35 protein-coding genes and 1 pseudogene are annotated in these 40,859 nt (G+C 70.5%); 19 read left to right on the forward strand and 17 right to left on the reverse strand.

Annotated features, from left to right (window positions below; all coding sequences use genetic code 11):
- The 4 genes from ABZ070_RS13290 to ABZ070_RS13305 all read left to right on the forward strand — a co-directional run.
- Positions 1 to 876 (forward strand): FAD-dependent oxidoreductase (locus ABZ070_RS13290; RefSeq protein WP_356633109.1); only part of this gene is annotated, 876 nt, incomplete at its 5' end.
- Between the two features lie 24 nt (positions 877 to 900).
- Positions 901 to 2,139, forward strand: coding sequence for a cytochrome P450 (locus tag ABZ070_RS13295; RefSeq protein ID WP_356633111.1), 1,239 nt, complete (start codon positions 901 to 903; stop codon positions 2,137 to 2,139).
- 121 nt (positions 2,140 to 2,260) lie between these two features.
- A complete protein-coding gene (gene sph, locus ABZ070_RS13300) occupies positions 2,261 to 3,262 on the forward strand; it encodes a sphingomyelin phosphodiesterase (protein WP_356633113.1) in 1,002 nt (333 codons plus the stop codon).
- A 131-nt stretch (positions 3,263 to 3,393) separates the two neighbouring features.
- A complete protein-coding gene (locus tag ABZ070_RS13305) occupies positions 3,394 to 4,467 on the forward strand; it encodes a S1 family peptidase (protein ID WP_356633115.1) in 1,074 nt (357 codons plus the stop codon).
- A gap of 98 nt (positions 4,468 to 4,565) precedes the next feature.
- Here the strand turns inward: ABZ070_RS13305 and ABZ070_RS13310 are convergent, their stop codons facing one another.
- Complete coding sequence (locus ABZ070_RS13310) at positions 4,566 to 5,045, reverse strand: macro domain-containing protein (protein ID WP_356633116.1); 480 nt, start codon at positions 5,043 to 5,045, stop codon at positions 4,566 to 4,568.
- 116 nt (positions 5,046 to 5,161) lie between these two features.
- Here ABZ070_RS13310 and ABZ070_RS13315 point away from each other — a divergent pair, with 116 nt between their 5' ends.
- Positions 5,162 to 5,893 (forward strand): MerR family transcriptional regulator, encoded by a 732-nt coding sequence (locus tag ABZ070_RS13315; protein WP_356633118.1) that lies wholly within the window; start codon positions 5,162 to 5,164, stop codon positions 5,891 to 5,893.
- A gap of 75 nt (positions 5,894 to 5,968) precedes the next feature.
- On the opposite strand, the gene ABZ070_RS13320 is transcribed toward ABZ070_RS13315, so the two are convergent.
- From ABZ070_RS13320 to ABZ070_RS13340, 5 genes are all read right to left on the reverse strand, one after another.
- On the reverse strand, positions 5,969 to 6,208 hold the full coding sequence (locus ABZ070_RS13320) for a hypothetical protein (RefSeq protein WP_356633120.1): 240 nt from the start codon (positions 6,206 to 6,208) through the stop codon (positions 5,969 to 5,971).
- A gap of 341 nt (positions 6,209 to 6,549) precedes the next feature.
- Positions 6,550 to 8,724: a 3-hydroxyacyl-CoA dehydrogenase NAD-binding domain-containing protein gene (locus tag ABZ070_RS13325; protein WP_356633122.1), complete on the reverse strand. Its 2,175-nt coding sequence runs from the start codon at positions 8,722 to 8,724 to the stop codon at positions 6,550 to 6,552.
- A gap of 37 nt (positions 8,725 to 8,761) precedes the next feature.
- A complete protein-coding gene (locus tag ABZ070_RS13330; RefSeq protein ID WP_356633124.1) occupies positions 8,762 to 9,976 on the reverse strand; it encodes an acetyl-CoA C-acetyltransferase in 1,215 nt (404 codons plus the stop codon).
- A 50-nt stretch (positions 9,977 to 10,026) separates the two neighbouring features.
- Positions 10,027 to 11,169 (reverse strand): acyl-CoA dehydrogenase family protein, encoded by a 1,143-nt coding sequence (locus ABZ070_RS13335; RefSeq protein ID WP_356633126.1) that lies wholly within the window; start codon positions 11,167 to 11,169, stop codon positions 10,027 to 10,029.
- Positions 11,166 to 12,317: a CaiB/BaiF CoA-transferase family protein gene (locus ABZ070_RS13340; protein WP_356633128.1), complete on the reverse strand. Its 1,152-nt coding sequence runs from the start codon at positions 12,315 to 12,317 to the stop codon at positions 11,166 to 11,168. The genes ABZ070_RS13335 and ABZ070_RS13340 overlap by 4 nt, the downstream gene beginning before the upstream one ends.
- 368 nt (positions 12,318 to 12,685) lie before the next feature.
- Between ABZ070_RS13340 and ABZ070_RS13345 the strand changes: the two genes are divergently transcribed.
- Entirely contained in the window at positions 12,686 to 13,885 is a 1,200-nt protein-coding gene (locus ABZ070_RS13345) for a saccharopine dehydrogenase NADP-binding domain-containing protein (RefSeq protein ID WP_356633130.1), read from the forward strand.
- Between the two features lie 132 nt (positions 13,886 to 14,017).
- On the opposite strand, the gene ABZ070_RS13350 is transcribed toward ABZ070_RS13345, so the two are convergent.
- Both ABZ070_RS13350 and ABZ070_RS13355 read right to left on the reverse strand, forming a co-directional pair.
- On the reverse strand, positions 14,018 to 14,713 hold the full coding sequence (locus tag ABZ070_RS13350) for an endonuclease V (protein ID WP_356633132.1): 696 nt from the start codon (positions 14,711 to 14,713) through the stop codon (positions 14,018 to 14,020).
- 37 nt (positions 14,714 to 14,750) lie between these two features.
- A complete protein-coding gene (locus ABZ070_RS13355) occupies positions 14,751 to 15,182 on the reverse strand; it encodes a hypothetical protein (protein WP_356633134.1) in 432 nt (143 codons plus the stop codon).
- 226 nt (positions 15,183 to 15,408) lie between these two features.
- Between ABZ070_RS13355 and ABZ070_RS13360 the strand changes: the two genes are divergently transcribed.
- On the forward strand, positions 15,409 to 15,708 hold the full coding sequence (locus tag ABZ070_RS13360) for a YciI family protein (RefSeq protein WP_356633136.1): 300 nt from the start codon (positions 15,409 to 15,411) through the stop codon (positions 15,706 to 15,708).
- Positions 15,709 to 15,724: 16 nt separating this feature from the next.
- On the opposite strand, the gene ABZ070_RS13365 is transcribed toward ABZ070_RS13360, so the two are convergent.
- Complete coding sequence (locus ABZ070_RS13365) at positions 15,725 to 16,810, reverse strand: oxidoreductase (RefSeq protein ID WP_356633138.1); 1,086 nt, start codon at positions 16,808 to 16,810, stop codon at positions 15,725 to 15,727.
- A gap of 196 nt (positions 16,811 to 17,006) precedes the next feature.
- Here ABZ070_RS13365 and ABZ070_RS13370 point away from each other — a divergent pair, with 196 nt between their 5' ends.
- Positions 17,007 to 17,423, forward strand: a complete 417-nt coding sequence (locus ABZ070_RS13370) for an SsgA family sporulation/cell division regulator (protein WP_356633140.1) — start codon at positions 17,007 to 17,009, stop codon at positions 17,421 to 17,423.
- Positions 17,424 to 17,473: 50 nt separating this feature from the next.
- Here ABZ070_RS13370 and ABZ070_RS13375 read toward each other — a convergent pair.
- Positions 17,474 to 18,057 (reverse strand): annotated as a pseudogene (locus ABZ070_RS13375) (isocitrate lyase/phosphoenolpyruvate mutase family protein).
- 331 nt (positions 18,058 to 18,388) lie between these two features.
- Between ABZ070_RS13375 and ABZ070_RS13380 the strand changes: the two are divergent.
- The 4 genes from ABZ070_RS13380 (at position 18,389) to ABZ070_RS13395 (ending at position 23,027) form a co-directional block, all read left to right on the forward strand.
- Positions 18,389 to 20,032, forward strand: a complete 1,644-nt coding sequence (locus ABZ070_RS13380; protein ID WP_356633142.1) for an ABC-F family ATP-binding cassette domain-containing protein — start codon at positions 18,389 to 18,391, stop codon at positions 20,030 to 20,032.
- A 159-nt stretch (positions 20,033 to 20,191) separates the two neighbouring features.
- Positions 20,192 to 20,968 carry a dimethylargininase gene (gene ddaH / locus ABZ070_RS13385; protein ID WP_356633144.1) on the forward strand — a complete coding sequence of 259 codons (777 nt, stop codon included), beginning with the start codon at positions 20,192 to 20,194 and terminating at the stop codon, positions 20,966 to 20,968.
- Between the two features lie 117 nt (positions 20,969 to 21,085).
- The gene (locus tag ABZ070_RS13390; RefSeq protein ID WP_356633146.1) at positions 21,086 to 22,060 is read left to right on the forward strand and encodes an acyl-ACP desaturase; all 975 of its coding nucleotides are present in this window, start codon (positions 21,086 to 21,088) and stop codon (positions 22,058 to 22,060) included.
- Between the two features lie 55 nt (positions 22,061 to 22,115).
- Positions 22,116 to 23,027, forward strand: coding sequence for a chitosanase (locus ABZ070_RS13395; protein WP_356633174.1), 912 nt, complete (start codon positions 22,116 to 22,118; stop codon positions 23,025 to 23,027).
- 54 nt (positions 23,028 to 23,081) lie between these two features.
- Here ABZ070_RS13395 and ABZ070_RS13400 read toward each other — a convergent pair whose 3' ends face one another.
- Together ABZ070_RS13400 and ABZ070_RS13405 are read right to left on the reverse strand one after the other, a co-directional pair.
- Entirely contained in the window at positions 23,082 to 23,327 is a 246-nt protein-coding gene (locus ABZ070_RS13400) for a WhiB family transcriptional regulator (protein ID WP_356633148.1), read from the reverse strand.
- Positions 23,328 to 23,416: 89 nt separating this feature from the next.
- The gene (locus tag ABZ070_RS13405) at positions 23,417 to 24,214 is read right to left on the reverse strand and encodes a VOC family protein (protein WP_356633150.1); all 798 of its coding nucleotides are present in this window, start codon (positions 24,212 to 24,214) and stop codon (positions 23,417 to 23,419) included.
- A 275-nt stretch (positions 24,215 to 24,489) separates the two neighbouring features.
- Between ABZ070_RS13405 and ABZ070_RS13410 the strand changes: the two genes are divergently transcribed.
- Positions 24,490 to 25,386: a hypothetical protein gene (locus ABZ070_RS13410; protein WP_356633152.1), complete on the forward strand. Its 897-nt coding sequence runs from the start codon at positions 24,490 to 24,492 to the stop codon at positions 25,384 to 25,386.
- Here the strand turns inward: ABZ070_RS13410 and ABZ070_RS13415 are convergent.
- Complete coding sequence (locus tag ABZ070_RS13415) at positions 25,363 to 26,358, reverse strand: multicopper oxidase domain-containing protein (RefSeq protein WP_356633154.1); 996 nt, start codon at positions 26,356 to 26,358, stop codon at positions 25,363 to 25,365. The genes ABZ070_RS13410 and ABZ070_RS13415 overlap by 24 nt on opposite strands.
- A gap of 197 nt (positions 26,359 to 26,555) precedes the next feature.
- Between ABZ070_RS13415 and ABZ070_RS13420 the strand changes: the two genes are divergently transcribed.
- Positions 26,556 to 29,051: a ThuA domain-containing protein gene (locus ABZ070_RS13420; protein ID WP_356633156.1), complete on the forward strand. Its 2,496-nt coding sequence runs from the start codon at positions 26,556 to 26,558 to the stop codon at positions 29,049 to 29,051.
- Between the two features lie 53 nt (positions 29,052 to 29,104).
- Positions 29,105 to 31,270 carry a family 16 glycoside hydrolase gene (locus tag ABZ070_RS13425; protein ID WP_356633176.1) on the forward strand — a complete coding sequence of 722 codons (2,166 nt, stop codon included), beginning with the start codon at positions 29,105 to 29,107 and terminating at the stop codon, positions 31,268 to 31,270.
- Positions 31,271 to 31,418: 148 nt separating this feature from the next.
- Here ABZ070_RS13425 and ligD read toward each other — a convergent pair whose 3' ends face one another.
- Positions 31,419 to 32,441 (reverse strand): non-homologous end-joining DNA ligase, encoded by a 1,023-nt coding sequence (gene ligD, locus ABZ070_RS13430; RefSeq protein ID WP_356633158.1) that lies wholly within the window; start codon positions 32,439 to 32,441, stop codon positions 31,419 to 31,421.
- A gap of 54 nt (positions 32,442 to 32,495) precedes the next feature.
- On the opposite strand from ligD, the gene ABZ070_RS13435 reads away from it, so the two are divergent.
- Positions 32,496 to 33,566 carry an ATP-dependent DNA ligase gene (locus ABZ070_RS13435; protein WP_356633160.1) on the forward strand — a complete coding sequence of 357 codons (1,071 nt, stop codon included), beginning with the start codon at positions 32,496 to 32,498 and terminating at the stop codon, positions 33,564 to 33,566.
- 214 nt (positions 33,567 to 33,780) lie between these two features.
- Here ABZ070_RS13435 and ABZ070_RS13440 read toward each other — a convergent pair whose 3' ends face one another.
- On the reverse strand, positions 33,781 to 34,569 hold the full coding sequence (locus ABZ070_RS13440; RefSeq protein ID WP_356633162.1) for a class II aldolase/adducin family protein: 789 nt from the start codon (positions 34,567 to 34,569) through the stop codon (positions 33,781 to 33,783).
- Complete coding sequence (locus ABZ070_RS13445; RefSeq protein ID WP_356633164.1) at positions 34,566 to 35,624, reverse strand: C-terminal binding protein; 1,059 nt, start codon at positions 35,622 to 35,624, stop codon at positions 34,566 to 34,568. The genes ABZ070_RS13440 and ABZ070_RS13445 overlap by 4 nt, the downstream gene beginning before the upstream one ends.
- 201 nt (positions 35,625 to 35,825) lie before the next feature.
- Here ABZ070_RS13445 and ABZ070_RS13450 point away from each other — a divergent pair, with 201 nt between their 5' ends.
- From ABZ070_RS13450 to ABZ070_RS13460, 3 genes are all read left to right on the forward strand, one after another.
- Positions 35,826 to 36,737, forward strand: a complete 912-nt coding sequence (locus ABZ070_RS13450; protein ID WP_356633166.1) for an Lrp/AsnC family transcriptional regulator — start codon at positions 35,826 to 35,828, stop codon at positions 36,735 to 36,737.
- Between the two features lie 195 nt (positions 36,738 to 36,932).
- Complete coding sequence (locus ABZ070_RS13455) at positions 36,933 to 38,594, forward strand: amidohydrolase (RefSeq protein WP_356633168.1); 1,662 nt, start codon at positions 36,933 to 36,935, stop codon at positions 38,592 to 38,594.
- A 91-nt stretch (positions 38,595 to 38,685) separates the two neighbouring features.
- Entirely contained in the window at positions 38,686 to 40,023 is a 1,338-nt protein-coding gene (locus tag ABZ070_RS13460; protein WP_356633170.1) for an MFS transporter, read from the forward strand.
- A 164-nt stretch (positions 40,024 to 40,187) separates the two neighbouring features.
- On the opposite strand, the gene ABZ070_RS13465 is transcribed toward ABZ070_RS13460, so the two are convergent.
- Positions 40,188 to 40,310: a hypothetical protein gene (locus tag ABZ070_RS13465; RefSeq protein WP_356633172.1), complete on the reverse strand. Its 123-nt coding sequence runs from the start codon at positions 40,308 to 40,310 to the stop codon at positions 40,188 to 40,190.
- Positions 40,311 to 40,859: the final 549 nt, after the last annotated feature.

The raw sequence follows: 40,859 nt of genomic DNA on the forward strand, positions 1-40,859 counted from the left end.
GGCGACGAGACGTTCCGCACGGCTCTCCTCAACACCGGCGTGTTCGTCGTCGCCGGTGTACCGCTGACCGTAGGGGCCAGTCTGGTCGCCGCCGAGCTCCAGCGCGCGCACGGCGTGGACCTGCGCACCGGGGTGATGGTGACCGCCCTCGAGGGCGACGCCTCGGGACGGGTGCGGGCCGCACATCTGTCGGACGGTTCCACCGTGGAGACCGACGTGGTGGTCGTCTCGCTCGGCGCCACTCGCAACACGGAATGGCTCGCGGGGTCCGGACTCGGTGCCGGCCCCCGCGGGATCGCCTGCGACGCCGGCTGCCGCGCCTTCGACATCCGCGGGATCGTGACCGACGACATCTACGTGGCCGGTGACGTCGCCCGCTCCCCACACCCCCTGTTCGGCTACCAGTTCCTGTCCCTGGAACATTGGGGCAACGCCGTCTCCCAGGCCGGGATCGCCGCGCACAACATGGTCAGCGAGAGCTCCGAGCGCCTCCCCCACATGTGGGTGCCGGCCTTCTGGTCCTCGCAGTTCGGCGTCAACATCAAGTCGGTCGGGGTCCCGTCGCTGGGGACGGAGATCCTCGTCTCGCAGGGCTCGCTCGCCAGTCACAGATTTGTCGGTGTCTACGGCTACCAGGGACGCGTCATCGGCGCGGTCGCCTTCGACCAGGCCCGCTGGCTGCAGTTCTACCAGGAGCTCATCGAGACCACGGCGCCGTTCCCGCCGCCGTTCCCGACGGTCGACCGGCGTCCGGACGGACAGCGGCCGGTGGACGCGGACTTCCCCGACCCGTCGGTCCCCACCCACGGCCCCACTGTGACCCTCAGCGGATATTCGCCGGCCGACCGCCGGATGACGTTCACTCCCGCGCACTGACCCGCACGGCCACGAGGACCCGCCATGACGCAATCCCTGCTGCACCAGATCCTGGACTACGCCAACCGCGCCAACCCTTACCCGATTTACGAAGAGCTGCGGAAGACGCCGGTCCACCACGAAGAGGACGGGCCGTACGTCGTCAGCACCTACTACGAGATCCGCAGCCTTCTGCACGATCCCCGGCTCAGCTCTGACGCCCGCAACCTCGCCTCGACCACCCACGACCCGCTGGCGGAGTCGGCCCAGGAGGAGGAGAGCGCCCTGCCGCCGAGCTTCCTGCGGCTCGACCCGCCGGAACACGACCGGCTGCGACGGATGACCAACCGGCCCTTCGGCCCGCCGCACTCACCACACCGGGTCGACGGCATGCGGGAGGAGCTCCACGGCATCGTCTCCGGCCTCATCGACGGCATCGGCGACACCGACCGGTTCGACCTGGTGGACCAGTTCTCGTATCCCTTCCCGGTGACGGTGATCTGCCGGCTGCTCGGGGTACCGCGCGAGGACGAGGCGCGTTTCCACGTCTGGGCGGACACCATCGCCGCGAGCCTGGACCCCGACCCGAGCGCGGACCCCACCGAGCGGGGCAAGGCCTCGCACGACGCCCGGATGCAGTTGGGCATGTATCTCGCCGGCCTGATCGAGGAGCGCCGCAAGAATCCGGGGGACGACATGCTCTCCGAGCTGGCCACGCTCAAGAGCGAGGACGGCACGATGACCACGATGGAACTGCTCAGCACCGCGGCGCTGTTGCTGATCGCGGGCCACGAGACCACCGTCAACCTCGTCACCAACGGCATGCTGACCCTGCTGCGCAACCCCGACGTCCTCGAGCGGCTTCGTGCCGATCCGCGGCTGGCCGTGCCCATCGTCGAGGAGCTGCTGCGCTTCGAACCGCCGGTGCAACTGGTGCCGCAGCGCACAACCCTCGCCGACATCGAGGTCCGTGGCGTCACCATTCCCAAGGGCGCCTCCCTCTGGCTGGTCCTGGCGTCCGGCAACCGCGACCCGCAGCGCTTCGAGGACCCGAACCGCTTCGACCCGGACCGCAAGGACATCCAGCACCTCGGGCTGGGCAGCGGCATCCACAGCTGCTTCGGCGCACCGCTCGCCCGGCTGGAGGCCCAGTTCGCGTTGTCGGAACTCGCCCGCAGGCTGGAGAACCCGCGTCTGCTGGAGGACCCGCCGCCGTACCGGCAGAACGCCGTGCTGCGCGGGCCGCGGCATCTGTCGATCGCCTGCGACGGGATCGGCCCCTGATCGTGGCGCGGCGGCAAGAAATCGGGCACCCAACCATTACCAGAAGGTAACTACGGCTGATTTGATATGCGGCGCCGGTCCGTCGACCGGTGGAACCCCCCACCCATGAACGGGAGATCCTGTGCCGCAGTCCGAGCTCCGCCGTGTTCCCGGCGCCGCCGTTTCCGCCGCGCTGTCCGTCGTACTCGCCGCCACCGCCCTCGCCGGCGCCGTGCCGTCCGCCGCCGCGTCGCCGAGCGCGGAGACGCCGCGCCTGAAGGTCCTCACGTACAACGCTTTCCTGTTCAGCAAGTCGCTGTACCCCAACTGGGGTCAGGACCACCGCGCCGCCGCCATCCCTGCGGCCGGCTTCTTCCGGGGCAACGACGTCGTCGTGCTGCAGGAGGCCTTCGACAACTCGTCGTCGGAAGCGCTGATACGCAATGCCGCCCCCCAGTACCCGTACCGGACGCCGGTGATGGGCCGGAGCAAGGACGGCTGGGACGCGACGGGCGGCTCGTACTCGGCCACCACACCCGAGGACGGCGGGGTGGCCGTCCTCAGCAAGTGGCCCATCGTCCGCAAGGAGCAGTACGTGTACAAGGACGCCTGCGGCGCGGACTGGTGGTCGAACAAGGGCTTCGTCTACGCAGTGCTCGACGTGAACGGCACGAAGGTGCACGTCGTCGGCACCCACGCGCAGTCCACCGACCCGGGCTGCGACGCGGGCGAGGCCGCGGAGATGCGCGGCCGTCAGTTCCGCGCGATGGACGCCTTCCTGGACGCCAAGAAGATCCCGGCTTCCGAGCAGGTCCTCGTGGCGGGCGACTTCAATGTGGACTCCCGCACACCGGAGTACGCCTCGATGCTCGCGGACGGCGGTCTGGTGGGATCCGACGCACGGACCGGCCACGCCTACTCCTTCGACACCGAGGACAACTCGATCGCGGCCGACCGCTACCCGGACGACGCCCGCGAGGATCTGGACTACGTCCTGCACCGCGCCGGGCACAGCAGGCCCGCCGGCTGGACCAATGAGGTGATCAAAGAGCAGAGCGCACCCTGGTCCGTCTCCAGTTGGGGCACCACCTACACGTACACCAATCTGTCCGACCACTATCCGGTGATTGCCTCCGGCCAGTAGGCGCAAGCCGCCGACGGCGGCCTTGTGGCTATGTCAGGGCCATGCCACATTGAGTCCGCAACTCCGGACTGGTCCAGTCCACATGCCGTCAGGCACCCCCCACACGGACTCGTACGAAGGAGAAGCCCCCCATGAGACGCACGCTCCGCGCGCGCATCTGCCTTCCCGCCCTGCTGGCCCTGACCGCCGTCGGACTCGGCTCCGGAACGGCCGGTGCTGTCGGCGCCGGCGCCGGGAACCCGAGCCCCGGCGTCGCCGCATCGCCCGCCCAGTACTCCCTGCACACCTCGCTCGCACGCGACCTCGGCGACCGTACCGCCGGCTCCTACCTCGACGCACAGAGCGGTGAACTCGTCGTCACCGTCACCGACGCGGATGCCGCCGAGGAGGTACGGGCCACCGGTGCCCGGGCCGAGCTCGTCACACGCAGCATGGCCCAACTGCAGGCCGCGGTGGACACCCTGGAGTCCAGGGCGAGGATCACCGGGACCTCCTGGGGCCTGGACCCTTCGGCGAACCAGGTCGTGATCGAGGCCGACAGCACTGTGTCCCCGGACTCCATGGCGAAGCTGAGGAGCGTCGCCGCGACGCTCGGTGACGCCGTACGCATCAAGCAGATCGCCGGAGCGTTCAAGAAGGAGGTGGCGGGCGGCGACGCGATCCACGGCGGCGGCTACCGCTGCTCCACCGCGTTCAATGTGTCCAAGGGCGCCGACCGCTACTTCCTGACCGCCGGGCACTGCACCAATGCCGCGACCAGCTGGTCCGCCGGCTCCGGCGGCCCCTCGATCGGCACACGGGAGGGCACCAGCTTCCCGACCAACGACTACGGTCTCGTCCGCTACACCGACGGGTCACTGCCCCCGGGCAGCGTGAACCTCTACAACGGCACCCACCAGGACATCACCACGGCCGCCGACGCGATCGTCGGCCAGTCGATCCACAAGAGCGGCTCCACCACCGAACTCACCAGCGGCACGGTGACCGCCGTGAACGTCACGGTGAACTACGGCGAGGGCCCGGTGCACAACCTGGTCCGCACCACCGCCTGCTCCGCAGCCGGCGACAGCGGCGGCGCGCACTTCGCCGGCTCGACGGCCCTGGGCATCCACTCAGGCAGCGCAGGCTGCACGGGCACCAGCGGATCGGCGCTCCACCAGCCGGTCAGGGAGGCGCTCGGCGCGTACGGCGTCGCCGTCTACTGACGCTTTGCCCTCACCTGAAGGCGTGCCCACCGCGGTGGGCACGCCTTCGGCGTGCCGGGCGGGCGGCGTGGTGGAGGCGGAGCCGTGATGGCGGCGCGTCAGTCGCCGTGGTCGTAGACCGTGACCGCGATGCCGCGTGCCGTCAGGCGCTCGGATATCAGCGGTTCCACTCGCGACCACTTGCCGCCTGCGAGACCGCAGCCGATGCGCGGCATGTGAACGGTGGCGCCGAGCTCCACCGCCTTGCCGGCGACGGCGGCCAATGCCTTGTCGATGGCCTCGTACCGCACGGGGGCACCGTTGCTCCCGGTCCGGATCCCGCGCTGGCCGACCATGTTGGCCACCCAGAGATACGGACCGACCTGCACGAACTGCACCGCGCCCAGCGCGAAGTCGTTGCCCGCGCGCCCCCGGTGCCAACGGCGGTACGCCGCCTCCGGCTCGGGCCAGCGGCGGGAGAGCGCGAGGACGAACCCCTTCCCCCAGCCGCCCAGGTCGTTCGTGACGTGGGCGATCACTTTGACGCCTTTGCCCTGCGGCGTGGTGGCGTCCCCCCGGACGTATCTGATCTCGAACACGGAACAACCGTACGATCCACCGCTGACAACTCGCTCCGGATATCCCCCGCGGCTTTCACAACACTGGTGAGACAGCAATACTGTTTCATCGGTGCGGTTTCAGCAGAAGGAGGGTCATGGCGACCGGAACAGAGGAGCCGATGCTCACCGTCGACGAGCTGGCCGCACGCGCCGGGGTCACCGTGCGCACCATCCGGTTCTACAGCACGCGTGGACTGCTGCCTCCGCCCGTGATCGGTCCTCGCAGGGTCGGTCACTACGGCCATGACCATGTCTCCCGGCTGGCCCTGATCGAGGAGCTCCAGCACCAGGGCATGACGCTCGCCGCGATCGAACGCTACCTGGAGCAGCTGCCACCCGACTTGAGCGCACAGGACCTCGCAATCCACCGCGCCCTGGTCGCCTCGTGGGCGCCGGAGTCGGCGGAGGAGGTGACGAAGGAGGAGCTGGAGCGCCGGGCCGGGCGCGAGCTTCTCGACCAGGACGTCGACCGGCTGGCCGCCATGGGGGTGCTGGACCGCGCCGCGAAGGACACGTTCCGGCTGGACGGCGGTCTGCTGCGGCTCGGTGTCGAGCTGCTGGACGTGCCGATCGCGCACGAGACGATCCTGGCCTCCCGCACCGTGCTGCTGGAGCATGCCCGGGCGGCCGCGCAAGACCTGAGCCGGTTGTTCCGTGACAAGGTCTGGGGCCCCTACCGCGAGCGCGAGTCGGATCCGGACCATCTGGCGGCGATGAAGTCGCTGTCCGCCCATATGCAGCCCATGGTGATCCAGGCGCTGGTGACGGCGTTTCAGCGTTCACTGCGCGAGGAGCTGCGGGCCGCGTTCGGCACAGAGACCCGGTAACCAGGTTGTCGGTGTCGCCGACCGACAGCTCCGCGCCCCACTGGTCGCCCGCCTCCGCGACACCCGGGATGCCGTCTAAATCCTGAGTCCAGTACCGCACCGGCTCCGGCTCGAGGCGGGACAGGTCGCCGCGGCCACGTAGAGGGTGATCCCGCCGCCCGGCGGCGAGCCCACGCCCGTTTCGCCGATGACGAGGCCGTCCTGCCCAGTGCCGTCCCAGTCGCCGGAGACGACGGGCCGGGCGCCGGTGGTGACCCCCGAGACGGCCAGGTCGGCCCAGGAGTCCTCGTCCTCGAGTCGGAGCAGGTCGTGCACCAGAAGGCTCTGGAGAGGCTGGGCGGCTACGGCGTGGAGGGTTTCACCGAGGAACGCCCCGCAGAGGCAACCCCACTTGACTCACGGGCGGCCCGAGGGCCTTCGGGCGCCCGCCGGTAGAGTCGGTCCCGGAACGTCGTCGCTTGGGGGGACTGATGACGGCAGAGGCTTCACTGCCCATGGTTTTCGTGCACGGCATCCGCTCCGACACGCACACGTTGCCCCAGGGACGGACGGCCGCTGCGTGCGGCGACGGGGCACCCGGATGAAACGCCTCGAAGCGGGTGGCCTCCTTGTGGGCAGGCCACCCGCTCCGACGGGATCGGTCAGGTCACGTCACGTCAGGCGTCGGTGAACACCTCGCCGCGGTCCGCCTTCCCGACGAGCAGCGCGGGCGGCTGGAACCGCTCGCCGTAGCGCTCGGCCAGTTCGCGGGCGCGGGCCACGAAGCCGGGCAGGCCGCCCTCGTAGCCGTTGATGTACTGGAGGGCGCCGCCCGTCCAGGCCGGGAAGCCGATGCCCATGATGGAACCGATGTTGGCGTCGGCGACCGAGGTGAGGACGTTCTCCTCGAGGCAGCGGACCGTGTCGAGCGCCTCGGAGAAGAGCATCCGCTCCTTCATGTCTTCGAAGGGAACGTCCGCGTCGGCGCGTGTGAAGTGCTCGCGCAGGCCCGGCCACAGTCCGGCGCGCTTGCCCTCCTCGTCGTAGTCGTAGAAGCCCGCGCCGCCGCTGCGGCCGGGGCGGCCGAACTCGTCCACCATCCGGTCGATCACCGTGTCCGCGGGGTGGCCGGCCCAGGTGCCGCCCGCCTCCTCGACCGCCCGCCTGGTCTCGTTGCGGATCTTTCGCGGCAGGGTGAGCGTCAGCTCGTCCATCAGGGAGAGCACCTTCGCCGGGTAGCCGGCCTGGGCGGCCGCCTGCTCGACGGAGACGGCGTCGACGCCCTCGCCGACCATCGCCACGCCCTCGTTGATGAACTGGCCGATGACCCGGGAGGTGAAGAAGCCGCGGGAGTCGTTGACCACGATCGGCGTCTTGTTGATCTGCCTGACCAGGTCGAAGGCGCGGGCCAGCGCCGTCTCGCCGGTGCGCTCCCCCTTGATGATCTCCACCAGCGGCATCTTGTCGACGGGCGAGAAGAAGTGCAGCCCGACGAAGTCGTCCGGCCGCGAGACCCCTTCGGCGAGGACGGTGATGGGGAGCGTGGAGGTGTTGGAGCAGAGGAGCGCGTCGGGCTCGACGACGTCCTGGATCTCCTGGAAGACCTTGTGCTTGAGCGCGGTGTCCTCGAAGACCGCCTCGATCACGGCGTCGCAGCCGGCGAGGTCGGCGGCGTCCGAGGTCGGGGTGATCCGGGCCAGCAGCGCGTCGGCCTTCTCCTGGGTGGTGCGGCCCCGCGACACCGCCTTGGCGCACAGCTTCTCCGAGTAGCCCTTGCCCTTGGCCGCGGCCTCGGCGGTGACGTCTTTCAGGACGACGTCGATCCCGGCGCGGGCGCAGGAGTAGGCGATGCCGGCGCCCATCATGCCGGCGCCGAGAACGGCGACCTTGCGCACGGGCCGCGGCTCGACGCCTTCCGGGCGGCTGCGGCCGGCGTTGACGGCCTGCAGGTCGAAGAAGAAGGCCTGCATCATGTTCTTGGCGATCGCGCCGGTGACCAGCTCGGTGAAGTAGCGGGCCTCGATGACCTGCGCGGTCTCGAAGTCGACCTGCGAGCCCTCGACGGCCGCCGCGAGGATGTTGCGCGGCGCGGGATAGGGCGCACCGGCAGTCTGCTTGCGCAGGTTGGCGGGGAACGCGGGCAGGTTGGCGGCGAACTTCGGGCTGGACGGGGTGCCGCCGGGAATCCTGTAGCCCTTGGCGTCCCAGGGCTGCTGCGACTCAGGGTTGGCGTCGATGAAGGCGCGGGCCTTCGCGAGCATCTCGTCCTTTGTCGCGGCGACTTCGTGGATCAGGCCGTTCTCCAGCGCCCGCGCCGGGCTGTACTGGGTGCCCTGCAGCAGCACCTTCAGCAGGGCGTCGGCGATGCCCATGAGCCGTACGGTGCGGGTGACGCCGCCGCCGGCCGGGAGCAGGCCGAGGGTGACCTCGGGCAGGCCGATCTTGGAGCCGGGCGCGTCGAGCGCGATGCGGTGGTGGCAGGCGAGGGCGATCTCGTAACCGCCGCCGAGGGCGGCGCCGTTGATGGCGGCGACAACGGGCTTGCCGATGGTCTCGATCCGGCGCAGGGCACGCTTGATGCCCATGCCCGCGTCGAAGACGAACTGCGCGTCGTCGGGCCCTGCCTGGATCATCTCCTTGAGGTCGCCGCCCGCGAAGAAGGTCTTTTTCGCGGAGGTGAAGATGATGCCGCGGATGGAGTCCTGCTCGGCCTCCACCCGGTCGGCGACGGCCGCGATCGAGGCCTTGAAGGCCTGGTTCATCGTGTTCGCGGACTGGTTCGGGTCGTCGAGGACGAGGGTGACGACGCCGGTCTCGTCCTGTTCCCAGCGGATGGTGGTGGGCTCGCTCATGGTGGTGGGTGCTCCGTAAGGCGGAAGAGGACGGGGGTCAGAGACGCTCGACGACGGTGGCGATGCCCATTCCGCCGCCCACGCACAGGGTGGCGAGGCCGTAGCGCTTGTCCTGGCGCTCCAGTTCGTCGATGAGGGTTCCGAGGATCATCGCTCCGGTCGCGCCGAGCGGGTGGCCCAGGGCGATCGCGCCGCCGTTGACGTTGACCTTGTCGAGGGACAGGCCCATGTCCTGCGCGAAGCGCAGCACGACGCCGGCGAAGGCCTCGTTGATCTCGACGAGGTCGATGTCGTCGATGGTCAGCCCGGCCTTGGCGAGTGCCTTGCGGGTGGCGGGCGCGGGGCCGGTGAGCATGATGGTCGGCTCGGAGCCGGAGACGGCGGCGGAGACGATACGGGCACGCGGGGTCAGACCGTGGCGCTCGCCGACCTCCTTGGAGCCGATGGCGACGAGGGCCGCGCCGTCGACGATGCCGGAGGAGTTGCCCGCGTGGTGGACGTGGTCGATCTTCTCGACCCAGTGGTACTTCTGCAGGGCGACGGCGTCGAAGCCGCCGAGTTCGCCGATGCCCGCGAAGGACGGCTTGAGGGCGGCGAGGGAGTCGGCGGTGGTGCCGGGCCGCATGTGCTCGTCATGGTCGAGGACGACCAGGCCGTTGCGGTCGCGGACCGGGACGACCGAGCGGTCGAAGCAGCCGTCCTTCCATGCGGCGGCCGCCCGCTCCTGCGACAGCGCCGCGTACTCGTCGACGTCGCGGCGCGACCAGCCGCCGAGGGTGGCGATCAGGTCGGCGCCGATGCCCTGCGGGACGAAGTTGGTGTCGAAGTTGGTCATCGGGTCGGCGAACCAGGCGCCGCCGTCCGAGGCCATCGGCACGCGGGACATCGACTCCACACCGCCGGCGAGGACCAAGTCCTCCCAGCCGGACCGGACCTTCATGGCGGCCATGTTGACCGCCTCGAGACCCGAGGCGCAGAAGCGGTTCTCCTGGACGCCGGCGACGGTGTCGGGCAGCCCGGCCGCGATGGCGGCGATCCGGGCGATGTCGGAGCCCTGGTCACCGACGGGGCCGACGACGCCCAGCACGATGTCGTCGATCGCGGCGGGGTCGAGGCTGGGGAAACGGGCCTGGAGCTCGTGGATCAGTCCGACGACGAGGTCGATCGGCTTGGTGCCGTGCAGGGCGCCGTTTGCCTTCCCGCGCCCGCGCGGGGTGCGGATCGCGTCGTACACGTAAGCTTCGGTGCTCACTGTCTGGAGCCTTTCATGAGGGTGTGCCGTGCGGGACGGTGTGGATGGGGTCAGCCGAGCAGGGAGCGGCCGATGATCTCCTTCATGATCTCCGTCGTGCCGCCGTAGATCGTTTGGATGCGGCCGTCCGTGAAGGCCCTGGCGACGGGGTACTCGCTCATGTAGCCGTATCCGCCGTGCAGTTGCAGGCAGCGGTCCGCCGCGCGCTTCTGCAGCTCGGTCGCCCACCACTTGGCCATCGAGGCGTGCACGGCGTCGAGTTCGCCGTTCGCGTGGTCCTCGATGCAGCGGTCGAGGAAGGCGCGGGTGACGGCGCACTCGGTGGCGAGCTCCGCGATCTCGAAGCGGACGTGCTGGAGCTTCGCCAGCGGCCGTCCGAAGGCCTCCCGCTCCTTGACGTACCGGGTGGTGATCTCCAGCAGGTGCTCGGCGGCGGCGATCCCGGAGACGGCGATCGCCATGCGTTCCTGCGCGAGGTTGGTCATGAGGTGGATGAAGGCGCCGTTCAACTCGCCCAGGAGATTGGCCTTGGGTACCAGCACGTCGTGGAAGAACAGCTCGGCGGTGTCCTGGGACTTCTGGCCGATCTTCTCCAGGTTGCGGCCGCGTTCGAAGCCCTCCATGCCGCGTTCGACGACGAGGAGCGACAGACCGTGCGCGCCTCCCTCGGGTGTCGTCTTCGCCACGACGATCACCAGGTCGGCGAGGATGCCGTTGGAGATGAAGGTCTTGGACCCGTTGAGGACCCAGTGGTCGCCCCGGTCCTCGGCGGTGGTGCGTATGCCCTGGAGGTCGGAGCCGGCGCCCGGCTCGGTCATCGCGATGGCGGTGACGGTCTCGCCGCTGCAGAAGCCCGGCAGCCAGCGGCGCTTCTGCTCGTCGGTGGCGAGCGATGTGAGGTACGGGCCGATGATGTCGTTGTGCAGGCCGATGGCGAGACCGGCCGCGCCCGCGCGCGTGAACTCCTCGTGGAGCACGGCGGCGTACCGGAAGTCGGCATTGCCGCCGCCTCCGTACTCCTCCGGCACGGCGAGGCCGAGCAGGCCTTGGCGGCCTGCCGCGAGCCAGGCGTCGCGGCTGACGATGCCGTCCTTCTCCCACTGCTCGTAGTGGGGCAGCACCTCCTTGGTGAGGAAGGTGCGGACGGTCTCGCGGAATGCCTCGTGCTCGGCGGTGAAGATGCGGCGCTTCAACGGTCCTCCCGGGACTCGTGGGACTCGTGGGGCTGGATGCTCCGCACGTCCCAGTCGCGGGCGACGTCCGCGGTGTCCGCGCCGGGCAGGGCCGGCCGTCGGGTCACGGCGGCCGGGGTGGCGGAGAAGCGGGGTGCCGGCGCGGGCTGGGTGATGCCGCCGTGGTCGACGAAGGTCTCCCGGGCGGCGAGGTGCGGGTGGGCGGGGGCTTCACGCAGCGAGAGCACCGGGGCGACGCAGGCGTCGGACCCCTCGAATACCTCGGTCCACTCGGCGCGGGTGCGCGTCCTGAACCTGGCGGCGACCGCGTCGCGCAGTTCGTCCCAGCGGTCGAAGTCCTTGCGGGCCGGGATCTCGTCCTTGATCCCGAGCAGCTCGACGAACTGGTCGTAGAACTGCTGCTCCAGCGCACCGACGGCCATGTACTCGCCGTCGGCCGTCTCGTAGCTGCCGTAGAAGGGACAGCCGCCGTCGAGCAGGTTGGCACCACGCCGGTCCTGCCAGCCGCCGGCCGCCATCATGCCGTGGATCATCGTGGCGAGGTGCGCGGCGCCGTCGACGATGGCCGCGTCCACGACCTGTCCGCCGCCGCCCTCGCCGCGGGCGTGCTGGAGTGCCGCGAGTACACCGATGACGAGGTAGAGCGAGCCGCCCGCGTAGTCGCCCACCAGGTTGGCGGGGGCGACGGGCGGCTCGTCGGCCCTGCCGATCATGGAGAGGGTGCCGGTGAGGGCGATGTAGCCGATGTCGTGGCCGGCGCGCGGGGCGAGCGGGCCTTCCTGGCCCCAGCCGGTCATCCGCCCGTAGACGAGACGCGGATTGCGGGCGAGGCACACGTCGGGACCGACCCCGAGGCGCTCCGCGACCCCGGGCCGGTAGCCCTCGATGAGCACGTCGGCACGCTCGACCAGATCGAGGACCTGACGGGGCCCTTCGTCGGACTTGAGGTCGATCAGCACGGACCGCTTGTTGCGGTTGGTGAGGTCGTACGCCGGATCGATGGCCAGCCCCGCGCCGCCGGGGCGGTCGACCCTCACGACGTCGGCGCCGAGGTCGCCGAGGAGCATCGCGGCGAACGGGCCCGGCCCGATGCCCGCCAGCTCCACGACGCGCACCCCGGCCAGTGGGCCGTTCCCTGACAGTGACATCCAGCCCCCAGCGGCTTTGGCACGACTGCTTTGACACAACTGATGTAACACCAGTGATGGTAAGAACGTGTTCCACCGGACACAAGGGTTTCGGGCGAGCGAGCGCTTAGATCCTCCAACACCGCCGCCGCCGAGCGCGGCACCCCGCGCTTCAACGGTGCGTGTCACCGTCACCGGGCACCGTCACCGATGGGGCCGTCACTCACCGAGGGGGACCGTCACCGATGGGGGACGGATCTTCTGCGCGGCACGTTCGCGCGCTAGGGTCTGTCCGGCCTTGATCCGCCGGACAGGCCCTGACCTCGCCGTCGACGTCGGCGTGGTGCCGGGGCGCTCCCCTGCGGACGGCCCTGACGGCGGAGGAACCATTGAACAGCCAGAACGGGACGGATCGCGCACAGCGCCCGTATGACATCGTGCTCTTCGGAGCGACAGGATTCGTCGGGGCGCTGACGGCCGAGTATCTCGCCCGGCACGCGCCCGCCGACTGCCGCTGGGCCGTCGGGGGGCGCAACCGGCAGAAGCTCGAGCATCTGCGGGAGCAGCTCGCGGTCGTCAACCCCGCATGCGCTGCCCTGCCCCTGATCGAAGCGGACGCGGCCGACACGGAGTCGCTGCGGGAACTCGCGGCGTCCGCACGCGTCGTCGCCACGACGGTCGGCCCCTACGTCTGGTACGGCGAGGCTCTGGTCGCCGCGTGCGCGGAGGCCGGCACGGACTACGCGGATCTGACCGGCGAGCCCGAGTTCGTGGATTCGATGTACGTACGGCATGACGCGCGGGCCCGCGAGACCGGGGCGCGGATCGTCCACGCCTGCGGATTCGACTCGGTCCCTCACGATCTCGGCGTGTACTTCACCGTGCGGCAGCTGCCCGAGGGTGTGCCGCTCTCGATCGACGGCTTCGTCCGCTCCAACGCGATGTTCTCCGGCGGCACGATGGCCTCCGCGCTCACCGCCATGGGCCGGGGCCGTCAGTCGCTGGCCGCGGCGCGGGAACGCCGCCTGCACGAGCCGCGCCTCGTCGGCCGCCGGGCGCGCGCACCCCTCGGCGGGCCCCGCTTCAGCCGGGAGACCGGGGCGTGGGCGCTGCCCCTGCCGACGATCGACCCGCAGATCGTGGCCCGCTCCGCCCGCGCGCTCGAGCGCTACGGCCCCGACTTCCGCTACCGCCACTACGCGGCGGTCAAGAGTCTGCCCATGGCGCTCGGCGGCCCGGCCGCCGTGGGCGTGGGCTTCGGCCTGGCTCAGATCCCGGCGGCCCGGCGGTGGCTGATGGACCGTTACGCCCCGGGCGACGGGCCGAGCGCCAAGCGCCGCGCCCGGAGCTGGTTCTCGGTCCGTTTCGTGGGCGAGGGCGGCGGCCGTCGCGTCTTCACCGAGGTGAAGGGCGGGGACCCGGGCTACGACGAGACGGCGAAGATCCTTGCCGAGTCGGCGCTGTGCCTGGCGCACGACTCCCTGCCGAAGACGTCCGGGCAGGTGACGACGGCGGTGGCGATGGGTGACGCGCTGCTGACACGCCTGGACGCGGCGGGCATCACGTTCCGGGTGGCGCACGAACGATAGGGGGCGGGGGCGGGTGACCGCCCCGCCCTCCGCTGTACCGATGTGCGGCTCCTCCGCGTGACGGCGTAGGGCCCCAGGGCCCCCGGTACCGCCCTGCGGCCGGGTCCGCGAACGCCGGACCGGCTGACAGGGTCAGCCGCCCGACGCCTCCCGCAGCGCGCGTCGGCACAGGGCGTCCGCGCGGCGCGTCGTCTCCGGGATGCGGAAGTTCCGTGCCAGCCACAGCGCATGCGTGCAGGCGGCGTCCAGCGTCACGCGGTGGCCCGCCGAGACGAAGACCGGCTTCACGCCCCCCTGCGTGCGCAGCGCCCTCCCGACCTCCTCGCCGTCGTCGGCGACGAGTGGTGCGAAGTCGCCTCGCTCGTCGCCGAGTCCGTCGTAGCTGAAGACGAACGGGTTCTTGGCCACGCCGATCACGGGCAGCCCCGTCAGAACGCCCAGATGGCTGGCGAGCCCGAACCGGCGGGGGTGCGCCCGTCCGTAGCCGTCGCAGACGACGAGGCCGGGGCCGGCCGTGAGGGACTCGAGGGCCGCCAGCACCGTCGGGATCTCCCGGAAGGCCAGCAGGCCGGGCACGTAAGGGAAGGTGATCCGGCCGATCGCCGTCGCCTCTTCGACGACCTGCAGAGTCGCGGCGTCCAGGACGACGGCCGCCGCCGCGACGACATCGCGTTCGTCGTCGTACGCCACGTCCACGCCGGTCACGAGACCGCTGCCGGGCGGCGGGCCCGGCTCGTCCAGGACGACACGCTCGCGCAGTTCGTCCTGGACGGCCAGAGCGGCTTCTTCGTTCGCGGGCCAGTCGGCGGGCGCTTCGACGATCTTCATGGTGCACCCAGCCTACGACCCGTACGAGCCGGGCGGCTCAGTACCAGGGCGTGCTCGCCAGGTCGTGGCCGTCGCACGACAGGATCGCGCGTGAGAGCCGCCCGTTGAGGTTGTTGGCGATTTTGGTATAGGCATAGTTGATGCCGGGGTCGACGGACTCCGAGACCCAGCCGCCGCCGTCGGCGCGCTGCGCCACGGCCACACAGCCCTGACGGGAGTTCTCGATCCGGGCGTACGAACCGCACTGACCGGAGTAGTAGTAACGCAGTGTCATACCCTCGGCGTGGCGCACGTACTTCTGGGAGAACGTCCCCGTGCATCCCCCGACGGTCGGGTACTGCCCCTCGAAGGCGTAGGCGCCGTAGTTGCCGCCCGAGTACGAGGCGGCCTGCGCGGTGAACGGGGTGACGGCCACGACGGCGGCGGCACCCGCGGCCGCCAGTACGGTCTTCATGAGTCGGCGCGACATGAACCCTCTTCTCCCATGTGTCTGCTGGTCAGGCAACACTGCTGACTGTACGGCCGTTCAGTTGCCGGCCCTCGTGCTACACGGCGGGGAACACGACAACGTGCGGTCATCGATCACGGACGCCGGTCCACCGGAGCCGGTTCCCTTGCACTCCGCCGCAGTCGGTCCGTTCCAGGAGCCGGCCGGATCCGGCCCGGCGCGCCCCCGCGCCGGTAGCCTGGCGATCATGTTTGTGATGGAACTGACCTACACCGCACCGGTCGAGCGCGTCGAACCCCTCCTGGAGGCCCATGTGGCCTGGCTGGACGCCCTCTACGAAGAGGGCGTCGTCATCGCCTCGGGCCGCAAGAAGCCACGCGACGGCGGGATCATCCTCGCCGTCGGGGACGATCGCGCGGGGATCGAGAAGATCGCGGCGACCGACCCCTTCGTCGAGGGCGCGGTGTGCACGTACCGGATCACCGAGTTCATCGCGACCAAGACCGCACCCGAACTCGCCCCGTACCGCCAGCAGTTGCCCTCCTGACGGCCGCTTGCGGCAGTCAGAACTCCAGCCGGGCCACCCGGCCCTTCTCCCCCGAGGCCCAGCAGCCGAAGTCCGGCGTGCAGTCGACGGTGTCGAACGAACCGCTGTCGACCGTGTGCCAGGTGCGCCCGCCGTCCGTCGTCAGGTCCGTCCCGGTGGGGCCGACGGCGAGTGCGGCGGACGAGCTGTGCGGCAGCCAGGCCACGCCGGAGCGGTAGGCGGGCGGCGCCGTCCTCGCCTGCCGCCAGCTGCGGCCGCCGTTCCCGGTGACGGCCGCCGCCTGCGGCGACGCCTGGTCGGCGCGGTAGTCGCCGCCGACCGCGAGACCGTGCGCACGGTCGCGGAACGCAAGCGCGAAGACGCCACGGGCCGGGTCCCCGGCCGGGATCGTCGACTCGGCGACGGTCCAGTTCAGGCCACGGTCGGCGGAGTGCAGCACGCGTGCCGTGGCGCCGCCGCCGGTGGCCAGCCACACGTCCTGGGGGCCGGAACTGACGAGGCACTGGCCGCTCGCGGCGAAGCCCGCCTCGCCGGGCAGGGCCGCCGGCATCCCGACGTTCGGCAGCACCTTCCAGGTACGGCCGCCGTCGCCGGTGGACAGGATGCGGTACTTGCCGTCCACGGGGTCGCTCATGGCCAGGCCGTGACGGCGGTCGAAGAAGGTCATGCAGTCGTAGAACGCCTTGGGTTCGGTGTTACGGAACGACTCGGTCCAGGTCGACCCGCCGTCCTCCGTGCGCAGCACCCGGGACGCCTCTCCCTCGCCGATGGCGAGGACGACCGCGCGCCGGCCGTCGAACGCCTCGACGTCACGGAACTCCAGGTCCTGTGCGCCGGGTGGTGAGACGTCGAGCCAGCTGCGGCCGCCGTCGGCCGTGCGCAGCACGGTGCCCTTGGAGCCCGCCACCCAGGCGGTCTTCCTGCTGACGGGCGCCAGGCCGCGGAACCGCACGTCGGTTCCGGTGTCCTTCAGGCTCCATCCGGCGGCGTCGCGCCGCGCCGGCCCGTCCGCCGCCTGCGCCGGCGCGGTCAGTGCGGCCGTCACCGCCGCCGCGCAGAGTCCCACCGACACCGCTCGTCTCGTCTTCCCCATGGACGTCATGGCGCTGGAAGCTAGCCCACAGGCACAGGCCCGTCCAGGGTGCGTGCGCGGCCCGCGCCCAGGGGAGACCCGTGCGCGGTGACACATGTCACTGTCCATTCCGGTGCACGGAATCAGTCATTCCGCCGTCTTCTTCTGTGCACAGGGAAACCTCCGCCACCGGGACCCCACGAGCCGCACACGAAGGAGCGGGCCTTTGTCCACCGTCATCGAGCAGGCCGTCCAGGCCCGCCTCGTCGCCTCTGCTCCCCAGATGGAGTCCGTGCCCGCGACGCTGCACTACGACCGCCGGGATCCCTTCGCCGTCCGCATCGACTTCCCCGGCCCCGCGACGCTGGAGGGCACCGACGTGTCCTGGGCGTTCTCGCGGGAGCTCCTGGCAGACGGGGTCCTCGAGCCCGCCGGCCTCGGAGACGTGCGGGTCCGGCCGTACGGTTACGACCGGACGGTCCTGGAGTTCCACGCCCCCGAGGGAATGGCGATGGTGCACATCCGCACCGGCGAGCTGCGCCGTTTCCTCGACCGCGTGGAGGAGGCGGTTCCCGAGGGGCACGAGCATCTGTATCTGGGTCTCGACCGGGACCTGGCCGAGCTGCTGCGCGACGCCGCCTGAGCTGCGGGGCGAAGCCGGCGCGGCGGTTCCACCGCGGGGGTCCGGCGCCTTCACGCGTCCAGAAGCGTGTTGAGCTCCGTGCAGTCGTAGCCGCCGGCCAGTGAGCCGTACGTCCCCTCGGTGAGCAGCTCACGGGCAGCGGCCCGTACGAGCGCGTACGCGGCCTGTGCGTGCCGGCCCCGACGCTGACGCGCGCCGCGCCGAGCCGCCCCAGTTCGGCCGCGCTCGGCGCCCCCGGGCCGGCCATCACGTTGAGCGGGGCGTCGATGCCCTTCGCGAGGGCCTTCACGGCGCGCGGGTCGACGACACCTGGTACGAAGATGGCGTCCGCGCCCGCGGCGAGGCAGGCCGCGGCCCGCTTCAGGGTCTCCTCCAGCCGGTCCCGCTCGGCGCCGATGCCCGCCGGATACACGTCGATACGGGCGTTGACGAAGAGCGGCACGCCCGCGCCGCCGGCGGCCGCCCAGACCCCAGGCGACGCCTGCCTCGTGGTGGCGATCGCGGGCGCACCGGCCCCGGCGATGATCCGGGCGCCGGCAATGTCCCAGGCGTTGGGCTGGACCAGCGGGCGCACCGTGGTGTGGAGGGAACGGAAACGGCGGGCGAGCTCGGGAAGGTTCGTCACACCGTGCATGCATCAGCGCGAGGACGGCGGGAGCCGGCAGGTTCTCGGCATCAACGTGTCTCCCGCAAGCCGGGGAGAATCCGGTGTTGACAGCCCGCCGAGCGCATTCTACAGTGTACAGTGGTTCTGTTGTCGTCGATCGGAGTAGGACGTTGCTCGTCTGAGGTCTTGAGACACCGCGCACCACCGGCTGCGGCCTGTGTGTGCATCGTGTGCGACCTCGGCGACCCATGCCGTCCACTGCCCCGACCGGGACCTCTTTCCCTCCCGGTGGCTGTCGCACCCGCCTCGGTGTCTCCACCCGTTGCCCCACCCCATACCAAGCAACCGGGAGGCCCCTATGTCTACTTCCCCCACGTATGTCACCTGCTCCGCGCTCGACTTCACCTGGCCGGACGGCACCACTGTGTTCGAGGACTTCCACCTCGCCATCGGTCCCGGACGCACTGGTCTCATCGGGCTCAACGGGTCAGGAAAATCAACCCTGTTGCGCCTGATCGCCGGTGATCTCACACCGTCCGCCGGTTCCGTCCGCACCATGGGCGAGGTCGGCTACCTGCCGCAGAACGTGGTCCTGAACACCGCTCTGCGGGTGGACGAGGTCCTGGGCATCGCGAAGACCCGTGCCGCGCTGCACGCCATCGAGGCCGGGGACCCGAGCGAGGAGAACTTCACCGCGGTCGGCGACGACTGGGACGTCGAGGAGCGCGCACACGCCACCCTCGACCAACTGGGCCTCGGGCACATCGGTCTCGACCGCACCATCGGCGAGGTCTCGGGCGGTGAGGGCGTCCTGCTGCGGCTGGCCGCACTGCTGCTGGCCAGGCCCGGCGTGCTGCTGCTCGACGAGCCGACCAACAACCTCGACCTCTTCGCGCGCCGGCGCCTCTACGACGCGGTGGCGCGCTGGTCCGGGGTGCTGGTGGTGGTCAGCCACGACCGCCAACTGCTCGAACTTGTCGACCAGATCGCCGATCTGCGCGACGGCGAGGTCGCCTGGTACGGCGGCAACTACTCGGCGTACGAGGAGGCCCTCGCGGTCGAACAGGAGGCGGCGGAAAGGATGGTGCGTGTCGCGGAGGCCGACGTGCAGCGCCAGAAGCGCGAACTCGCCGACGCCCACATCAAGTTGTCCCGCCGCAAGCGGTACGGACAGAAGATGTACGACACCAAGCGGGAGCCCAGGATCGTGATGAGGTCCCGCAAGCGCGCGGCCCAGGAGTCCGCGGGCAAGCACCGCATCATGCACACGGAGAAACTGGCGGAGGCGAAGGAGCGGCTCGACGAGGCGGTCGAGGCGGTCCGCGACGACGACGAGATCCGTATCGAACTGCCCAGCACCCAGGTGCATCCCGGACGTGGCGTACTGCGTCTGAGCGAGCTGCGGCTGCAGTACGGGGCAGAGGTGAAGGGGGAGTTCGAGGTACGCGGACCGGAGCGGATCGCACTGGTGGGACGCAACGGCGCCGGCAAGACGACGCTGCTGCGCACCATCGCCGGCGAGCTGGAACCGGTGGCGGGCGAGGCGGTGCCCGACGTACCGCTGCGTTTCCTGCCGCAGCGCCTCGACCTCCTCGACGACGAGCTGAGCGTCGTGGAGAACGTGGCCCGGTTCGCCCCGGGCGCCTCGAACAACCAGATCAGGGCGCGGCTGGCGCGATTCCTGTTCCGGGGTGCGCTGGCCGACCAGCCGGCCGGGACACTGTCGGGCGGCGAGCGTTTCCGTGCGGCTCTCGCCGCGCTGCTCCTCGCGGAACCGGCGCCGCAGTTGCTCATGCTCGACGAGCCGACGAACAACCTGGACATGGCGAGTGTGCGCAGCCTCACCGCGGCACTGGAGTCGTACCAGGGGGCGTTGATCGTGGCGAGTCACGATCCGGTGTTCCTGGAGTCGGTCGGCATCACCCGGCGACTGCTGCTCGACGGCGAGCTGCGGGACGTCTCCGCGGAAGAGCTTCGGGAGGGAGAGTTCCCGATGGGATGACAGGGACAGGAGCAGTGGCACGCGCGGCGAGGCGGCGGTCCGGCCGGAGCGGGTTTCCGCCGGCCCGGCCGCCGTCCTACGGGGGATTCCGTCGCGCGGGGGCAGCGGGTCATGATGGGCGCGACCGGACACCGACAGCGCGCGTCTGGAGAAGCCTCCGTGCCCAGCAGAAAAGCACTGATCCGCCGCCCCGGCCCTCGCCTCGCCGAGGGGCTGGTCACCCATATCGAGCGCAGTCCGGTGGATGTGGACCTGGCCCTGACGCAGTGGGAGGCCTACGCGGCGGCACTCCGCGAGCACGGCTGGGAGACGGTCGAGGTGGCACCCGCCGAGGACTGCCCGGACAGCGTCTTCGTCGAGGACACCGTGGTGATGTTCCGCAACGTCGCGCTGATCGCCCGTCCCGGGGCCGAGTCCCGCAGGCCGGAGACCACAGCGGTCGAGGAGACCCTGGCGGCGCTCGGCTGCTCGGTGAACTGGGTGTGGGAGCCGGGCACGCTCGAGGGCGGGGACGTCCTGAAGGTCGGCGACACGGTGTACGTGGGCCGCGGCGGCCGCACCAACGCCGAGGGCGTACGGCAGCTGCGTGCCGCCTTCGAACCGCTGGGGGCGCGGGTCGTGGCCGTGCCCGTCAGCAAGGTGCTCCATCTGAAGTCGGCGGTCACGGCCCTGCCCGACACGACGGTCGTCGGCTTTCCGCCGCTGGTCGACACGCCGACGGTCTTCCCCCGCCATCTACCGGTCCCGGAGGAGGCAGGGGCCCATGTCGTGCTGCTCGGCGGCGCGAAACTGCTGATGGCGGCGAGTGCGCCGAAGACGGCGGAGCTGTTCGCGGATCTCGGCTACGAGCCGGTTCCGGTCGATATTTCCGAGTTCGAGAAGCTCGAAGGGTGCGTGACCTGCCTCTCCGTTCGCCTGCGTGACCTGCATGCATAACGGCTGTTAAGCGGACATCTTTGTCGCGGGCTTGGCCGGGGGCTTATCGCGTGCTTAACCTACGGTTTCGTAACCTACGACTACGTAGGTAACTCTCCCCGTCCCCCAGGAGCACCCGTGACCGTCACTTCTCCCCACCTCGGCAGTTCGGCAGCGTGGACCGACGCCCGACTGCTGTACGCGCTGGAAGAGGTGGTCGAGACGGAACTCAACCGCCATCTCAAGGTCGCCAAGGACTGGATGCCGCACGAGTACGTGCCGTTCTCCGAGGGCCGCAACTTCCCCGGCGTCTTCGAGGACGGCGAGGCCTGGGAGCCCCAGCAGTCCAAGGTCACGGACATCGGCAAGATCGCGCTGGTGGTGAACCTGCTCACCGAGGACAACCTCCCCAGCTACCACCACGAGATCGCCACCCTCTTCGGCCGTGACGGCGCGTGGGGCACCTGGGTGCACCGCTGGACCGCCGAGGAGGGCCGGCACGGCATCGTGATGCGGGACTACCTGCTCACCTCGCGCGCGGTCGACCCGGACAAGCTCGAGCAGTTCCGGATGGCGCACATGGCGGAGGGTTTCGAGTCCGACAACCGCCACTCGATGCTCCACTCGGTTGCGTACGTCGCCTTCCAGGAGCTCGCGACCCGCGTCTCGCACCGCAACACCGGACACCAGTCGGGCGATCCCGTCTGCGACCGGATGCTGGCGCGTATCGCCACCGACGAGAACCTTCACATGGTCTTCTACCGCAACCTGCTGGGCGCGGCCTTCCAGCTCGCCCCCGACCTGACGATGCAGGCCGTGCGCGACGTGATCGTGAACTTCCGCATGCCGGGGCACGGCATGCCGGGCTTCGAGCGGGCCGCCGCGCAGATGGCGATCGGCGAGATCTACAACATGCGGATCCACCACGACGACGTCCTCCAGCCGGTGCTGCGCTTCCTGAAGGTCATGGACATCGACGGCCTCGGCCCGGAGGGGCAGAAGGCGCAGGAGGAGCTGGGTCTGTACATGGGCGGGCTCAACTCCGAGGCGACCAAGTTCGACGAGAAGCTCGCGGCCCGCAAGGCGCGGATGGCGGCGCGCGCGCAGGGCTGAGCCCTCTCCTCGAGGGACCGCCGGACGGCACCGTACGCTGTCCGGCGTGAAACCCCTGACGCGCGTCGTCCTGATCGGCGCCCCGATAGCCGTCGCCGCCTCCGTCTACTTCGGCGGAGGCGGCGAGCCGCAGCGCCCCAAGGACGACCCGAGCCTGCGCATCAGCCGGACGAACGCGGCGCCCGATCCGCTGAAGGCGGGCTCCCCCGGCGAGCAGCAGGAGCTGGACGACCGCATCGACGCGATGCCGGCGGGGCTCGCCGCCCCCGCCAAGAAGGAGCTCGCCGCCAAGCTGGTGGCCAGCGCGGAGAACTCGACGCTCGACTGGCGCGGCCAGTACGGCGCCATAGAGGACATCGGCGACGGCAACGGATACACGGCCGGGATCGTCGGCTTCTGCTCGGGCACGAACGACATGCTCCAGCTCACCGAGTACTTCACCGAGCGACACCCGGACAACCCGCTGGCCCGCTACCTCCCTGCCCTGCGCAAGGTCGACGGCAGCGACTCGCACGAGGGCCTGGGCGCCCCCTTCGAGGCGGCCTGGGCCGAAGCCGCGGAGGATCCCGCCTTCCGGGCGGCGCAGGACACGATGCGCGACCGGATCTACTTCGACCCGGCGGTGCGGCTCGCGAAGATGGACGGCCTGTCCACGCTCGGCCAGTTCATCTACTACGACGCGATGGTCCTGCACGGCCCGGGGGTAGGCCCGCAGGGCTTCTACGGCATCCGCGAGGCGGCGATGGCGAAGGCCGACACGGCCGCGGAAGGCGGCGACGAGAAGGCCTACCTGAACGCCTTCCTCGACGCCGGCCGTGCCGTGATCGGCCGGCAGCGGACCGAACAGACCAGGGACTCCTCGCGCATCGACACCGCTCAGCGGGTGTTCGTGCGGAACGGGAACATGGAGTTGGACGTCCCGCTGGAGTGGCGCGTCTACGGGGAGACCTTCCGCGTCACCTCGTGAGCCGGCGCCGTCCTGAGACGGCGGGCGGTCAGCGGGTCGTGCGCCGCCGTGCGGTCAGCGGCCGGTGCGCTTGAGGCGGTGGCGTTCCTTCTCAGAGAGGCCGCCCCAGACGCCGAATCTCTCGTCGTGCGTCAGCGCGTACTCCAGGCAGGCCACTCTGCCTTCGCACGCTCCGCACAGCTGCTTGGCCTCGCGGGTGGACGAGCCCGGGGCCGGGAAGAAGAACTCGGGGCCCGCCTGGGCGCACAAAGCGCTCTCCTGCCAGGCGAGTTCCTGCTCGGTGGTGGTGTTGATCGGCATGCGTGACACGTTGCCGCGCACGGATAAACACCCGGTCAATGAAGCATCAACGATTCCCGCCCGCGTCCGCCGGTGCCTCGTCGCGCCCCTCAGCGCTCCGACCGGAAGCTCTGCAGCACGGCGAACCGGGCGCCCGCCGGATCGCCGAGCTTGGCGAAACGGCCGACGCCTTCCAGGTCGACCGGGGCCATCCTGATGTCGGCGCCGAGCTCCTGGGCCGTGGCCACGGTGGCATCGCAGTCGGCGACGGCGAAGTAGGGCAGCCAGTAGGGCCCGCCAGCGGCCTCGAGCGGGTCGGCGCTCAGCGGTACGACACCGGCGAACATGGCCTCCTCGCCCGCGCCGCCCGGGTTGACCATGGTGTAGCTGCCGCTGCCGTCCGGCATGGGCATGGACGAGTTCTCCCACCCGAAGACGTCGCCGTAGAACTCGAGGGCCGAGTCGGGCTCGGGCGTGTAGAGCTCGAGCCAGCACAACGATCCCGGATCGTCGACGCGGTCGAGGCCCTTGTTCCGGCCAGGCTCCCAGCCGGCGAAACCGGCTCCCGCGGGGTCGAGGAAGATCACCATCCGGCCCTGGTCGAAGACCGCCATGGGCTGGAACACCACCGTGCCGCCGCGCTGTTCGACCGCCTTGACGGTGGCGTCGGCGTCCGGAGTCCGGAAGTAGACGCTCCAGCTGGGTGGGCCCTGCTCCGGGGGCACGGTCATGCCGGCCGCGACCGTCCTGCCGTCGAGCTGGAACATCCCGTAGCCGCCCGCTTCCGGCCCGGCCGACCGGAAGGTCCAGCCGAACACCCCGCCGTAGAAGGCCTTCGCCACCTCGAGGTCGGGCGTGCCGAGGTCGATCCAGTTCGGGGAGCCTGTGACATACGCGGTGGTGAGCATGGTCCCTCCAACGGGCCGGTCCCCGGAATTGACCGTGCCCAGTCTGCTCGCCGCCCCGCGCGCACGCAGCACGGCGCGCCGCGCGGCGACCACGCGGCCTTCGCCGAAGTCCGTTGCGTCCGGGCCGCGTCGTCCGGGAGGATCACGGTCATGACGACCAGAAAGGCTCATGCCGCGTAGCCGCCGGACGCTCCTTCCCTCGGCCAACGCGCCGCCGGACCGGACGACTGTCGCCCGAGTCCCCACGCACGTACACCACAGCCGAGGAGCACCACATGGAGACCCTGTCCCTCGTTCCCTACGTCCGGCTGCCGCGCGCGTACGCGCAGCGGGAGATCCTGCACAGCACCGTGGACACGTTCGGGCGTGCCCACTGGCTGCTGGGCGACCGCCCCGCCCGCGCTCCCTACGACGCGCTGGTCGTCACCGTCGACGACGGCCAGGTCCAGGAGACCCACCTCAGCGCCGTGACCGCGCGGCATCCCATGCTGGACGCTCTGCCCGACGGCGGCTTTGTCGTCGCCGATGCCCGCCGACGCGGCGACGCCGACCATGTACAGGTCTTCGGCGCGCTGGGCAGGCACTCCTGGTCCTTCGCCGTCGGTGACGCGTTGGAGCATCTGCTGACGGACGAGTCCGGGGACCTGTGGGTGGGCTACTTCGACGAGGGCGTGTTCGGTGGCGATCCGCTCAGCGAGCCCGGCCTGCGCCGCTGGTCGTCGTCGGGCGAGGCCCTGTGGGAGATGAAGCCGGCCTCCGGGATCGAGTACGTGGCGGACTGCTACGCCCTCAACGTGGACAAGGGCACTGCCTGGGCCTGCCCGTACACCGAGTGGCCGCTGCTGGAGATCCGCGAGAACGGGTCGGTGACGGTGCGTTCGACGCCGGTGGCCGGAGCCAGGGCCCTCGCGGTGCACGGCGGCGGTGCCGCCCTCTTCGGCGGGTACGAGGACGACGTCGACCGTCTCGTCCTGTGCACGCTCACCGGCACCGCCGCCGAGCCGTATGCGACCACGACCCTTGTCCGGCCGGACGGCACGGCCGTCGGCCGCCGCCGGGTCGTCGGCCGCGGTCCTCGCATCTACGTGCAGCCCGAGCCGTGCACCGCGTGGGAAGTGTGGGATTTGAGCATGCTCGGCCGAGAGGCCCTAGTGGGCATGGCCCTCGCCTGAGCCTTCCGGATGGTGCGGTTCGTAGCCCGGAATCGTGCCATCCGGCTTGGCGACGAGGAACAGCCCGGCCATGCCCATGTCGGAGTGGCTCTGGACGTGGCAGTGGTACATCCACGCCCCGGCGCCCACGTGTTCGCCCGCGATCACCTGGAAGCCGAACGAGTCCGCGGGACCCGTGATCTTGTTGTCGATGACCCTGCTGACGTCGTCGGCGCCGGCGAGCAGGCCGGTCCGGTTGTCCGCCCAACGGTGACCGTGCATATGGAAGGTGTGGTAGTACTCGCCGTGGGTGATCATGATGACTTCGACGCGATCCCCCACGGTGGCACGGAACTCGGGCGGGTCGGCGGCGGGCCGGTTGTTGATCGTCATGTCGTTGAAGACGATGGTGAACTGCTTGTCCGGGAGGATGTCGCCCTTTCTGCGCACCACCAGCGGGCCGTACAGACCCTTGCGGATGCCGCCCGTACCGTGGTCGGTGCCGACGACATGGTCGTGGTAGTGCCAATAGCCCGCGCTGCCCGGCCGCCACGTGCCGTCGGAGCGGTTGCCGGGGGTGTGCGTGCGCCAGGTGTAGGTGCGGGTGGCGCCCGGTTCGACGTGGCTGCGGCTCATCCTCGTGCCATCGTTGGCGATGTCGTAGTCGACCCCGTGGGGGTGCAGACTGACCGGCACGTCCATCAGATTCTCGAACTCGATGTGCAGGGTGTCGCCTTCGGCGAGTTCGATCAGCGGGCCGGGAATCGTCGGCTTGCCCTTCTCCAGCCCGTAGCCCATCTGTCCGTCCGCCATCTTCTCTGCGTAGAGCTTGAGATGGCGTACCTGACCGCCCGCCGGGGCAGTCTTGGGTGCGCCCTTGGCCGCAGCGGGGGCAGCATTGGAGGCGGAAGCGATCGACAACGATGTCACGCCCGTGGCGGCCGCGGCCGCGCCGCCCGCGAGCAGGCGCCGGTTGAAGCTCCGTCTGTCCATGTCGAACTCTCCAGTCGTCGGCAGAGATTGACGGGGCGCAACTGACCCCGGGGACGGCCACACGGTAGCCGGGCGCTCCTCGTTTATCCACAGCCAGGACAAAGTTCGTCGTGATGCAGTCATACCTATTGGCGAACCGCGAAAAGAGGTCTAGCTTCAACGGCTGTTGTTGTGACCAAAGAGGGGTGGGTGACCACATGCAGCGCGCACCACATCACAGGTCCGGAAATCCGAGATCCCGAACACGCCTTCTGGCTGCGGCACTTGGAGTCGGCGCCCTGACCGCTTCCCTGCTCGGGGGCGGCGGTGCCGCAAGCGCCGCGCCCTATCCGCCGGAGCCCGCGGCGACAACGTTGTCCCTGCCGTCGCCGCCGGGTGGCGCGAATGTGCGGGTGCTCGTCTTCCACGGCTCCTCCACGGCGGAGTCGCCGACCGTCGACGCCGGCATCGCCGCGATCGAGACGATCGGGCTGACCGGCCCGACAGCAGGCCGCTTCAAGACGGAGGCCACCGACGACCCGGCGGTCTTCACCAACGCCAAGCGGCTCGGCAGGTTCAACGCCGTGGTGTTCCTGACCGGCGGCGGCGATGTCCTCGACCCCGAGCAGGAGGCCGGCCTCGAGTCGTATCTGGAGGCGGGCGGCGGTTTCGTCGGCATCCATGAAGCGGCCCGCACCGAGCCGTACTCGGACTGGTTCACCGGTCTGATCGGCGCCCGGCCGACCGGGGCGCCGAGCAGCTCCCAGCGGGCCGTCGTCGAGGTCGGCGACCGCACGCATCCGGCCACGAAGTCGCTTCCCCTGCAATGGAAGCGGCCCGACAAGTGGTTCAACTGGGCGGAGAACCCCTCCGGCAAGGTGCACACCGTGGCACGGGTCAAGGAGAGCTCCTTCACCCCGGCCGCCAAGGGCAACGGCTGGGACCACCCGATCTCCTGGTGCCGGGACTACGACGGCGGCCGCTCCTTCTACACCGGCATGGGCGGCACGGTCGACAGTTACGCGGAGACGGACTTCCGCGACCATCTGCGCGGCGCGCTCGCCTGGACGACGCGGCTCTCGCAGGCCGACTGCAAGGCCACCATCGACGCCAACTACACCGCCGAACGGGTCACCCAGCCCAACCAGCCCGGCCAGAACGACCAGATCGGCGAGCCGCACGGACTGGTCACCGCCCCCGACGGGCGGGTGCTGTACATCGGGCGCGGCGGCGCCGACTCGTCCCGGCCGGTCGTGACCGACTGGAACAACCCGGACATCGGCAAGGGCCAGGGCGAGATCCACGTCTACGACCCGAAGACCAAGAAGGTCACCAAGGCGGGCGCGCTGACGGTCTTCGGCAACAAGGGCGGCGGCGACGAACTGGTCAAGAACGAGGAAGGGCTGCTCGGTATCGAGCTGGACCCCGACTTCATGACCAACGGCTGGGTGTACCTGCACTACACGCCCCATTCGGAGATCAACCGGGACACGCACATGGCCGAGCGCCGGGTTTCCCGCTTCACTCTGGACCTGGCGACCGACAAGCTCGATCTGTCCAGCGAGAAGGTGCTGCTGCACTGGCCGGTACAGATCCACAGCTGCTGCCACTCGGGCGGCGGGATGGCCTGGGACTCCGAGGAGAACCTCTACATCGCCACCGGTGACAACAACTCGTCCGGCTTCAGCGGCGGTTACTCGGGCAACAACCCGGAGCCGAACTTCAAGGGCGTCTCGTTCGCCGACGCGCGTCGCACCGCGGGCAACACCAACAACCTCAACGGCAAGATCCTGCGGATCCATCCCGAGGACGACGGCACCTACACGCTCCCCGCGGGGAACCTCTTCACGGGCGAGGAGACCGCGGAGGGCGGCGGCAAGACCCGCGGCGAGATCTATGTGATGGGCGTGCGCAACCCGGCACGCATCTTCGTCGACAAGACCACCGACATCCTCTACGCGGGCTGGGTCGGCCCGGACGCGGGTTCGCCCTCGACGACCTGGGGACCGGCCAAGTACGACACCTTCGCCGCCATCACCAAGGCGGGCAACCACGGCTGGCCGTACTGCATGGGGAACAACCAGCCCTACCGCGACCGCAACCTGCCCGACCCGAGCAAGCCGCTCGGCTGGTACGACTGCGACGCCCCGAAGAACGAGTCCCCGAACAACGACGGCCTGGTGAACCTGCCGCCCGTCACGCCCAACACCATCTGGTACTCGCCGCAGGGCGGTGGCGTGGACTACCCGCGCGACGCGAACGGTGTACCGAGCTACAAGCAGGAAGAGCAGAAGCTGCTGCTGCCGTGGCTCAAGGGCGGCGGCCAGGCCACCATGAACGGCCCGGTCTACCGCTTCGACGCCGCGAGCGACTCGGCGGTCAAGTGGCCGGCGTACTGGGACGGCAAGTGGTTCGTCGGCGACTTCTACGACGGAGACCAGCCGCGGCACGCGGTGCTCACCGATCCGAAGACCGTGGGCAAGGGCGGTCTGCCCGTGCACGCCGAATCACTGAAGAAGATCATCCCGGTGGGCTCCGGCGGTGTCCGCAACCTCATGGACTGGAAGTTCGCGCCCGACGGGTCGCTCTACGTCCTCGACTACGGGCGCGGGTTCTTCACCTCCGACTCCAACTCCGCGCTCTGGCGCGTGACCTACAAGGGCGGCGGGGCGACCCCGGCCGCGGACCAACTGGCGAGGAAGGCGGCGCAGTGACCTTCGGACACAGAACCGCGAGCTTCTGGACGGCCCTGCTGGCCGCTGTGGCGATGATTGTCGGACTGACGTCCGCGGCGGCCTACGGAAAGACCGACACCGCGCGGGCCGACGGCGGACAGACTGCCGCCGCCCAGGTCTTGACCTGGAAGGCCGGTGACGCCATCGACAAGTACCTCTCCTTCCCGACCACGGCGGTGGCGGGCCCCGCGACGATCGTCTTCGAGAACAGCACGGCCACCGGCAACACCACGGGAATGCCGCACACGCTGACGTTCTCCGTGTCGGACGTCGAGTTCAACAACGACGTCCCCCTCAACATCCTGGCCAATCCGAACGACGACATGGGCGGCAAGCACACCGCCGAGGTCAACCTCACGGAGGGCCGCTACTTCTACCACTGCACCATCCCGGGCCACGGCTCGATGCAGGGCATCCTGACCGTCACCGCGGGCAGCGGCGAGGACACCACCGCACCCGTCACGACGGCGAAGGTGGACGGCGACAAGAACGCCGACGGCGCCTACGTCGGCCAGGCCACCGTCACCCTGGCGGCCACCGACGAGGGCGCGGGCGTCGACAAGATCGAGTACGCGGTCGGCGCCGACGGCCCGTGGCAGCCGTACACGGCGCCCGTCGTCATCGACCAGGTCGGCACACACAAGATCCGCTACCGCGCGCACGACAAGGCGGGCAACGTCGAGGCGGAGAAGGCGGTCGACTTCGCCGTCGCCGCACCGCCGACGGACGACACGACCGCGCCGGAGACCTCGGCGACGGTCAGCGGCGACAAGGACGAGCAGGGCCGCTACCTGGGCATGGCCACGGTCACGGTCACCGCGTCCGACGCCGGCTCCGGTGTCAACACCATCGAGTACGCGCTCGGTGACGGCGCCTGGCAGCCGTACACCGGACCGGTGATGGTCAACGCGACGGGTACGCACAAGGTCCGCTACAAGGCGACCGACAAGGCGGGCAACGCCGCCGCGGAGAAGTCCGTCGACTTCACGGTCGTGGCACCGCCGGCCGAGGACAAGGAACCGCCGCAGACCACGGCCGGCGTCTCCGGCAAGCAGAACTCGGACGGCGCGTACATCACCAGTGCCACGGTGACCGTCGTCGCGGTGGACTCCGGCGGCTCCGGCGTCGACAGGGTCGAGTACTCGCTCGACGGCGGGCCGTACCTCGCGTACACCGAGCCCGTGCCGGTCGACCGGGTCGGTTTCCACACGGTCCTCTACCGGGCCACGGACAAGGCGGGCAACACTTCGACCGCCAAGTCCCTGTCCTTCACCGTCGTGGAGGGAGGCGGCGTCCCCGCACCCAACTGCCCCGAGTACGACGAGCGGGCGACGGTGATCGTCGGCACGGTCGACACCGGCATCCCGAACCGTATGACGAGCAGCCGCTGCACCGTCAACGAGCTGATCGAGGACGAGAAGGACTGGTCCTCGCACGCCCTGTTCCTCAAGCACGTCGACGAGGTGATCGACGCGCTGCTCGAGGAGGGGGTCATCGACGCCCGCGAGCACCGGAAGATCTACCGCGCGGCCAAGCAGTCCGGCATCGGCAAGCCGGGCCAGACCGACGGCTACCGCAAGCTCTTCGACGGCACCGAGGAGACGTTCGCCAAGTGGCAGCACGTCGGCGGCGGCAGGTTCTCGCTGAGCGCGGACGGGGCCATGACCAGCAGCACGACCGTGCCCGGCATGGGCATGCTGTGGTTCCCGCAGCGGCAGTACGGCGACTTCTCGCTGAAGCTCCAGTGGCGCGACGACGCACCGGGCTCCGGAAACGCCAACGGCGGTGTCTTCGTCCGCTTCCCGTACGTCCACGGCAACCCGGAGGAGTCCCGTCCGGAGTGGGTCGCGATCAAGTACGGCCATGAAGTCCAGGTCCTGGACCGCCCGGACGGCGACATGTACAAGTCCGGCTCGATCTACGGTTTCGACCGCGTCGGTCTCGCCGGCGCCGGAGTGACGCCGAAGGGCACCTGGAACGACTACGAGATCCGGGTGGAGGGTCAGCACTACTCGATCTTCCGCAACGGCAAGCTGATCAACGAGTTCGACAACACCGGCGGCCAGGTCTTCGAGCCCCCGCGTTCCGACGACCCGGGCACGGACGGCCGCCGGTTCGCCTCCGGCTACATCGGCCTCCAGGTCCACGGCACCACGGACGTCATCTCGTACCGCGACATCAGGATCAAGGAGCTCTAGTGCCCGTCCCGGCGAGCTTTGCCCTGTCGGGCGAACATCGCCGGTCACGGCAGTAGCTCCGACCGTCTGCTCGCACGCGAGGGCCCCCTCCTGCCCGGGAGGGGGCCCCTCGTCGTCATCGGCCCGGCCGGCCGTGGCTCACCGTGGCTCAGGTCGCGGGCTTCTTGGCGCGGCTCGGCTGGACGCGCTTCGGCTCTCCCGGCATCTTCGGGTAGTCGGGCGGGTACGGCAGATCGCCCATGCCGTGATCGCGTTCGTCCTTGCGCGACAGCTCGAGCAGGCTCTCCAGCGAGTAGGCGTGGTCGTCCATGTCGGCGTGCACGTCGCCGAGTTCGGCGAACCGGCCGGGCATCGTGGCCAGGTCGAAGTCGAGGGGTGACACGTCGTCGAGCTCCTCCCAGCGCAGCGGGGCGGAGACGGGGGCATGAGGGTGGGGGCGTACGGAGTAGGCCGAGGCGATCGTGCGGTCGCGGGCGGTCTGGTTGTAGTCCACGAAGATCCGCTCGCCGCGTTCCTCCTTCCACCACGCCGTGGTGACCCGTCCCGGCATCCGCCGCTCCAGCTCCCGGCCCACCGCGATGGCGGCGCGGCGCACCCCGGTGAACTCCCAGTCGGGCTCGATCGGCACGAAGACATGAACGCCACGGCCGCCGGACGTCTTGGGCCAGCCGCGCAGACCGTACTCGTCCAGCAGGGCCCGCAGTTCGTGGGCGGCGGCCACCGCGTCCTTGAAGTCGGTGCCCGGCTGGGGGTCGAGGTCGATGCGCAGCTCGTCGGGGTGGTCGACGGCTCCTCTGCGCACCGGCCACGGGTGGAACGGCAGCGTGCCGAGATTGGCCGCCCAGATCACGGCGGCGACCTCGTTGGGGCACATCTCGTCGGCGGTACGCCCGCTGGGGAAGGAGATGTGCGCGGTCGGGATCCAGTCGGGCAGGTACTTGGGGACGCGCTTCTGGAAGAAGGACTCACCCTCCACGCCTTCGGGGTAGCGCTCGAGCGTCGTCGGCCGGTCGCGGAGGGCCCGCACGATCCCCGGCCCGACGGCCAGGTAGTACCGCGCCACGTCCAGCTTGGTGAACCCCCGCTCCGGGAAATAGATCTTGTCCGGATTGGACACGCGTACGGTCCGCCCGCCTGCTTCCAGTTCCACCGCTGCACCCGCTGCACCCATGTGGGCCACGGTAGGCCGAGGGCGGTTATGTCGCATATCGGGCAGAATCAACGCATGGATCTGCCTGTGATGCCACCCGTGAAGCCGATGCTGGCCAAGGCCGTCAAGAAGATCCCGCCGGGGATGCAGTACGAGGCGAAGTGGGACGGCTTCCGGGCGATCGTGCACCGCGACGGTGAGGAGATGGTGATCGGCTCCCGCACCGGCAAGCCGCTCACCAGGTACTTCCCGGAGCTGGTCGTCGAACTGTCGACCAACCTGCCGGCCCGCTGCGTCGTCGATGGAGAGATCGTCATCGCCGACCAAGGGCGGCTGGACTTCGACCGGCTCACCGAGCGCATCCACCCCGCGGACTCCCGGGTGCGCATGCTCGCCGAGCGGACACCCGCGAGCTTCGTCGCCTTCGACCTCCTCGCACTCGGGGACGAGTCGCTGCTGGACGCGCCGCTCCGGGCGCGGCGGACGATGCTCACCGAGGTCCTCGCCAACGCGCGGCCGCCCGTGCACCTCGCGCCCGCGACCACCGATATGCAGGTCGCGCAGGAGTGGTTCGAGCACTACGAGGGCGCCGGCCTCGACGGGGTCGTCGCCAAGCCGCTGGACCTGCCCTACCGGCCGGACATCCGGGTGATGTACAAGGTCAAGCACGAGCGGACCGCCGATGTCGTGGTCGCCGGTTACCGGTTCCACAAGTCCGGACCGGTCGTCGGATCACTGCTGCTCGGCCTCTACGACGACTCCGGCGCGCTGCAGCACGTCGGCGTCTGCGCCGCGTTCTCGATGAAGCGGCGCGAGGAACTGGTGGAGGAGCTCGAGCCGCTGCGCATGGACGCGGTGGGCGATCACCCGTGGGCGGCCTGGACGGAGGAGAGCGCTCACGAGAGCGCCCGGCTGCCCGGTGCGCCGAGCCGCTGGTCCGGCAAGAAGGACCTGTCCTGGGTGGCGCTTCGACCCGAGCGGGTGGTCGAGGTCGCCTACGACCACATGGAGGGCGACCGCTTCCGGCACACGGCGCAGTTCCGGCGCTGGCGGCCGGACCGGGAGCCCGCCGGCTGCACGTACGCGCAGCTGGAAGAGCCCGTGAGCTACGACCTGGCCGAGGTGCTGTCGCCCTCCGGGCGCTGAGCACGGCTCGTCGCCGGGTGCCGGACCCTCGCTCTCACCGGGCGACGGGGACGGGGCGGGCGCCCCGCCCGCCGGGGAACCACGTGCCGGCGGCTACTCTCGCCCCCGGGACAGGACCGACCCGGTCGCGCGCGGCAGAGGGCCGGAACCCGCGCGTCTTCGCCTCCCGCCTCGACCGGGTCGCGGGCCGCTTTCCCGGCGGGTCCGTGGAGTCTCAGTCCTTGTAGTCGGGGGCGATCCGGTCGAGGAGGCGCAGCATGGCCGCCCATGCCAGGTCGTAGGCGCCGTCGTCCTCGAAATCGCCGGTCTCCTCCCCGGAGAGCTGCCGCGCGGTGTACTCGCACACCTCGGCCGGCGGCACGACCAGTGGCACGCCGCCCGCCTGCGCGGTGACCTGGATCTCGCACGCCTTCTCCAGGTAGTACATGCGCAGGAAGGCCTGGGCCGCGCTCTCACCGACCGTCAGCAGGCCGTGGTTGCGCAGGATCAGCGCCGGGTGGGTGCCGATGTCGGCGACGAGCCGCCGCTGCTCGTCGAGGTTGAGGGCGACGCCCTCGTAGTCGTGGTAGCCGACGCGGTTGTGGAACTCCATCGACATCTGGTTCAGCGGCAGCAGCCCGCCCTGCTGGGCGGCCACGGCGCAACCCGCCTTGGTGTGGGTGTGCAGGACGCACCGGGCGTCCTCGCGTGCCGCGTGGATGGCGCTGTGGATGACGAAGCCGGCCGGGTTGACCGGGTACGGCGCCGGTTCCACCGGATCGCCGGACAGGTCGATCTTGACGAGGTTGGAGGCGGTGATCTCCTCGAAGAGGAGCCCGTAGGGGTTGATGAGGAAGTGGTGGTCGGGGCCGGGCAGCCGCAGCGAGATGTGGGTGAAGATCAGGTCCGTCATCCGGAAGTGGGCCACCAGCCGGTAGACGGCGGCAAGTTCGCGGCGCAGCCGCAGCTCCTCGTCGGCCGTGGCGGGGGTTTCTGCTGTGGCGGCGGGGAGTACGGCGGTCATACGGCGGCTCCTTCGGCGGATGCGGCGGGGGCGGTGGGGTCGGCGGCGGCGACGGGGGCGGTGGGGTCGACGGCGGCGACGTGGGCGGTGGGGTCGACGACCGGGGTCACCGGGCGCCCGGTGCGGTGCCAGGCGATGACGTTCTCGGCCGGCTTGCACACATAGGCGCGGCGCGATGTGTCGGAGAGGTAGGCGCTGTGCGGGGACAGCCGGATGTCCGGGTGGCCGCGCAGCGGATCGCCCGGGGGCGGCGGTTCGACGGGGAAGACGTCGAGGGCGGCACCGGCGAGCCGGCCGCTGTCGAGGGCGTCCAGCAGGGCGGCGGTGTCGACGAGTTCGCCCCGGGAGACGTTGACGAGCAGGCCGCCGGGCCGGATCCGGCCGAGCAGCCGTGCGCCGGCGATGCCGTGCGTGGCGGGGGTGAGCGGTACGTGCAGGGACAGCACATCGGTGGCGGCGGCCAGTGCGTCGAGGTCGTCGTACCGCTCGACGCCCGCGGGCCAGTCGGCCTGCGCGGCGTGCGGGTCGTAGGCGGCGATCCGGCCGAAGACGGGGGCGGCGATCGTCGCGAGCCGCCGGGCGATGCGGCCGAGGCCGACCAGGCCGAGGGTCAGCTCGCTCGCGCGGCGCGGCAGGCCGCCCGCGGTGAACTCCTCGTTCCAGCCGCCCGTCCTGACGACGGCGTCGGCCTGCGGGAGGCGGCGGACCATCGACAGCGCGCAGGCGAAGGCGTGGACGGCGACGTCCTCGGTGGCCGCCGACGGCAGGTTGGCCACCCACAGGCCGCGGCGCGCGGCCTCCGCGGTGTCGATCATGTCGTAGCCGGCGGACATGGTGGCGATCATCCGCAGGCCGGGCAGGCGGTCGAGCAGCGGGGCGTCGACGCGGGCGTATCCGACGATCAGCGCGACGGCGTCCGCGGCGAGCGAGGCAATGACGTCGGGGTCGCGGCTGCCGGCGATCCGTACCTCGAAGCCGGCGTCGGCGAGCATCCGCACCCCGGGCTCCGGGTCGAGGTCCTCGGTGTCCGTGAAGACGGCCACGGGCTGCCTCATACCATCCTCCGCAGATGATTCGTCGGTTCTTGATGAGCTGAACGTACGATTCATCTTGCAGCGCTGTCCAGAGGCAGCCGAGCCGTACGCCCGTGACGCGGGTCACCTTCGGGCCGGCCCGGGCGGCGGGTGCCCGAGAATGTCAGCGGACCCCGGCTCGCACGGCAGCCGGGGCCGCCGAACACGAGGGGATCAACCCAGGTGGATCTGGACCGCATCGACCTGGCCGTCGTCCGTGAACTGCAGAACGACGGCCGCCTCACCTACGAGACGCTGGCGCAGCGCGTGGGTCTGTCCCGGCCGGCGACCCGGGCCCGCGCACAGCGACTGCTCGACTCCGGGGCGGTCCGGGTCGTCGCCGTCGTCCACCCGGTGATCCGCGGACTGACGGCGTCCGCGCACCTGTCGATCGACACGCACGGCCCGGCGGAACCGGTGGCACGGGCGATCGCGGCCATGCCGCAGGCCCCTTTCGTCACGCTCACCGCCGGGCAGCGGGCCGTCATGGCCGAGCTGCGCACGGACGGCTTCGACGCCCTGGACCGGGCGATCGAGCGGGTGCGGTCGCTGCCCGGCGTCTCCACCGTGGAGCCGCTGATCAGCGTCCGGCACATGAAGGACCCCTATCTCCTCGCCGAGAACCCGAGCGTGCACGAGCTGGACGACACGGACCGGAAGATCCTGGACGAGCTGGAGCAGGACGGCCGCCTGCCGTTCGCCGATCTGGCCGAGCGGGTCGGCCTGTCGCCGGGCGCCACCAGGTCGCGCACCCTGCGCCTGCTGGAGGACGGCGTCGCGAAGGTACTCGCCCTGGTCCGGCCCGAGCTGCTGGGCCTCGGCTACCTCTGCGGTTTCGCGGTGCGCGTCGACGGGGAGCGCGAGCCGGTCGCCGCCACCCTCGCCGGCTGGGACCGGGTGTCGTTCCTGTCGGCGTGCGTCGGCCGCGCCGAACTCGTCGGCACGATCAGCGCGGAGTCGCTCGGCGCGGTTCGCGCCACCCTCGACGACATGCGGGCTTGCACGGGGGTGCGCGGCGTGGAGAGCTGGGTGCACCTGGAGCTGATCAAGGAGCGCTACGACATGGGATCAACGAACGGTACGGCCGCACCGTGAACGGACCGTTCGACACCTCACGGCATCCCGTAACGGACGATCCGTAAGCGAGAGAGCCCAGAACTTCCGAAGATTGATTCTCGCCACCCCCTGGCCAACTTGTCGTTCGTTATCTATCGTCCAGACGAACGAATCAGCCGTTGAGTGTCGCGTTCGTCGACCCCGGCGTTCCCCTTGGCCGAAAGCAGGACCCTCATGCACCACCCTCCCGCCGATCTCCGTGCCGATCGCACCCTGCTGGTGACCGGTGCCGCCGTGGCGGCGGCCGGCACGGCCGCACGCGCCGAGGCCGTCGCCGTACGCGGCGACCGCATCGTGCACGTCGGCACCGCCGACGACGCCCGCGCGGCCCTCGGCGGCCGGGCCGACGAGACGCTGGAGCTCGACGGCGGCCTGGTCCACCCCGGTTTCGTCGACGCCCACTGCCACCCGGTGATGTACGGGCAGGCCTTGGCCTGGGTCGACTGCCGCCCCGAGCGCGTCCCCGACATCGACACCCTGGTCACCGTGCTGTCCGAAGCCGCCCGCGAGCTGCCCGCCGGCGTGCCCGTACGCGGCTTCGGGTACGAGCACCGCCGCCTCGCGGAGCGCCGCCACCCCACCTGCCACGACCTCGACCGGATCGCCACCGACCGCGAGGTGTACGTGATGAACGCCTCCGGCCACGGCGGTGTCGTCAACACCCACACGCTGCGCGCGTGCGGCATCACCGCGGGCACGCCCGACCCGGACGGCGGCTCCATCGGCCGCTTCGAGAGCGGTGAGCCCGACGGGCAGCTGTGGGACGCGGCCTGCGACCGGCTCACCGGCCCCGGCGGAGTGAAGATCGGCAACCACGGCCCGAACTTCCACCTCTCCGAGCCGGACGACATCATGGCCGACCACCTGCTGCGTGCCCAGGAGACCTTCCTCGCCGCCGGTGTGACCACGGTCGGCGACGCCCAGGCCTCGCGCCGCGAGATGGAGACGTATCTGCGGGCCCGCGAGAGCGGTGCGCTGCGGATGCGCGTCTCGGCGTACCTCACCTCCGCCCTCCTCGACACCGCCCTCGACCTCGGCGTCGTCCACGGCTTCGGCGACGACCTCTTCCGCGTACAGGGCGTGAAGTTCTACGCGGACGGCACGCTCGGCGGCTGGACGGCCTACTTCCCCGAGGGCTACGCGGCCGACTGCTGCCACCACGGGCAGCTCTACCACTCGGCCGAGGAGTACGCCGAAATCGTGCGCCGCGCCCATGCCGCCGGACTGCAGACGGCGACGCACGCCCAGTCGCCGTTCGCCATCGGCATGGTGCTCGACGCCGTCGAGAAGGCGCAGGCGGACGTCCCGCGCGCCGACATGCGCCACCGCATCGAGCACTGCGGGCTGCCCACCGACGAGCAGATCACCCGCATGGCCGGCCTCGGCGTCGTACCGGTCATGCAGCCGCAGCACCACCTGCGCACCGGCGACGGCACAATCACCGCGATCGGCGACCGCGGCCACCGCTACAACCCCGCCGGGCTCTGCCTGCCGGCCGGTGTCCCCGTGGTCTTCTCCTCGGACGCGCCGGTCGCACCGCCCGCGCCGCTGGAGGCCGTGTCCGCCGCCGCGACCCGGCGCACCGTCCTCGGCACCGTGCTCGGCGACACGTCGCTGCGGCTGCCGGTGGCCGACGGACTGCACGCCCACACCGCCGCCGCGGCGAGCGCCCTGCACCGGGAGCATTCGGTGGGTTCGCTCGCGCCCGGCATGCTCGCCGACTTCGTGGTCCTCGACTCCGACCCGCTGGACGGCGATCCGTCCGAGCTCGCGTCGATCGGCGTACGTGAGACCTGGATCGGCGGGTCACGCGCCTGGGCCGCCCCCGGTCGCTGAGACCCCGTCCGCCGCCCCTCCCCCGAACCTCGTCCCCGCTCCCCGCTCCCCGCTCCCCGCTCCCCGCTCCCCGCTCCTGCCGGAGGCTCCCGTGTCCCAGCCAGCCAAGCCAGCGAAGCAGCAGAACCCGCTGAGAGCCGCCTTCGCCGCACTCGCCGGAACGTCCATCGAGTGGTACGACTTCTACGCTTTCGCCACCGCCGCGGCCATCGTCTTCGACGACGTCTTCTTCCCGGCGGACATGCCGCCCCTGCTCAAGACCCTGTCCGCGTTCGGCACGTTCGCCGTCGGCTTCCTCCTCCGCCCGCTCGGCGGCATCGTCTTCGGGCACATAGGCGACCGCGTCGGCCGCAAGAAGACCCTCGTCATCACCCTCCTCATGATGGGTGTCGCGTCGTTCGCGATCGGCCTGCTGCCCACCTACGCGCAGGTCGGCGCGCTCGCGCCGGCGCTGCTGATCATCCTCCGGCTCATCCAGGGCATCGCCATCGGCGGCGAATGGGGCGGCGCGGTGCTGGTCGCCGTCGAGAACGCACCGAAGGGCCGGGCGACGTTCTTCGGCTCCTTCGCCCAGCTGGGCTCCTCGGTCGGCGCACTGCTGTCGACCGGCGCGTTCTCCCTGATGCACCTGTGGGGTGACGAGGCGTTCAGGACCTGGGGCTGGCGTGTGCCGTTCCTCGCGTCCGCCGTGCTCGTCGTCATCGGCCTCGTCATCCGACTGAAGCTGGAAGAGGCGCCGGTCATGGACGAGATCCGTGCCCAGCGGACGGAGCAGGACAAGCTCCCGGTCGTCGAGGTGTTCCAGACCTCCTGGCGCACCGTCCTCGTGGGCGTCTTCGCCCTGGCGACGGCCACCGGCGGGTACTACGTCGTCACCAGCTACTTGCTGACGTACGGCACCGGCGAGCTGGGCCTGTCCGAGGCCATGCTGCTGGGCGGACTGACCCTGGCCGCCTTCTTGGAACTCGCCGTCACTCCCGGCCTGTCCTGGCTGGGCGACCGGGTCGGCGCGCACAAGGTCGTGATCGCCGGTCTGATCGGTGTCGTCGTCCTCTCCGTACCGCAGTTCCTCGTGATGGGCACGGGCAGCGTCTTCCTGATCTACGCGATGATGCTGGCGATGCGGTTCACGATGTCGGCGCTGTACGGGCCGATCGCCGCGATCCTCGCCGAGGGCTTCGCGCCCCGGGTCCGCTACACCGGGATCTCGCTCTCCTACCAGATCTGCAACATGATCTTCGGCGGGTTCGCACCGCTGGCGGCGGTGTCGCTGACGGCGCTGGCCGGAGGCCACTACTGGCCGGCCGCCGCACTGCTGATGCTGATCTCGGCGATCGGCATCTGGTGCACGGCGCTCCTGCGCCGGATGCGGGACACCCACCCGGCATCACCGGCGTCCGACAGGGCCGCGGTGCCGGCCGCAGTCTGACAGGGCGACGCGCGGGGCGCGTGGCATCGGCCGGCATACGGCGTGCGGTCTGCGGCTTTCTGCCGCAGACCGCACGCGCCCCTTCCGGTGAGTCTGCGTGCCCCGCTCGCCGGCTCTTCGTCTCATGGACACCGCAGACCCCGGTCGCGGATTGAGCAAAACGCTCATGACGAGTCCGACGGTGCGCTGCGGATGATTCGGGCAGTGACGGCGCCGTCCTGCAGACCTCGATCGGCGAGCATCTCGCCGTACTCGCCGCTTTTGATCAATGCGTCGAGCGCTTTCATGATCGCGTCGCATAGCGTGGGTTAAAGCTGTTGACAGCCATGACGAGGGGACGTCCTCGGTCAGATCAGCTTTCGATAGATGGAACTTTCCATCGGAGTTCCGCGCTGTGTGGACGGCCCATGGAAGGCTTGTGACGAACGCGCCCAAGTTGCCGTTTTTCAAGGCCGGCTCGATCGGGTCAAGTTTCTGCTCGTCTTCATCGGAAAACTCGCCCAGGGCCACATCGAAGAGTCTTGTGTCATCTCGGTTCAGGACCCCGTCGATCATCTGGCTTGGAGTCGAAATGCCGACGATCTCTACTTTCAGGCCGAGTTGGTCACCGAGTGCGCGGGCCAGGTCGGGGTCGAGTCCGGAGGAGCTGCGTCGAGCGGAGGAGATTCCAGCGTCCGTCAGCCGGCAAGCCGGAGCCCCGGACCGGACGACGCCCTCCGCCCGCACTCGGCACCGTGCAGGCGGCCGAACTCCTCTCCACTGCCGGTGTGTTGCGTGCGGGCGAGGATGCGAAGGGTGGATGCGGCGAGCCGGGTGGAGACCGGGAGCGCCATGCG

This window comes from Streptomyces sp. NPDC006283 (assembly GCF_040613325.1).
Taxonomy (GTDB): domain Bacteria; phylum Actinomycetota; class Actinomycetes; order Streptomycetales; family Streptomycetaceae; genus Streptomyces.

What these genes read in the sequence shown, in the direction of transcription:
- ABZ070_RS13365 (WP_356633138.1), bottom strand. Translation starts at nt 16,810, where the DNA reads ATGACGTCCATGGGGAAGACGAGACGAGCGGTGTCGGTGGGACTCTGC.
- ABZ070_RS13410 (WP_356633152.1), top strand. Translation starts at nt 24,490, where the DNA reads ATGGAGACCCTGTCCCTCGTTCCCTACGTCCGGCTGCCGCGCGCGTAC.
- ligD (WP_356633158.1), bottom strand. Translation starts at nt 32,441, where the DNA reads ATGGGTGCAGCGGGTGCAGCGGTGGAACTGGAAGCAGGCGGGCGGACC.
- ABZ070_RS13315 (WP_356633118.1), top strand. Translation starts at nt 5,162, where the DNA reads ATGGCGACCGGAACAGAGGAGCCGATGCTCACCGTCGACGAGCTGGCC.
- ABZ070_RS13435 (WP_356633160.1), top strand. Translation starts at nt 32,496, where the DNA reads ATGGATCTGCCTGTGATGCCACCCGTGAAGCCGATGCTGGCCAAGGCC.
- ABZ070_RS13355 (WP_356633134.1), bottom strand. Translation starts at nt 15,182, where the DNA reads ATGTCGCGCCGACTCATGAAGACCGTACTGGCGGCCGCGGGTGCCGCC.
- ABZ070_RS13400 (WP_356633148.1), bottom strand. Translation starts at nt 23,327, where the DNA reads ATGCCGATCAACACCACCACCGAGCAGGAACTCGCCTGGCAGGAGAGC.
- ABZ070_RS13340 (WP_356633128.1), bottom strand. Translation starts at nt 12,317, where the DNA reads ATGTCACTGTCAGGGAACGGCCCACTGGCCGGGGTGCGCGTCGTGGAG.
- ABZ070_RS13360 (WP_356633136.1), top strand. Translation starts at nt 15,409, where the DNA reads ATGTTTGTGATGGAACTGACCTACACCGCACCGGTCGAGCGCGTCGAA.
- ABZ070_RS13295 (WP_356633111.1), top strand. Translation starts at nt 901, where the DNA reads ATGACGCAATCCCTGCTGCACCAGATCCTGGACTACGCCAACCGCGCC.
- ABZ070_RS13405 (WP_356633150.1), bottom strand. Translation starts at nt 24,214, where the DNA reads ATGCTCACCACCGCGTATGTCACAGGCTCCCCGAACTGGATCGACCTC.
- ABZ070_RS13350 (WP_356633132.1), bottom strand. Translation starts at nt 14,713, where the DNA reads ATGAAGATCGTCGAAGCGCCCGCCGACTGGCCCGCGAACGAAGAAGCC.
- ABZ070_RS13465 (WP_356633172.1), bottom strand. Translation starts at nt 40,310, where the DNA reads ATGAAAGCGCTCGACGCATTGATCAAAAGCGGCGAGTACGGCGAGATG.
- ABZ070_RS13425 (WP_356633176.1), top strand. Translation starts at nt 29,105, where the DNA reads ATGATTGTCGGACTGACGTCCGCGGCGGCCTACGGAAAGACCGACACC.
- ABZ070_RS13415 (WP_356633154.1), bottom strand. Translation starts at nt 26,358, where the DNA reads ATGGACAGACGGAGCTTCAACCGGCGCCTGCTCGCGGGCGGCGCGGCC.
- ABZ070_RS13305 (WP_356633115.1), top strand. Translation starts at nt 3,394, where the DNA reads ATGAGACGCACGCTCCGCGCGCGCATCTGCCTTCCCGCCCTGCTGGCC.
- ABZ070_RS13325 (WP_356633122.1), bottom strand. Translation starts at nt 8,724, where the DNA reads ATGAGCGAGCCCACCACCATCCGCTGGGAACAGGACGAGACCGGCGTC.
- ABZ070_RS13445 (WP_356633164.1), bottom strand. Translation starts at nt 35,624, where the DNA reads ATGAGGCAGCCCGTGGCCGTCTTCACGGACACCGAGGACCTCGACCCG.
- ABZ070_RS13420 (WP_356633156.1), top strand. Translation starts at nt 26,556, where the DNA reads ATGCAGCGCGCACCACATCACAGGTCCGGAAATCCGAGATCCCGAACA.
- ABZ070_RS13455 (WP_356633168.1), top strand. Translation starts at nt 36,933, where the DNA reads ATGCACCACCCTCCCGCCGATCTCCGTGCCGATCGCACCCTGCTGGTG.
- ABZ070_RS13380 (WP_356633142.1), top strand. Translation starts at nt 18,389, where the DNA reads ATGTCTACTTCCCCCACGTATGTCACCTGCTCCGCGCTCGACTTCACC.
- ABZ070_RS13440 (WP_356633162.1), bottom strand. Translation starts at nt 34,569, where the DNA reads ATGACCGCCGTACTCCCCGCCGCCACAGCAGAAACCCCCGCCACGGCC.